Raw genomic sequence first — 57,671 nt, 5'->3', positions numbered from 1 at the left:
TTTTGCCCAGGCAACGCGCATTGGTCGGGCGCTGACCCGCGCCGGGTATGTCCGCGTCGGCTTAGACCACTACGCCTTGCCGAGCGATCCGCTCGCTTCCGGCAGCTTCAACCGAAACTTCCAGGGCTATACGACTGACGCGGCGGATGCCCTGATCGGGCTCGGCGCCTCGGCCATTGGGCGCCTGCCGAAAGGTTACGTCCAGAACCACGCCTCGACCGCGGAGTACGCGCGCCGTGTTGCTGCTGGCGGCTTGGCGACGGCACGCGGCGTCGCCCTGACCGAGTCTGACCGGATGCGTGGCTTCGTCATCGAGCGGTTGATGTGCGATCTCGCCTTCCCGGCGCGCGAGTTGCGGCTGCGCTACGGCAGCGCCTCGGAGGAAATCCTCGACGAAGCGCAGGCACTGCTTGCCGCCGACCAGGATAAGCTGATCGAGAGCGACGGCGAGGCCTTCCGTGTCACCGATCGCGGGCGCCCATTCGTGCGTGCCATCGCCGCCTGCTTCGATGCCTACTTCGACAGCGCCGCGGCGCGGCACGCACCAGGCGTATGATCCCAAGCGGAGACTCAGCATGAACGACCACTTCTGGCCCTCGCTCTATCCGGGCATCATTGTGGGAGCGCTCGTGGGGCTCTCGCGTGGCGGAGTGATCGCAACGGTGGCGGGCGCCGCCGGTGGCACCGCCGGGGCAGCCATCATGTACTTCGTCACGGCGCGGCTGGGCCTCGACGACGGCATTATTTCGCTTGCCGCGCTCATCGTCGGCGCCACAGCCGGCGCTTTTCTATGTGAGTTTTGCTCATCTCGGCTCGCAGCGACCCTGCGACAGCGACCGTAGCGGCTAGCAGCCCCCGCAGACACCCGTTCATGCCTGCGAGCCTAACTGCGCCTTTCGACCTCTGGGTGCAAGCCGCACAGATGTGGCAACGTAATTGGGAGGCGTGACTCCTTCATTACTCGAGCCTTGAGCTTGCAAAGCCCACTTTATTTTCTATTGATCCGTATTCACCCTACGTGATTGCCTCGTCTGGTTCGGAGCAGCAGCGTTGATCGCGAAGTTTTCGCGCTGCACGCCCAGTGTTCGCCGCTATCATTTCGGACGTCAGCTATCGGCCATAAGCGAAAGTTCCCCCATGGCAGTGAATCGTCTGCTCTGCCCACGCGTGCGGTTGATCCACATCAATCTGCGGTCTTTCCGTGCCGAGTAGCATTCGCGAATGTGGACGCTCTGCGCCCCCGCCGGGCAACCGCCCGCCTAGTGGGGCTATCGTGAAGTGATCGCCCGCCAGCGCCCAGAGCAGTTCATTTCTAGCATCGCGACATTCAAGGGCTAGGCAAGCGGGATCATAACAAGGAGACAATGATGCTACGCGACTGCGTCTTGTGTGGGCGGCGGAAGCTGCGTTCCATTCCTTCATCACGGTTGGCAGCGACATTGGCAGCCGCCATCGTCACTGTCGCGATGACGGCATCAGAGGCAGCTGCGCAGGATCCCCAGCTTGGTGTACAGCCTAACCTGCCGGAGTCGACAGTACCCGTGATCGGTGACGGTCGTTCGACGGCGGCGAAGCTCTGCATCGGCTGTCATGTGATCGACAATGCCTCCAACGGTATTCCTGCTGCCGATGTGCCCAGCTTCGCAAGCATCGCCGATCGCCCTGTACAGTCGGTAGATGCTCTTTCCATCTGGCTCACTGCTCCGCACCTGCCAATGCCTGACCCACATCTCACGCGGAAAGAAATTCGCGACCTTGCAGGCTACATTTTCTCGCTCCGACGCGCACCGTGACCCGAACATCCGGGGTGGCATCCGGTCCAACTGCAGGTGCTCCCATGGATTCGATGTCCGCGGGGCGGAAGTCGAATTCAAGATCGCATGGTCAGCAGGCGGGCCAGATTCTTACAGTCGGCCTTCAACCTCTCTCTTGCGTGCTTGCTCCTCGGGAGTGAGAGCCTGTAGTTGCGGTTCCGTCAACGCGCCATGTCCGAGAATGCGCACCGGCGCGTTCGGATTATAGCTCTGCTGCTCGGGCTTCTTACGGTGCTGGTCTTGCTCGGGCGCCGGGTCGCCTCCGCCGTAGCCGATGACCTCGACGATGATGATGGACGGCTGCTCGGTGGCACTCTGGGCAGGGGCGGCGGCCGCCTCGCGCACGGCGGCGCCGGCGGTGTCGGCGGCCTGCGTCAGGCCGCCGGTGTCAGGCGCCTTAACCATGGGGATGCCGGTGGTGGTGCCGCCTACCTGGAGGTTGTCGGCATTGAGGACCTGGAGCGCGGCGATGTTGAGATCGCCCGTTGACCGTACGCCCGCATCGCCGAGGTCGACGGTGCCGTGCGGGGCGATGAGATAGACGGTGTTTTGGCGCTGCCCGACGATGGTCTGCAGGGCGCCGACGCCGGCGCCGGTGACGAGGCCGGCGGGATCGATGCTGGAATAGCCGTCGTTGTTGGTGGTGCGTAGCAGCGGCGGATAGGAGGCCGAGGTCTTGGCGCCCTTGCCGGCGTTGAGGTCGCCGTTCGACGACCACATGAGGACGTCGCCGCCCTGCTCGGTGAAGATGCGGCTCTGGTTCACGAGCACGTGGCTGTCGGCGAAGATGCGGATGTCACCGCCGCGCAGGGTGAGAATGCCGGTCTTTGCGGGATCGTTCGACAGCGCCGTTGCCGACTGGCTGCCGACGATGATGCGGCCGACCGGCGCCACGATCGAGATCTTGCCGCCGAATTGGGTCTGGATCGATGCCGAACGCAGATCGAGCGAGCCGCTGTTCTTCTTCGTCGCTTTGCCGTCGGTGTCGGGGTAGCCGAGCCCGGGCGGGAACAGCGTCTGGATCGCTGCATAGCTGCGGTCGTACTTCTGATAGTTGTCGGGATGGTTGATAGGATCGGCGGCTGCCTGCAGCTCGGCGAACAGCACGTCGTAGAGGAACGCCGTCTGCTCGATCTCGGGCAAAGCGCGGAAGGCGGCGACCGCCTCGGCCGGCGTAAAGTCGATCTCCGCCTCGCCACGGCGCTTGCGCAGCCCGTTGAGGTAGCCGGTGAGCTCTGACGAATAGCTATACGGTACCTCGGCGGCATTGGCGGGATCGAGGTAGGCCGTGATCATGCCGTCCGTGTTCTTGCCATTGGCGACGCCGAAGACGACGTAGACGTTGGCGCCCTCGCGCGGCAGGAAGCGGTTGTTAGCGGGGCCAGTCGCCACGATGCCGCCCGGAAGCTTGCTGTTGGGCGACATCAGGGGGCCGATGTTGCGCCCGGCCTCGACGTAGATCGTGCCCGGTCCCCCGACGTTGACCGACATCGTCCCCGTCGGCACGCTTGTCCCTGCGCTTCTTTCCGCGTTGAACCTGCCGAGGACGGTCGCGTACATGTCGCGCCCGGCGATGACGCTGGTGAGGTCGTCGTCGCGCAGGTTCTGCGCCCAGACCGGCAAGTCGACGAGGTCGCGGCCGGCCCGCACGCGCGCGGACTTGGCAAGGCGCAGCGGCACGCGACCGCCGACATCGTTGATATCCCCCGTGTGGCTGTAGATCAGGACCGGGTCCGGGTCTTCGATATGGGTGAGGTGGAAATCATAATCCGGAACGAATCCCGGATCGAAGCCGACGTTATAATCGATGACGACGGACAGATTGCCGTTCCGCCAGGTCACGACATTGAGCCCGTCTAGCTTTGGTGCGACGGCGGAGGGCACGAGATAGGGGTTCTTGTCGGTTAGCCACAGGCCGGATTCCACCGTCGACGCCAGTTTTACGTCACCCTCCGCGATCAGCTCGAGCTGACCGGTCGGGGACGGATAGAGCTCCATGGGTATGCTCTGCGTGCCGTTCATGACATTGATCGCACCCGAAGCGGCATGAGCGATCAGGCTTGCCGGCCAGACGCTCCCCAGGTCAGAAAAGCCACCCTGATAGAACTGAATGTGCTCTTGGCGTGGGCTTCCCGCCGCCAGCGAGACGAACAACGCGGTGTTCTGATACGACTGGAAGCTCTTGACCGTGACGTCGCCGCCGACGGCCGTCAGGCGCACGCCGCTGTCTCGAGAGTACTGATAGAAGTCGGAGATGAAGCTCTTGCCGTCCGTTGACCAGAACCATGGCACCGGGAGATAGGTCGGGCTGAAGACACCTCCGAGATCGAGCGCGCCACCTGCCGTCAAGGTGAACGTCGAGTCGGCAACGCCGAGCATGGTCGCGACCGGCATCGGGGTCGGCACACCGGGCACGGTGATATTGAAGCCGGCGCGGATCGATCCGCCCGCACTGAGCGTGCCCTCGCCCTTGCCGACGTAGTAAGCACCGCTGACGATATCGCGGCCCGATCGCACGAGAAGATCGCCGCCGCCGGTCACGTGGACGACGGGCGTGGGATCGAGGGCCGAGATGGCGCCGCTCACCCGCACGGTCGTCGGCAACGAGACGCTGAACTGGTTCACGTCGCGGCCGGCTATGATCTCGACATCGCCGCCTACACTCATCACGCCCTGGTTGAAGCTGCCGAAATTGATCCAGCTCGCCGTTTGATGGGGGACGCCAAGATCGCAGCATTCGGCGCCTGCATAGGAGACGTACCCCATCGGATTGAAGACGCCGAACTCCTGCAGCGGCTGGACAAGGCCAGTACGGATCAGCCATGGCGTCCAGATCTGTCCGATGAAGCTCCCGGCCCTGCCGGACTGCGCACCCGTCGTATCGATGACGTTCTGCAGGCCGATCACGTCACGCTGGGCGAGGATCGATATATCGCCCGCCGCTTCCGGCCAGACCGGCGTGGTGACGACATAACTGACGCCGCAGCCTGGCAAAGTGCAGCTCCAATCGCCTCCATTGATGGTGGGCTTGAGCGGCTTGTTGAAGCCTTGCGGATTGCTGGGAACAAGCTGGCCATTGACCGTCGTGAAGTTTGCGGCCGGCAGGTCGGCCGACGGGCGTCCCGCGGTGTAGATGACGCCTGGCGCGACGGTATCGCGCAGCGCCACGTCGCGGCCGGCGGCGATCTCGATCGAGCCCGTGCCGGTGCGGATCATGTTGGGCAGCTCGTAGGTCGTCGAGCCGACGACCAGCGTCCGGTGCCCCGAGATCAGCACATCGCCATGGTTTGCGGTCGGCAGGCTGGAATTGCCGACGAAGGCCGTGAGCGGCCGCAAGGCCTTGGGATTGACGCTGGCCAGGTCGGCACCGCCGACGATGCGGTAGGACCAGCTGTCGCCCCAGGACGCAGGCATCAGGTCCGCAGCGTGCGGGACCGGCGTGGAGGACGTATTGAAGAACCCGTCGGTGAGGTTGGCGCGCACATCGACGTTGCCGCTGGCGCGGAGCGTCAGCACGCCTGGCTCGACGCCGGTGCGCCAAGTGAGGTTCGGCATGCCGGTCGCTGCATTGATAGAGCCGGCGCCCAGATCCCAATCGCTTACAAGGAGGATGTCTCCGTTGTTGCGGTTGGCATCGCTGTTGCTGAGCTCGATGCCGGCGCGGCCGCGGAAATTCGACACGCCTGAGAAGCGACCGAAGTCGACGCCGGTGTTCTGGACGAAGCTCACGAGCTCGCTGGTATAGAAATCGAGATGCGCCTGGTCGACGCCGCTCGCGAGCCGGTTACCGGCGGAGTCGTAGAGTCCGAGCGGATCGATGACGCCGTCGAAATTGCTGCTCGTCGTATCGAACACCTTATAGGCTTCGAGCACAACGCTGCGCGCGCCGCTGATCGACGAGTTGATGGCGACGTTGACGTCGCTGTTGATGATCGGTGCGCGCACGTTGACCGTACCGCCGGACAAGCCGGCGAGCGTGCCGCCCGATACGTCGATCGAGGAGCCGGAGGCCAGAGTGATGAACCCGGTCCCGACCGTGCCGATGAAGATGTCGCCGCCGCGCTTCTCCGGATCGGAGCCGGTCGCCGCGAGATGTCCGCCGGACGCAAGCGTCACGCCGTCACGGCCATAGAGGTCGATGCGGCCACCCTTCTTGCCAGACGCGTCGATCAAGCCGCTGACGGTGACGAGACCGCCATCGGCGGACAGAGCGACGCTCGAAGCTGTAAGGATGGCGGTGAGGCTAAGATCGCCCTGGCCGGTGCGCACGTCGACGCCGCCGTGGAAGCCGCCGCCCATGAGTACGCTGCTCAGCGCATCGAGGTTGACCGAGCCGCCGGTCAACAGCGCGAAACGCCCACCCTCGAAGCCCGCGGAGGCCGTGCCACCCATCGTCCCCGGCAGTCCGACAGAGCCCTTGGCCTGCAAGCTGATGGCGCCCGCATCGCCGCCGAGCGGCGAGGCCGAGACATCGAGCACCGCGCCCGACGCACTGGTGATGTTGCCATTGGCGGCAAGCAGCGAGATCGCTCCGCCGCCGGTGTAGATCACTTTGTCAAAGATCTGCTTGCTGTAGCCGGTGGCGATTAGCCGTGCGTTGGCACCGAGGCTGATGTCGCCGGTCGTCGCGGCGAGCGTCATGCCGCCGCTCCGCATGACGATGGCGGTGTCGATCGTCACGGCGCTGCCCGCGAGCGACAGCCGGCCGCCTAGTCCATCGGAGACCGGCTCTGTGGCGCCGCCGCCGAGGAGGGAGATCGCGCCCGTCGTCCGCAATTCCTGATCGGCCGCAGCGGCGGTGGTGATGAGCGGCGTGGTCATCGTGACCGGCATGGAGCCAAAGTCGATACTGCCCTTGCCTTGGCCAATGACACGCACGCCGGCCGTTGCATCGAGACGCGAGAAGCCCGTGATCTGCTTGGCCCCGGCGCCGAAAGCTAGCTCGTCGGCGGTGATGGTCAGGTCGCCGCCGCCCGTAACGGCTGCGCCAGGCGTCGTGGCGGTGGTGTTGGTGAAGGCGATGCGGGCGGCCTCCAGCGTCAAGTCACCACCGTGGCCGACAATGCCGCTCGCATTGAACGTCAGCGAGGTCGACTGGCCGCTCCCACGTGCAAGCCGGATATCGAGGTTGCCGTAAGAGTCGATGGTGGTCGCGCTGGTCAGCGTGATGTTGCGAACGTTGCCCAGGGTCGCGAGCGCGGCCGCATCGAGTACGAAGCCGCTGGTCGGTACGGTGGCGCCCTCACCGACTAGACTGATGCTGCGAGTCAGCACGTCGATGTTGTCGGTAGTGAGGATCGCACCGGTCTGCAGGTTCACGTTGCCTACGCTCTGCAGAGCGATGGAGCCCTTGCCGACGAGGGTGGCCCCAGAGGCGATGACGACGCGGGCAATGGAGATTGCCGGCGCGCTCGTATTGGTGATCGAGGTCAGTGTGCCACCCGAAACGCGCACCAACGCGCCGTCGCCAACTGTCTTCAACGGCGCATTCTGGACCGGCACACCCTCGCCGATCACGACGCTCCCGCTCTCGAACACGAGGCCGTTCCCCGCATTGGGATCGGCCCCCGACGGATCGGTCTTGATGGCGAACAGGAGCTCGGGCGCTTTGAGCGCACTATCCGTATCGTTGGAGACGAGGATGCTGTTGGCCACGGCGGTGATGGTCTGGCCGGTAGCGTCGGCGATCCGCGTTCCACCGAGGAGCACGCTCTCCGCCCCCAGCTTGGTGAGATCGGATGCGAAAAGCCCAAGATAGCCTGACCGCGCCACATCGCCGTCGCCCAGGACCTGCAGGTCGCGCGCGCCGATATCGACGCGACCGCCACGGCCGCCCTCCACCCTCTTGAACAGCGTCTGCGCCTGCAGGACGAGCTGGTTCGTGGCACTGATCGCCAAGCGGCCGGCATCTTGAGGCCGATAGGGCGCGACGTCGGCGTGCAGCACCTCGAGATTGCCGAAGAACGCGTTGGCACTGGTCAGACGGTATTCCGAGTACTGCCGCCACACGTCGCGCGACTGCACCTCGAACATGGTCACGGCGGAGTCGCGGCGCGCATGGTCGCTCGAGGCGTAGAAGCCGGCGGCGATCGCAGTGCCATCCGGCAGCACGCCACCCGCACGCGGGTCCCCGCCGGGCCGCGCCACGACGCGATAGGCGCCCGGCAACAGCGCATAGCTCGCGGGCAGGAGGGTGTAGTAGCCATCGGGCAGACCCGGCACGCCAGTGAGGTAGACGTCGCCCGCATTCATGGCACCCAGCACCGTCTTGTCGACCGGCGCCTGCGTGCCGCTATAGCCGGGCAGGATCGCGTATATCGTGCGGTTATCCGGGTATAGCGGCGATTTCGGTACGATGGCGCCGTTGGCATCGCGGACTGGAAGCTGCAGCACGTCGCGGCTGCCGCCGGTGCCCGGCACAAATTCTGGGCCGATAAGATCACCGCCGGCGCTCAAATCGAGCACGGCGCCGGGCGCCATGTTCACGGAATTGGAATTTACCGCAATGAGCTTGTCAGGCGGCGCCGCCAGATCGAGGCGAGAGAAAATCCAGTTGAGCTCGTCCTGCGTGGTGCCATAGGGAATGATGGCCCCTTCCAGGGACACGGACGTGAGACTGCCCGGCAGGAACTCGACGGATTGCGTGGTGCCCGCAACGCCGAACGTGATCGAGCCCTGCGGCGCCCGGATGGTGCCGCCCTGGATGATGGTGGGCGCGGTGATCTGCAAGGTGCCGCCCGCCGAAAACGGTACGCCCGGCCGCGCGCCGTTCTGTACGAAACGGATCGTGCTGTTGGCGCCAGATCCTCTGATGATGAAGTTCTGTCCGGTGCCCGGATACACCTGTGCGGCCGTGAGCGTGATGTCGCCCGGCGTCGTCAGCGATCCGTCGTATTTCGTGTACTGGACGTTGGCGTTGGGACCGAGGGTGAAGTTCGCGTTCAACGCGCGGCCGAACAGGCGAATATCGCCGGTGGCATTCAGATTGAGTGTTTGGAGGTTATTGAAGATGAGGCTGCCGTCGATGTCGATCGTGTCGGCCGTGAAGCTCAGGGCGCCGCGCACACTGTTCGTGGTTGGATTGCCGGAGCCGATACCCAGCAGGCTGATATACGGCGCTGACAAGGATGCGACTGGCGCTTGGGTGCTCGGCGTCTGGCCCGGCGCAACCCGCGCCGCAACCACATTGAAGTAGGAGGTCGAGAGCCGGATCGATTCCGGCATCGTCAGGGAAACGCCATCCTCGATATTGAGGGTATTGCCGCTTGCCGTATTGGTCACAGTCAACGAGTCGGCGCCCGACCGCTCGATGATGTCCGTGCGGATAAGCGCGCGGCCGCCATAGGTCGCGAAGGGCAGATCGGCGCCCACACTGACCGAACCTGGCACCGTTGCAAAAGGCGCGGCGGTCAGGGTGGCGGTGATCAGTGCGGTTGCAGCGGAGCTGCGCGGATTGCGAATGAATGTGTAGTTGAGCGTGCCGCCGCGAGCTTCCGGCGCGCCGCCTTCGGCATTCAGCGTACCGTCAAAATAGAAGGCTTCCGATGCGCCGAGATTGATGGTGCCGCCGTCGCTCCAGACGGCTTGCCGGGTATAAGGATTGACCGGCGGCAACGACACACCGGTCGGCGACGTCCATCCGCTCAGGACATCGCTGCTCGAGCGCAGGACGTCGAGCTCGCCCGCAACGCCGGAGACGTCGATCCTCGATCCCTCCATTCCGAGGACATAGCCCCGTGCGTTCGAGACCGTGACCGTTCCGCCATCGAGCACGCGGCCGAGGCGCAAAGGCTCGTCGCTGCCCAAGGCGCGGGGTGCCAGATCGTCGAGCAGGATCGTGCCGCTTGCATCCAGGACACTCCCCGGAAGCAGCCAAACGGAGGCATTCGGCTGATAGAATTGCGTGGAGTTCCGGTATCGGGCCGTTGCCGAGCCCAGAATCTCGATTGTGCCGCCATGAGCGCGGATCTCGCCGCCGAACAGCAGCTTGCCGCCGGTCGATAGGCTCACGGTTGCGCCTGCATCGGCGAGGATTTTGGTGTTTGCGCCGAACCTCAGCTCCTGCACGCCATCAAAAATCGGTACTGATGTCGTGCCGCGCGTCGTGGCAAAGAACGTATTGGCGCTGATCGAGAGATTCGTCGCCTGCCGACGGTAGTCGGAGAGCAGCCCGATGCCGACCGCCCCTTCGGCCAGCGGGTCGGCGCCGGGCGCGAAATTGCGATTGGTCGGAACATAGTTGACTTGACGCGGCGCGATGATGGCCGGCACGTCGGCTGTGCCGTCGGCGATCACCGTCTCATAGACCGATGACAGCGAGTAGCTGCCGAAGCTGTTGTCATGGAAGAAGTCGCGATCGAGGATGACGCGGCCGTAGGCGTCGGGCGTCTCGCCGATCCCGAACGTCTGCGCACGCAGACTGAGCTTGCCGCCGCTCGTAAAACCGAAGGACGACAGAGTGCCATCGATCTGAACGTCCGCCCGCATCGCCGGCGTCGTTGGCACCGACGGCGCCCCACCACTCGGTCCGAACATCACGCCCGCATAAGTCAGGATGGAGATGTCGCCGCCCTTGCCCAGCGGGACGCCGTTCTTCGAAGCCCACGTGCCATTGCGCAGGATATGGCCGCCGCTAGACGCGTCGATGCTGCTGCCTGCCGCGAGGCGGATCGAGCCGGTATTGTCGGATCTAGCAAATTGCGACGCATCGGTGGCGATGGTGATCGACCCGCCGTTGATGAACCTGGCGCCATAAGCGGAAGGCGCTGCGCGATCGTCGACCCACAAGCCGCGCGTATCGATCGAAGCGCCCGCGTTGAGCGCGATATTGCCCGCGATAAGCCCGTGATACGGATCGACCCGAACGTCGAACGGCAGGCTAAGGCCTGGAGCGATGCGCGTGCCTTTGGCCAGCGTGACCGGAACGGGCAATATCGCACCAGCGTTGAACGTCGTGGCCACTGGGCTAAAATTTATCCCGTTGGGAAACGCATCGGCAGGGATTACTTCGCCTGCAAGAAAGTACCCCCCATAAATTGTCGTCCCCCTCGGCACGACCTGACCCGACCTATATTGCAGGCCGGTGTTGACGTCGAAGATCGGGTTGCCGGCTTGGCTGGCCCCGGGGTTGACGACCCAGTCGGCGGCCAGGGTTACGGGAAATTGGAATTCTATCCCGGCGTTGAAGATCGTCGGCACGCCGGCTGGCCAGTTGGTGAGGTTCACGGAGATCGTGTAAGGCGCGGCGGTGCCCGCAGCCAACACGACGTCCTGCGTCACGACGACGTCCATCGGCGCCGGCGTGTTGGCCGTCAGCACGCCGCCCGGCAGTCCCTCCAGCAACGGTGCCACGTCGGAAGGAAGAATGATCTGGGTGTTGACGTGCTGCAGCGTGCGCAATTCGATGGAGCCCGATCGCGCTTCGAGCGTGCCGTCCATGCGGATCACGGTGCCGCTAAGCGTGATGGAACCGCCCGGAACCACCGAGAGCGTCGCATCGTCGGTGACGAGCAGCCCGCCCGGCGTCGTCAGGCTGAGGCTGCCGAGGCCGATGTCGGACAGCTTGTCCGCCGACAGCCAGCTCCAAAGACCGAAGCCCGAGCCTGACAGGCTCAGATCCGCCGTCGGCAGCACGCTGTCGATGCCGATGCCGTCGGGCAGCCGCTGACCGTCGGCCGAGACGAGCAGGCTGCCCTGGCTGGTGATGGCGAGCTTGCCGCGGGCCGCCGGCTGGCTGTCTGCAATCTGTCGCGCGCCGTTGACGGTATCGGCGATCATGTTGCCGTCGAAATAGACGGCCCCGCCCCAAGTGTTGCTCTGTGCTTGGATGATGCTCAGCTTGCCCGCCGCCGCGCCCTCGAAATCAGTCGGCTCGTAGTGCCTGAGGTCGATCAACGGGTTGTTGAATATCTGCGTCACGCCCCAGCGGGAATGCTGGCGGTTCCAGGCGCCGGCGACGCCGACGTAGCGTAGCATCGGGTCGGCGTCGGCGATGTCGTAGACGCGCCCGTCGGCGCCCAGCAGCTGCGAGGTGTAGACCATGCCGCCGGCGTAGGTGACGTAGCCGCCGGAGACGTCGACGGTGGCACCCTGCGGGACGACGATGTCCTTCTGTCCGTTGATGGTGACGCTGCCGCCCCCCACCAGGTACTCGCGCGTCGACTTCTGGATGAGCCCGACATAGCCCGAGGCATCGAGCAGCGGCGAGCCGATCCAGGCGACGCCGTCCTCGCGCACGCCGCTCTTGCGGGTGTCGATGTAGAGGTCGAGGCCGCGCAGGGCCCCGTTGCGCTGCAGCGGCGAGTTGGCGAACTCCTGGCCGCGCGGCTGAATCTTGATGATCGCCCGTCCGACGGGAACGACGACGTCGGTGAGGCCGGAGACGTCGATGATGGAGCCGGGGGCGAGGAAGGCGCGCCCGTTGTCGTCGGGCACATTGGAGTGAGTTGTGTTGATCGCCGCGAGATTGGTCGTCTCGATAGTGACGGAGCCCGACGGCGCGCGAATCAGCGTGTTCGTCTGGATGTCGACCGAGGAGCCGGTGAGGCTCACCGACAAGCCGCCGTTGAAGGCCGGCGCGGTCACGTCGGCGGCGTCGGCGTCCATGAGAATGGCGCTGCCCTCGGCGAGCGTCAGGCGACCATCGGCGACGAGCTTGATGGCGCCTGGCCGGTTGATGCCGGTCGTCGCCGTAAGGACACCGGCTTGCCGGGTCAGGGTACCAGCCATGAGGATGGCGCCGCGCTCGGCGGTGATGAGCCCGGTGTTGAGCGCGTTGTAGGCCGGCTCGCCCACGTAGTTGGGATTGGAGTAATAGAGATCGGCGAATGGAACTGCCGGGCCCGCTGCGAACTGCAGCTGCTTGTCGGTGCCGATGCTCACCGTGACTGTGCGGCCGGCGGCGAGCACGGCCTGTCCGTCGGCAGTGAGGATCGAGCCGGCGTTGTGCACATTGGGGCCGAACAGCATGAGGCGGCCGCCATCATTGAGCCCGCTCGCCGCCGCCGTGCGCAGGATGGCGCCGGCTTCCACGACGACGTCGCCCTCGATGGCATCGGGGATGACGAGGGCGCCCGTCGCATCAGGCAGCTTGCGGCTCTGGAAGATGGCCGTTCCCGAGGCAAACAGGCCGCTGAGGAACGCCTGGTTGCGGTCGGCGATGAGGTTGGTGTTGGGGCCCTTGATGTCGAGGCTGGACGCCAGGAGCGTGCCGACGTTCACCTGGCTGGCGCCCCCGAAGACGATGCCGTTGCGGTTGATGACGTAGACTTGCCCCTCGGCCTTGATGGAGCCGAGGATCTGGCTGGGCGCTGTCCCGGGATCGAGCACCCGGTTGAGGGCGATCCACGAGCCGGCATCGGCGCCGCCGGCGCGCTGGTCGAAGTAGAGCGTCGTCTCGCGCCCGACGTTGAAGCTTTCCCAGGTGAGGATCGCCTTCTGCTGGTTCTGCTTGACGGTGACGTTGGCGCTCTCACCATCCCGCATCTCGGTTGGCAGATCGGCGCCCTGCCACAATCCGGAGGTTGGATCGTCGGCGCCCGGCGCGACGAGGAGGCCGTTCGGCTGACCCGCGGCACCGCGGACCATGCCGTTCGGCACGAGGCTCACGCCCTGCTTGGCCAAGGCGCGTGCCGCGTCCTGGCCGGCGCGCATGTTCTGGATCGCCTGGCTTGCGCGCCCCAGCATATCGATCGAGCGCTTTGCCGCCGCCGCTGCCTGCGCAGCGGCTTCATTGGTCGCCGCATTCGCCGGCGGTCGGGACCCATTCCCGCCGAGCAGGTCGACAGCCGATGCCGACTGGTGCGAGCCGACAATGAGCCCGAATGCAACGATGGCGAGCCAGCTTCGAGTCGACACCCGTAAACTGTCCGAAGTCACTGCAAAGCAAAGAGATGCGTGCGGACGGTCGAGCATAAACACCCTCTCAGGCTCGTGGCCGGAACATGATGGCTTCGAAGGGTCGTTTGCGAGCAACGAACACCCGCGCACCGCTGTCGAAACAGGCCACGTTCGTGGCGCACGTTCCGGTCGGCTCGGCTGAACTTGCCCAGACCATTCTCAGTCCCCCACTGAGTATGACTATCGAGGGTGCGACCAACTGAAAGGGATCTTCAGTTTTTTGTTCTGACGGCGCGGGCTGCCGTTAGCTGAGGAGGACGATTCCTGCCGGCAGGCGCCGCACCTGAGCGCCATAGAGCGTTTCGATCTGCGGTATGACATCGTCAAGCCGGTCGAGATAGAAGCTTGCCAGTGCCACCAGCCTGCTTCCCAGGTCGCGGTCGAGGATGACGATTTTGCCGGGCCGATAGCGGTTCACTTCATCGACAACGTCCTGCAAAGGCTTGTTGCGGAACACAAGAAGCCCGCGCTGCCAAGCCGTAACGTCATTGGGGTCCACGTCTTTCACCTCCCCAAGTCCCTCATCGTCGTAGCGAACTTGCTGATCAGCTCGGAGCCTAAGTGCGCGATCGCGGCAGCGTACTTCGAGCGCGCCGCTGAGGCAGGTCACCGCGACGGTCCCACTATCGTTGCGCACGCTGAAGCGCCCATTGAGCGCACTCGTCTGGCCCGCACCCGCAATTACGGTGAGCAGACGCGCCCCTGCCGCGAAGGCAGCCTCTCCGGCGAGAAGGTCCATGCGCAGGCTATCGAGGTGGCCAGTGTCGAGGGCCAACCGTGAGCGCGTGGTCAGCTCCACCGATGCGTTGCCGCCGATGGCGATGGTCCGCCGTTCGCCGATACCGGTGCGAAAGTCGGCCGCGAAATCAACGATGGGCGACCACATGCCGAAGGGCGGATTGATGAGCGCGACGCCGGTGGCGGCGGCCGATGCTAGCCCCGCGCCCAGAAGCCAACGGCGCGTATGCCCGGATTCGCCTGAGCGACCGGCTCGCGCGTCAGCCGGCAGACGGGCGAGTTCGCCCGTAGCTTCTCCGAGGAGGTCCCAATGCAGTCTCGCCTGCGCGAATGCCTTGGCGTTGTTGGGGTCGCGTGCCTGCCACTCGCGAAAGGCCGCGGCGTCGCCTGCGGTCACCCTCCCCGAGGCCAGGAGGACGACCCAGGATCTCGCATCATGCTCTCGCGGCCCCCGCCGCTGTCGATCATTGCTCATGTCAGCACTTCTCGTCCGTCTGCGCACGGCACAACGGTCCGTTCCCTACGTCCCATCTTCTGACTTTGGTGGTGGGCCGAACCGCCGGACCACCTTCCTCCCGAGCCGCGCAGCGCAATGCTCGAGCGCGCGGCGCAGCTCGAACTGCACCATACGGTTCGATATTCCGAAGCGCTCGGCGATGACGTCGTGCGGGAGTTCTTCCACCCGCGCGGCCAACAAAATGGCCTGGCATCGCGGCGGCAGCTCCTGCAACGCTATTGCGAACTCATCGAGTTCCGAGCGGGCCGCCGTGATGGCTTCGGCGTCGAGAACATCTTCTGAAAGCCGCCAAAGCTCGTCGACCTCTACTGCAGAGAGCAAGCGCTTATCGGCCCGTTGGCGGTCCGCGGCGACGTTGAGCACCATCCGCAACAGATACGCATGCGGGTTGGCGATTGGGATCGCGCCATCGAACCGCTCGAGGCGCAAGTATGTGTCGTGCAGCACCTCGCTCGCGGCATCGACCGAACCCAATCGACGCGCCAGCCTGCGCTTCAAATCGGCATAGCCCGCCTCCAGCAAGGCGCGGAGGGCACCACGTTGCGTTGAATGCGTCATCGACCCGCTGTTTGCCTCAATTTAGTAGGCATGGGCGGCGCCGCTGCACAAACTTCATCCGGCCTTGAAAGATTGGGAGCGATGAGCAGTGTCGTGGGGCGTCGCAGGCCGCGCGGCGGAACGGCAGACGCAAGGCTGCGCAAAACCTTGAGGATGCGGCTGTCAAGATATGGGCTGCCCGTGGACGCAAGGAGCTCCGCCCGCTCCACGCCCCCTGAGCCATGAATCCAGAGGTCGATTGCTGCTCGATAGACCGCGCGTCGCAGGCCGGCGTCGCGGCACAAGGCCCGCAGAACATCGCCCTGCAATGCGGCCTCGAACCTGGATTTCTCATCCGCCGCACTTGTATCGACCGGTCCATCGTATGCGCTGGAGTCGTCCTGCAGCAGGATCGCGGAGCTCGACGCCGTGAAGCGGACCTTCGCGCGCGTCGTTGCGACCATGCGCATCAATGCTTCGCGCGGCGTGAACGACCCCTTGAGCGGCGCCGAACGCTGCAGCGCAAATGCTCGATCGCCCATGAGGATCTGATAGCCGCTGGATGCGCTGAAAGCCTCGAGCGCGCTCATCAAGGGTTGCGAAGGAATATTGAAGTCGACTTGGATTGCTTGTTCCGGTGCACGCGGCTCAGCCGACAAAGCCGCCCCATCCACAGCGATCACGGTGCTGAGGAACATGAAGCGAAAGAAGCATTGCCAGACAGCAGCCGTTGTCGACGATCCCGCTAGTTTGCCGAGACACATCAAGCTACCGGATGGTCCGCCCCAATGCCCATCGCAGCCACGGCGGCTTCCCAGGAGACGCCGGGCCGTGGGCCCCGATCACCTTATCTAAATACGAAGTGTGACAGTCGTGCGTAGTAACGACCGGATCGGAGCGTTCGTCCCGGTTCAGTGACTGACCTGCGGGTCCGCGACATCAAGGTCCGCTGATCACTTTGAAGTCGGCCTGGCTCTGGTTGCCGGCCGCGGCGACGACGACGGCGCCCTCGTTCAAAGTACGACGTAATTGGAAAAATCGGACATTATGATCTTACCCTTTGGCGCATAAAAGCAATGTTGACGGTATCACGATGTTCGCACCTCGCGATCGAGTCTATAATGCAATCGAGACCAACACTTGCTTAGAGACGTAGCGCCGATGGCGTGCTCTCGGCGTAAGCGAACCCTGGGTGCCTTGGCCCGAACAAGCTCTTCGCATACGCACAGCAGTCACGTGTCCGCTGGCCGACAGCCCGAGATTCTTCATGCGCCTTTATCTCGCTTGCCTGTTGCTCCTCACCCAGACCGCAACCGCCTCCGATTGGCAATGCGCCTCGGGCGGCACCGTTGAGCTCGATGCCGGCAAAGACGATGATGACCGCGCCGAAGCCAGCGGCGTGGTGGTCGACCCCGATGAAGAGCGCCTGTACATCGTCTCGAACGAGGCCCTGAAGCACGACGGCCGCTGGTACGCGATTCAGGAATTCCGCCGTGAACGCGAGAACCGCTATCGGATCACCCGGGACTTAGAGCTCTTTGAGGCAGGGAAGGAGAACTGCCCGCAATCGGATTTCGAAGCCCTAACCCGCAATGGTGACGATTTCTTCGCCGTCACCTCCCATTCCGTCGACCGCGCAAAGCAACGCAAGAACGAGTCGCCCAAGGAGAATGAGCACCGTCTTACCCGCGCCAACATCCGCACCTGCGATACCCGCAGTCAGCTCATCAAATTCACCATCGGCAGTGGCGATCGGGTAGAGATCAAGCAGCGCACAAGCTTGCGTGATTTCATCGACGCAAATGCCGTCCTCTCTCCGTTCGTCGGCTTGCCCAACAAGGAGAACGGCGTCGACATCGAAGGCCTTGCCGCCACCGACGACGCCCTTTTTGTAGGCTTCCGGGGCCCCGTCCTGCGTGAAAACTTCGTGCCGGTGCTGCGCCTCTCCAAGGATTTGGACCGCGAGAACGTGATGAATGCCAAAGTTCTCTTCGTCACATTGGATGGCCGAGGCATCCGTGACCTCGCCCCAGCCGATAACGGCCTCTACGTACTCGCCGGTCCCAACGGCGACGAGGAACAGAGCTTTCGTATCTACGCCTGGAACACCCGCACCCAGGTTGCTGGGAACGGCGAAGAGGCTGGTTCGGCCGAACGCCTCTGCGACCTCGGATACCACCCCAAGAACAAACTGCTCTCCAAGCCTGAAGGCCTGACCCTACTATCGCGCAATGGCGATGAGCTGCGCTTCCTTGTCGTGTTTGATGGTAAGAAACGCCCGACTGCGGAAATCTGGGACGTAAGACGCACTGACAAGTGAGACTTGCGCCCTTGCGGCACTACGCGATCAAAAACTCATTCGCCCAGCCTTGCCGGTTCCTCTCCGCCATAACCATGTCTGCAATGCTCACACGTGCGGGCGTACGTCGCGTTAGAGACGCGCGAGCAAGAGTCAGAGCATCTGCCGCCTTATGCAGAAGGGCGGCGATCACGACACAGTCAAGCGCCACGCCTCGCGTGCCCACGGCGGATTCCGCGCCGTGGATTGGACGCGATCGCCACTGGCCTTGGTCGCGCGTCCCGTCCTATTCGTGCTGCGCGGGTAGCTGTAGGGGGGAGTTCTATGACTTTCGAGGGCACGACGACCTTCGCTGAAGGCTCAGAGCAGATTGCCATTCAAGACGCACGAAAGCTCGATGGTGAGAGAGGAACTGCTTCCCGGAAGCACTTTCTCGACGCCTACGCAGAGCACCTAGAAGCACTGCAGCGCGACCGCTCGAAGAAGTGATCTCGGCCACGCTCCGCCTTTTGTGGAGCGGTGCACTTGGAGAATGGGCGAGATCGTGGCGCTCGGAGTGATTTACGCGGCGCCTCCTGAGGCAATAATGTCTCGGCCGCGGTCGAATTCATGTCGTCAACATGTAACTTTCTGGCTCTAGCTCACCACTGAGCGCATGGCGAGGCTGCGGGTGCGTTCACGCGCGGCGGCATTGCTCGAGCTGATATTCAGCATTCGCGCCAGAGTGCCGGGCTGCGCGGCGTGCCTTGTTGCCACTGCGCAACTGCCTTTGCGCATGAGTTGGAATCAGGCCCTCGTTGACAAGGACGCGAGCCCGCGGCGATGAGTGTGAAGGTTGCGGACGCTTGGATCGTAGGCGCGCATGGCAGTCGGACAAGTGGACGATAGTAGCGCGACTACCGTAACGCGCACGCTGCGTGCGCAGCGATCCCGGACGTTGCTTGTCACCCTGCTCGGTCTGTTTGCGGTCCTCAACGCCCACAACGACACAAGTTGGAGCCAAGGGGGGCCGCCCCCTGTCGATACCACCGTCGTTAACTTTCGAATTCCGAGCCAGCCGCTTGCGAGCGCGCTCGAGGGCTACGCGCGCGCATGTGGGATCGAGGTCTTGTATGAGAGCAGCGTCGTAGAGGGGAAACTCTCACTTCCACTTGAAGGTGAATACACGCCTGAAATGGCGCTGCAGATGCTACTGTCTGGCACTGAGCTGAGGGTTCGCTACGCCCGCAAGAACGCGATCACGCTTTCGGCTCATGTTCCAGAGGATGAGGCTAACCTTCCGCCGGCGACAGCCCTCGAGGAAGCCGACCTGTCCCTCGACACTCTGAAGGTGTCGGGGGGGGATACCGCGGATGCCTTCCGGCTGCGCGAGTTCGGCACCGTCATCCAGCTTGAGATCGAGCGCGCACTCCGCCAAAACGAAAAAACGCGATCGGGGAACTACCGGGTGAATGTGAGCCTGTGGGTCGATGCGTCGCGCAAGATTCGCCGGGTGACGCTGGCGCAGTCCACCGGGGACGTCGAGCGCGACGCTTCCATTCCTATCGCCCTGGAGGGGCTCACCCTCACGCGGGCGCCGCCGGCCAACGCGCCGCAGCCGGTTCAACTCGTCATTTCTGTGCGCTCACTGTAGATGGGTGTGCAATAGGTTAGCGCTGGCGCGGCGCCGCAAGCGGCGTGAGGTTTCTCTCCTATGGCATTCGAGCGGTTGCCCAACGACCAGGAGCAAACGAGCGTCGGCGCATCCGGCGAGGTGGTCCGCCTCCTTGTCGCTTCCGCGCTCGCGGTCATCCTGCTGGCCGGCGGCGTTTATTGGCTGCACCAGTTCCCCGCCCAACCCGGCATGCTGCAATCCGGCGCCATGGTCGAGGTCCAACTCGTATCGGTCGCCGAACTCCAGCCGACGGACACTGCCTCGGTCGAGGGCGTGGACGTTGAGGGAATATCCACGAAATCCGGTCCCTCTTCCCAGCAGGACGCATCGATCGCGGAGGAGGCGGAGCAGCCGCTGCAGTCTCCTCACCTCGATCCTATTGCCAAGGCAGATATAGACTACGCACCGGCCCTCGCGCGCAGCCCTCCAACCGAGACCGCCTTGAAGTTCCGCCAAATCCTACTGCGTCATATCGCGCAGTATCAGCGCTATCCGGCAGTCGCGCGTATGCAGCGGCTCGAGGGCACCGTGCAGGTTCTATTCCGCTTGCGCCGCGACGGATCGATCCTCGATGCTTGGGTCAGTTCAAGCTCCGGGACACCTATCCTCGACACCGAAGCAATCTCGACCTTGTACCGGGCCGAGCCGTTGCCAGCCATCCCCGGCGAGATGCCGGGCGAGCTCAAAATCGTGCTGCCGATCGCTTTCTCGCTGCGCTAGCGTCGCGCGTTGTAGGTGCCGAGATGCGTTGATACACGTCCGTCACATTACTGTTGTTCAGCTGCGTTAATTGCCTGTGGGGTTCCGTAAGTCGCGTGTGGGGGCGGCAGGGCGTGTCGGACGCGGATCGTACGGAGCTAAGGCATTTCCTGGTCGTCAACTACGCAGATCTTAGCCAGCGGCTCACTCGCAGGCTCGGGTCGCCTGAGGCTGCCAATGACGCCCTGCAGGAAACGTATCTGAGGCTTGAATCCGCGTCCGTCCTCAGCCCAGTTCGCAATCCCCTCAATTACCTGTTTCGAACAGCCCTCAACATCGCTGCCGATCGGCGGCGTGCGGAGACGCGCTATTTGACGACGACAGAAATCGACACGCTACTCGACTTCGCCGACGATGCGCCGGATCCGGCGCGCATTGTCGAGGGGCGCTCCGAGTTGCGCGCGCTTGAGCGTGCAATCGCGGAGATGCCCGAGCGCCGCCGCGCAATTTTCCAGGCCGTGCTCGTTGAGAAGACGCCGAGGCGCGAGCTGGCAAAGCGTTTTGGCATAAGCATTCGTACTGTCGACATCGAGGTCCAACGTGCCCTGGAATATGGAGCTCGTCGTCTGCAAGAAAATTCAAACGTGCATTGCGAAACTGCCCCCGGCGAATCGTCTATTGACTAGAGCCGCGCTTTTGCACGTAGCGGGGACAACGCCTTCCGGACCTGCGACGTGGGCTATTGGGTAGTGATGGAGCCCTTTGACAAGCCGCCCGATATCGACCCCTTGCTGCGCCAGGCGATTGCCTGGCTGGTGCGGTTGAAGTCGGGCGACGCCACCACCGCCGATGCAGCGGAGTTCACGCGTTGGCGCAGCCAAAGCGCTGAGCATGCGGATGCTGTTCGACGCGCCGCAAAACTTTGGCGCATGTCGGAAAGGGCCGCCGCCAACCTCGCCAGCGAAGGGGCGACGCCGTCCACCTCGACCGTTGTGCCACTGTGGCAGCGCCGCAGCACCCGCCGCGCTTTCCTCGGCGGGGCCATGGCTGCTGCCGCAGCCGGCTACTTCATCGCTCGCCCGCCGCTCAAACTATGGCCGTCGCTCGAAGAGCTTTCCGCCGACTATCGCACCGGCAAAGGCGAGCAATTGAAGGTCGCGCTCGGGTCGGGTGTCTCCCTCGAGCTTGGCACGCTGACCAGTATCGCCGTGGATTCAACCGCGTCCGCGATGAAAGTCGAGCTCATCGACGGCGAGGCCGCGATCAACGCCAGCACCGCGCCTGGGCAGGAGCTGGTCGTTTTCGCCGCTCGCGGTCTGGTCATCGCAACGCAGGCGGATTTCGACGCCCGCTGCATCGACGATGTCGTGTCGGTAACGTGTGCCGCGGGCGCCGTCGAAATCCGCTTTGGCGACAGTAGGGCTCACCTCCACGCCGGCCAGCGGGTCTCGTATTTAGGCGACGGGCTGAACGCGGTGGTCGACGTCGATGCGGCGCAGGCGACCTCCTGGCGCCAGGGTGTGCTGATCTTCAAGGACGAGCCGCTCAGCGACGTCGTCAAGGAGATCAATCGGTACCGCGCCGGGCGCATCATCATCACCAACGGCGATTTGAGCGCGCGCATCGTCAACGGTACATTCCACCGGGCGCAGCTGGACAATTTCCTTACCCAAGTGAAGCAGCTGTTCGGCGCTAAGGTTACCGAGCTGCCCGGCGGAGTGACGCTGCTCAGCTAGGGCGAGCGGTTGGTCGAAGCCTGATCGCGCTTACATCGGCTGCCGCACGATAGAGCATTGCGCCCTTTCCGCCACGGTCCGCGCCGCCAGGCAAAAAACTCCACTTTGCGATTCGCATCCGCTTCTTGGCGAACGTCTTACAGCTAGAGACCCGCTTGCAGCGCAACGCGTGTCGTAGGGGTTCTAGCGTACGAGTTGGCGTTTTATGCGTTCTCGCTCTTCGAAGCCTTGTGCCGAGCGTGCGTTCACGCGCGGCGGCACGCAGTTTGCGCCAGCGGCCGCGCTCTTTCTGGCCCTCGCCGGCAGTGTCTCGGCACCGCCGGCCGCCAGTGCCGATCCTCAGCAGCCGTCCGAAACCAATAAGTCCGAGACCGGCCAGGCCCAGGCCGATCAGTCGGAGAAGGGCGCGCAGGATGCCTCGGCCGCACAGCCCGGCGCGCCTCCGGCACCACAGGTCTTCGATGTCTACGAGTATCGCGTCGAAGGCGCCGACACTCTGGACCAGAGCGAGGTTGAGGAGGCGGTCTACCCGTACCTCGGCGAAGGGCGTACTCCGGCTGATATCGAGAAAGCGCGCGCCGCGGTCGAGAAGAAGTACCACGACAAGGGCCTGCAGACCGTCAGCGTCGCAGTCCGCCATCAGGACATCGACGATAAGTACGTGGCGCTCAGCGTGACGGAAATGCGCGTCGGGCACGTTCGGGTGACCAACTCGAAGTACCACGACCTCGACACCGTCAAGAAGAGAGCCCGCTCGCTGAAGCCGGGCGTCCTTCCCGATTTCGACGATGCCACGAAGGACATCATCGCCCTCAATCAATGGCCGGATCGCCGCGTGACGCCGGCATTGCGGGCTGGCGTGACGCCCGGCACCGTCGATGTCGATCTCAACGTCGAAGATAAGCTTCCGCTGCACGCCAGCGTTGAGCTCAACAATCGTCAGAGTCCGAACACGACGGACCTGAGACTCAACGGCACGATCCACTACGACAACTTGTGGCAGCGCGGCCATTCGCTGAGCTTTACCTATCAAACGGCGCCGCAGCGCCGCGACGACATGGAAGCCTTCTCCGCTTCGTACCTGACGAGAATTCCGGACGTCGAGTGGTTCAGCATCCTGACCTACGGCGTCATCTCACGCAGCGACGTGGCGCTGCTTGGCGACATCAATGTCGTTGGACCGGGCGAGACGTTCGGCATGCGCGGGGTGATCACGCTGCCGTCGAAGGAGAATTTCTATCACACGCTTTCGGTGGGGCTCGACTACAAGCATTTCGGCCAGACGCTCACTCTCGGCGACGACAGCTTCGATTCACCCATCACCTATTTCCCGGTTGTCGCCGCCTACAGCGCCAGCCTGCAGGTCGAGAAATCGCTCACGCAGCTCAGTGCCACGGTGACCCACGGCTTGCGCGGTTTCGGCAGCGACAGCTGGGCCGAATGGGATGCCAAACGCTACATGGCGACGCCCAACTTCTTCACCTTCAACGCCGAGCTGTCGGAGACCTATGACCTGCCCGAGGGGTTCCAGCTCTTCGGCAGGATCGGCGGCCAGCTCGGCGACCAGCCGCTCGTATCGAGCGAGCAGTACAGCATCGGCGGCTTGCAGACGGTGCGCGGCTATCTGGAATCGACGGCGCTCGGCGACAGCGGCGGCTCGGCCAGCATCGAAATCCGCAGCCCCAACATTGGCGCGTTGCTGCAGACCGAACTCGAGAAGTCTGGCGAGGCTCCGAAGGATCGCAAGATCTTCAACGATTGGCGCCTGTTCGCCTTCATCGACGGCGGCTTCACGATGATCCACGAGCCGCTGGTGGAACAGGAATCGCGCTCGAAGCTGTGGAGCTACGGCGCAGGCACGACCTTCAAGGCTTTTGATGTCCTCAACGGAATGGTGGCGGTCGCCGTTCCCGAGGCCACTGAACCGTCCGTCAAAGAGGGGGAGCCACGCGTGCTCTTCCGTATCTGGGGTGAATTGTGATGTCGATCTTCGAAGTCAGTTCGTCGCTTGGAACGCTGGAGAAGCGTCGCAGAAGTCGGCAGGCGACATTCCTGACATGGCTGCTCGCCGTGGCCGCGCTCGTCGCGTGGTCCCAGACCGCGCAGGCGTGGTGGAACGACGAATGGCAGCTGCGCAAGAAGATCACCATCGATACCAGCGCCTCCGGCGCCAATATCACCGATCCAATCGGCAGCGTGCCGGTGCTCGTGCGCCTGCACGTCGGCAACTTCCGTTTTGGGCAAGCCAAGGAAGACGGCGGTGATCTTCGTTTCATAGCGGCGGACGACAAGACGCCGCTGAAGCATCACATCGAAAAGTACGACTCGCTTCTCGGCGAGGCGTTCGTCTGGGTGCAGGCACCGGATCTTCCGTCCGGTGCAAAGACCGACGTCTGGCTCTACTATGGGAACAAGAAGGCCATCCCGTCGAACGATGCGAAGGGCACCTACGACGCCGATACGCTGCTTGTCTATCACTTCGCCGAGCGCGGAACCCCGGCGCAGGATTCCTCGGTTTGGGCCAACGGCGCCCAGAGCGCGGGCCAGCCCGCCGACGGCGCCATCATCGGCAGCGGCCTGCGGCTCGACGGTCAGTCGGCACTCATCGTCCCCGCTTCGCCTTCTCTCTCCTTACCCCAGGACGGTTCGCTGACCTGGTCGGCGTGGGTGAAGCCGGCGGCCGCGCAACCGAACGCCAGCCTGTACAGCCGTCACGATGGTCAGAACGCCATCGTCATTGGGTTCGACAACGGCTCGCCGTTTTTCGAGGTGACGAATGCGGGAACCGTGCAGCGCACGTCAGCCGGTGCTCCGGTCAGCCTGAACACGTGGCATCACTTGGCTGTCACGGCCAGCGCTGGCGTCGCCACGGTGTATGTCGACGGCACTCCCTACGCCACTCTCAACGCGCCCTTACCTGCGCTCAACACGATCAGCGCCATCGGTGGCAGCACGGCTCCTCATGCCTCCGCTGCGCCGACCGTCGCGCCGTCCGCGGAAGCACCGACTTTGCCGGCCCCCACGACCGGCAACGCCTCAACCTCCGCGGACGGTGCGGCTCCATCCGCCACTCCTGACGCAGGCGGCGCGACTCCCCCCACCCCACCTGAGGCGAGCCCAACCAATCCTGACGCGAGCGGCGCGCCGCCAGGCGGAGGTGCAGCTCCCGCGTCTGACGGCCAGTCTGACGGCACGGCAGGGGATGCCGGCGCGGCGCCCACGCCGGCGACCGACGCGACGGCGCCGACGGCCGGTACCGCTGCGCCGACGGCCGGTACCGCCGCACCGAGCGCCGACGCGGCTGCGCCCGCGGCAGTTCCAGAACCCACGCCCAGCCCAACGCCCGCTCCTGTAGTTGCCGCTCCTGTAGTTGCCGCTGCTGTGGGCTTTGTCGGCGATATCGACGAGGTCAACATCGCCAAGACCGCGCGCACGCCCGGCTTCCTGAAGGCGCAGGCCATCGGCAACGGTCCCGAGCAGGCCAAGCTCATTTCGTTCAGCGTCGACGAGGAAACATCGAGCTGGCTGTCCGGCTACTTCGCTGTGATCTTGCGCTCGGTGACGATCGACGGCTGGGTGGTCATCGGCTTCCTCGTCGTGCTCGCCGTCATCAGCTGGTTCGTGATGTTCGACAAGGCTTCGATGCTGAAGAAGCAGACCAGAGCCAACTCGCACTTCACGAAGGCCTTCCGCGCGGCGACCGCGAACCTGGGGGCACACAACGTCCGCTTCGACGAAATCAGCGGCCACATCGTCGCCGGTGACGAGAAGCTGATGCGCCACTCTTCGCTGTTCCAGATCTACCAGGTCGGCGCCGAGGAGATTGCGCAACGCTTCAGCCGCGATCCTGCCAGGGCGCATGTGCTCGGGGCAGCATCGATCGCCGCCATCCGCGCCAGCCTCGATGCCGTGATGATCCGGGAGTCGCAGAAGCTCAATCGCATGATGGTCATGCTCACCATCGCCATCTCAGGAGGCCCGTTCCTCGGCCTCCTGGGAACGGTCGTCGGCGTCATGATCACCTTCGCCGCGATCGCGGCCTCGGGTGACGTGAACGTCAACGCGATCGCACCCGGCATCGCCGCGGCACTCGTCGCTACCGTCGCCGGTCTCGCCGTCGCGATCCCCGCCTTGTTCGGCTACAACTACCTCATCTCGCGCATCAAAGACCTGACCAACGACATGCAGGTCTTCGTCGATGAGTTCATCACGCGGATGGCCGAGACCTATGCGGAGCGGCCCGAGCCGCGTCCCGTCAGCCTTGCGGCGGAGTGACGGCGATGCAGCTCAACACCGAATCCAAGCCGTACGACGACATCAACATCACGCCGATGCTCGACTTGGCGTACGTGCTGCTGGTGATCTTCATCATCATGACCACCGCCACCATCCAGGGCATGAAGGTGAACCTGCCGAAGGCAAGCCCGTCGCCATCGCTGGCCCAGCAGACGACCAAGGCCATCACGATAGGCAACGACGGCAAGGTCTTCCTCGACACTATTCCCGTCACGCTCATCGAGCTCGAGCAGCGGCTGGTGCAGCAGAAAGCGCTGACGCCGGAGTTCCCGGTTGTCGTACGCGGCGATGCGCACACTCAGTTTCAGAACGTGGTGGACGTCCTCGATCTGCTGTCCCGCCTGAGCATCACGCAGGTCGGCGTCGCAACGAAGCCATTGGTTAAGTAACCCGACCATGAGCGCGCCAGACGATCGCAATCCTCGCACGCGGCCACTCTGGCTGTTCGGCGCCGCCTTCACCGCCATGGTGATGCTCGCCGGCGGCGCCGCGTGGCTGATGCTGGGCGATAACACGCCGCCGCCGCGCCGCGTGCCGGAGCCGATCATCGTGCGTCTGGTGCCGCCCCCACCGCCACCGCCGCCGCCGCCGGAGCAGAAAGAGCCCGAGCCGGAGCTGATCGAGCAACCGAAGATGGTCGAGCCGGAAACCAAGGACGAGCCGATCGAAGAGCCCAAAGAGGAGGCGCAAGACGAGGCGAACGACGAGCCGCCTCCGGGTCCTCTGGCGCTCGATGCGGAAGCCGAGGGTCCCGGCGATGCAATGGGTCTTGGCGCCAATCCAGGCGGCCGTGGGTTGCTGGGGGGAGGCGGGCGCAGCCGCTGGGGCTGGTACGCATCGATGGTGCAGGGCGAGATCGAATCGGCGCTGCGTAACAACGCCAAAACTCGCAACTCCCTGATGCAGGTGCAGCTGCGCCTGTGGGCGGACAGCTCCGGGCGCATCCAACGCGTTCAAATCGTTTCATCGACTGGGACCGCGGAACTCAATGCGGTCCTTCAGAACGTCGTCCTTCCCGGACTTCGGCTACGGGAAGGGCCGCCGGGGGACATGCCGATGCCAATGGTCACGCGGATTACGGTGCGACGGCCAAGTTGAAGTGTGTAATGGGGGTGGGTTAGTCTGATGCACGGTAATAGTAAGCGTAGCGTTCGTGTAGGGCTGCTGCTCGGCAGCTCTCCGAGGGTGTCGGCGATCGCGATGGCGGTATGCCTCGCCGGAGCCGCAACTAGCCCGGTCAAGGCGCAAAGCGTCGTCGCCAAGAACAGCGCCGCCGGCATCTCGGCGCAGGCGCCGCGCCAATTCGGCGGCGAGATGTTAGCGCAGGCCGCAACGCAAGCGGCCTCGGGCACCGAGAAGACCGACAATCCAAAGGTCTCCGACAAGAAGCCGACATCGCCCAACGCCACCGCCAGCCTGGTGAACGCGCTCGTCGAGAAAGGAGTCCTCACTGAGGAGCAGGCCACAGCGATCATCCAACAGGCCGACGATGAAACCTACGTTGGCCGCGAGGCCGCCAAGGACGCCACCGTGCAGGCCGCCGAGGCCGCCAAGGCTGCTAAGGAAGCGGCGCTCGCCGCCTCGCCGCCGGGCACCAAGCACGTCTCGTACGTCCCCGAAACTGTAAAGCGCCAGTTGCGCGACGACATCCGCGCGGAGGTTATGGATCAGGCCAAGCGCGAGAACTGGGCGTCTCCCGGCAAGTATCCGGAATGGGCCTCGCACATGAAATTCTACGGCGACATACGCGCCCGCTACGAGGGAATCTTCTTTCCCGACGGCAACGCGCCGGGTGGGTTCTTCCCGAACTTCAACTCCATTAACACCGGCAGCCCCTATGACATTAGGGGAGGGGCAACCAATCCCTATCCCAGATACAATACCGACCAGGACCGCACCCGCTTCCGTACGCGTGTGCGGCTCGGCCTCAACGCCGATCTCGGCGAGGGGTTCACGGCCGGACTGCGCATGGCCAGCGGCAATGACGGATCGCCGGTTTCGCCCAACCAGACGTTCGGCAGCTCGGGCGGCTACTTCAGCAAGTACTCGATCTGGCTCGACCGCGCCTTCATCAAGTATGCGCCCATCGAGGAGGCGAAGCTCAGCATCGGCCGCTTCGACAACCCGTTCTTCGCCCCGGCCGACCTCGTCTGGGATCCGGATCTCGGCTTCGATGGTGTCGCGCTGCAGGCCAAGCACGAGATCATGCAAGACCTCGTTCCTTGGGCCGTGGCCGGCGCGTTTCCGATCTTCAACACGGACTTGAACTTCGCCAGCAACGAGGACAACAAGTACGATAGCGAAGACAAGTATCTCTACGGCGCCCAGGTCGGCGTCGCCTGGAAGCCGCGCGAAAACATTGGGCTCAAGTTCGGCGTCGCGTACTACGACTTCGACAACGTGAAGGGCAAAGTGTCGTCCGAGTGCGAGGTCATAAACTCCTCGAGCGCCTGCGACACCGATGCGTTGCGTCCGTCGTTCGCGCAAAGGGGCAATACGTATACGCCCCTGCGCAACATTCAGGCCAATGCGAGTAACGGCAACGGAACCACAAATCAGTTCCAATACTTCGGGCTTGCGAGCGACTTCAAGGAGCTCGTCGTAACGGCGCAAGCCGACCTTGGGTACTTTAGCCCCTATCACATCATCATCGACGGCGAGTACGTGCAGAACCTTGCCTTCGACCGTTCGGCCATCGTCGGTCAGGGGGCCGTCAACAACATCGGCGCCAGCTTCAATGGCGCCCCCGGCACCTACGACGGTGGCGGCTACGGATGGTTCGTGCGCACCACCGTCGGCCACACGGAGCTCGAAGAGTTCGGCGACTGGAACACGCACCTTGGCTACAAGTGGCTAGAGTCCGACGCCACGCTCGACGCCTTCACCGACTCCGACTTCGGTCTCGGCGGCACCAATCTCAAGGGCTTCATCGTCGGCGGCAATCTCGCGCTCAGCCACAGCGTCACGACGACGGTAAAGGGGTTCAGCGCCAACGCCATCGCCGGCGCACCTTACTCCGTCGACATCCTCCAACTCGACGTCAACGCAAAGTTCTGATCATGCGCAACAAACTCCTTTTCGCCACGTTGCTTGCCGGCGCTCTTGCGTCGGCGGCCATGGGCGCCGACTCGGAGCTGGAGCGGCTGCGTGAGGCGCTGCGCAGCATCACCGGCCAGGTACGCGGTCTTGAGGATCAACGCCTTGCGTTGCAAAACCAGGTCGCCGCCGGCGTGCGCGAGCGCGATAAGCTTAAGGTCGACCTCGTTGCCGCCAAGGCGCGCATCAAGGCGGTGCAGAAGGCGCACCGTGAGGCCGTCGCTGAGTTCAATCAGCGGCTCGAAGAGCGCAACCAGGTACTCGAGAAGTGGAAGGCGGCCTACGAGGAAGCGGCGACTGTCGCGCGCGCGAAGGATGCCGAGCGTGCAAAGTTCCAAGCCGAGGCGGTCGCCTACAAGGCCAGCACCAAGGGTTGTGCTGCGCGCAACGTCAAGCTGGTCGCCATCGGCCGCGAGCTGGTGGACCGGCTAGGTAAGGTGCATTTCACCGACGCCCTCTTAGCGCAAGAGCCACTAACTGGGCTCAAGCGCGTCGAGGTGCAAAACACGCTGCAGGACTATCAGGACAAAATCCTAGAGCAGAAGGCTACACCATGAAACACACCCGGAGAAATACGGCTACCGTCGCTCGCATCGCCACGGCCACAGGTCTCCTGACGCTATTCTGTGCGCCTGCCCTTGCGGCTGATCCCAAGGCCGGCGTTGCGCCGGCTGCCAAACCTGCCCCGCAGGCTCCCGCCGCGCCCGCCGCGGCGGTGAAGGCGGCGCCGGCGCCCGCGCCTTCCGGAAGCGGCGAGACCATCGCCCGCGCCGGCACCACCGAGCTGAAGGACTCGGACATCCGCAACTACATCGCCGCGTTGGGACAGCGCGAGCGCGCTGCCCTGGCGCAGGATCCTGCGGCGCTCGCGCAGTTCGTGCGCGTGTTGCTCGTCAATCAGCTCGTGCTGAAGGAGGCGGTCGCCAAGCAGTGGGAACAGCAGCCCGCCAACGCTGCGATCCTGCAGCGTGCCCGCGAGAGCGCGTTGATCGAAGCCTATCTTCAGGCAGTGTCCGCGCCGGCCGCGGACTTCCCCGCCGAGGCCGATGTGCTCAAGGCCTACGAGGCCAACAAGGCGGCGCTGCAAGTGCCAAAGCAGTACAACCTGGCGCAGATCTACGTCAGCGTCGGCAAGGACGCGGACAAGGCCGCTAAGGATAAGGCCAAGCAAAAGATCGATGAGATTGCCGCCAAGGCGAAGGCACCCGGCGCTGACTTCGCGGCCATCGCACGTACTGGCAGCGATGCCAAAGAGACGGCCGGCAACGGCGGCGAGATCGGTTGGGTGAGCGAGGCGCAGCTTCGTGGCGAGATCAAGCCGCTGGTTCTCGGCCTTACGAAGGGTGGCGTCACCGACCCCGTGCAGGTCGATGACGGCTGGCAAATTATCAAGCTGCTGGATGTCAAGGAACCTCGCACCCTTGAACTCGCGGAAGTGCGCGAGGCTCTTACGCAGCGCATGCGCGAGGAGCAGGCGGTGATCAACCGCCGCGCCTATGTCGCCGGCCTGTTGAAGCAGGACGCTCCTGTCATCAACGAGCTGTCGCTCGGCAAGCTGCTAGGTGGGGCGAACGCACCGTCCGCCTCGCAGTGACGACGGAGCAGCTGCGCGGGCCGAGCACTCTCGCTTGACCCGCGCGGCCGCTCTCTTAGTTTCCACAACAAACACAGGCCGACGACAATGAAACGGCGTGACCGATCGGGTGGCGCGTACGCGCAGTGGGTGACCTACACGTTGGCGTCGGCCATACTGGCCGCCGGGTATGGGCCGGCGATGCCCCAGCAGCCGTCAAAAAGCGCCGCCGAAGCGCCCTTGGCCTGGCGTGAATTTTCCGCGCGCCTCAAGGCCGAGTGCGAGAAGACCTTACAAGCGGACGATGAGACTGCCCGCCGGCTGCAGGCAACGCTCGAAACGCTGCGCGCCAGCTCCCCCGACCAAGCCCCGCTGCGCGTATTGGTGAGCGTCTGGGTTGGCGGCGTGGGAGACGTCGACCGCATTTCCTTCCAGCCGCTGCCGACCGAGCAGGCGAGCGCAGATCTCAAAACGTTGCTGAGCCGCGCGACGCCGGGTGCGCCCCCTGCCGACATGCTACAACCCGTGCGGCTCATGCTGTCGCTGACACCGCGTCAGTAGTCTCTCACTCGCTTGTTCATGCGCCTTCTCCGAAGGAGACCGTCCATGCGACGACTGATGATCACTTTCCTCCTGATTGCGTGCTCGGGTGGCGTTCTCCTCGCGCAGCAGACGCCCTCCGCCAACGTTCCGGCTGGCGATCTGCCGCCCGCGCCCGGCGCGTTGACGGCCGGCACCCCGGACACCGACGACGTCGAGAGCTGCGTCGAGGTCGAGATCGGCGGCGCCAAGGCCCTCGACTGCATCAATCGCAAGCTCAAGCGCGACGCCGAGAAGGTCGCGCCGGTCAAAAACCTGCCGCCCGTCGACGCCACCTCGCAGGATATTCACCTCGGCATCGTCAACGCGCCGGCCGTCAAGCAGCAGTACGGCCCCAACTTCGGAAACTCGGCCGTGCCCTACCGCCCCTCGCGAACGTTCACCCCGCCGCTTAGCCCGCCTTGAAGCGCGGGCACAGTCGGACATTGGCTGATGGCAGTTCTCGATACGCTGCTGTCACGCAACAGCAGCGTCGGGACCAAACACATGTCGTCAATCTGTAATGTGTCGCCGCTAGCGTCCCCAGTGGGGATGCCTGTCATGGTCGATCACGTCGGGCTCACGCAGTGCGTGCGCGCGGCAGGTGGTCGGCGCAAGACACCAAGCCGAACCGGATTGAGAGAGTTGTGCTCAGCTTTCAGCTTGGCTATGTGGCGGCTGCGGTCTTAGCCGCATCAGCGGCCACTGCCGCTTCAAACGCACAATCCTTGGATTCAGCGGCGGCGCCGGCGATCAGTTTTGACATCCCGAGTCAGCCACTCGCCAATGCCCTATACGCTTATAGCACCGCAACCGGCATCGAGATCCTGGTTCCGGGCGACATGCTCGAACATCGGCGCGCAGGCGCAGTGCGCGGCGTCCTCCCCGCCGAAGAAGCGCTGCACGTCTTGCTCTCCGGGACCGGCCTCTCGCCGCGCAATACCGGCGTTCGTGCCTTTACCTTGGTCCCCGTTGTAGCCCCGTCTGCGGCGCCCGCTACGCGCGTCCCCCGATTTCCCAAGTATTCTGCTGCGTTGCAGGCCGCCGTGACGCGAGCGCTCTGCCGGCTGGAGAGAACGCGCCCCGGTCGCTACCGGATCGCCGCGCGCCTCTGGGTTGCCCCAACGGGAAGGGTGACGCAGGTGAGCCTGCTCGGCAGCACAACGGATGGCAAACGCGATGCCGCGCTCGTCAGGTTGCTCAGTACGGTGGTCGTCGGCGAGTCCCCGCCGTCCGATATGCCGCAGCCGACGACGATGATGGTGCTTCCCAATCGTAGTGACGCGGCGGGGTGCGGCGCAGGCGGTCCGCCGCCATGACGGAAGCAACGTGGGCGACGCTGCGCGCCATGCTCGTCGAGCGATACACCGAATTCAAGCTTCGCCTTGCGCGACGGCTGGGCTCGATGGATCTGGCGGCCGAAGCGTTGCAGGAAACGTGGTTGCGCCTCGAGCGGCCGGGTCATCCTGGCGTCCTCGACCGGCCGGATGCCTACCTGTTTCGTGTGGCGCTCAACGTGGCGGCGGATCGCCGCGACGGCGATCGCCGGCGGCTGGCGCTGTCAGAAATCGAGTCTCTGCGCCATCTCGATGACGACCAGATCGACCCCGCACGCATAGCCGAATCCCGCGCCGAGATCGCTGAATTGTCGCGCGCGCTCGATGAGCTGCCCGCGCGCTGCCGCGCCATCTTCATCGCGTCGCGGCTGGATGAGCTGCCCCACAAGCTGATCGCGGCGCGCCACGGCATCTCGACGCGCATGGTGGAACGTGAGCTGAAGAGAGCTCTCGAGCACTGCGCAGAGCGGCTCGGCAGGCATACGCGCGCCGTTCGGCACAACGGCGCGAAGACAGTCGAAGCAATAGAGAGTTCTCAGGCGCCGACTAAGCGGCCGAAGGCAAGCGATGACTGATCCCAATCACTCGAGTGCGGAGATCGAGGCCTTAAAGCACGAGGCGCAACGTTGGGTGTTGCGACTGACGTCAGGCGAGGCGACGGAGGCGGACGCAGTGGCGCTCAATCGCTGGCGGCTTACGAGCGTTGCGCATCGACAAGCATTTGCCGAGGCTAATCTGCTCTGGACCAAGTTGCAGCCTGCGACCGCCATATCAGCGCGGGACGGGCCCGCAGCGACGACATCGTCCTCACAAGACAGCGGGCGACACCCCGCTCACCTGGGCCGGCGCGCGTTCCTTGGTGGCGCGATTGCCGCAGCTGCTGCCTACACGGTCGTGCGCCCTCCGTTTGAGCTATGGCCCTCCCTGGCGGAGTTGAGCGCGGACTATCGAACGGGCATCGGTCAGCAGCGGCAAATCCCTCTGACGGGGGACATTTGGCTGAAATTGAACACGCGGACCAGTGTCTCTGCGCTCTCCTCGCGCGGCGGAACGGTCGACGCTGAACGGATCGAGCTGATCTCGGGCGAGTTGGCAGCCGCCACGAATAACTTGAGCGCTAAGCCACTGGTTGTCGTCGCTGGCGAGGGGCAGACCACGGCAACGCACGCTCGCTTCAATGTTCGACATGACGGGGGCACGGTTTGCGTCACGTGCCTCGACGGCGAACTCGAGATCAAGCACCCACATCGCTCCTCGGCGCTGCGATCGGGCCAACAGGTCGCCTACAACACACAGAGCATGGGTGACGCCGTCAACGTCGACACGGACGCAGTATCCGCCTGGGAACGGGGCCTATTGGTCTTCCGCAACGACCCGCTCGCTCGCGTAATTGAAGAAGTCAACCGCTACCGATCCGGCAAAATCGTCCTGATGAACGAGGCTCTCGGGCGCCGGCCGGTGCTCGCTACGTTTCGGATTGATCGCATGGACGAGGTTGTTCCCAGGTTGCAGGCGGTCTTCGGGGTGAAGATCCAGACGTTCCCCGGCGGCATCGTCGTCGTGATCTGAAAGCCCAGCAACGACGGAAAAATCCAAGTGCCATGTCGGATCGGCTCCTCGGCATCGGTCAACCTTTCGAGTGGTTGCGAGGCGCGACATCGGTCTGCCGGTGCCGGTCGACGCGTCCGTCGATGCCTGAGGGGGATTGATGTCTGCTTTTCCATTGAAGTCCGGCTCGTTCCCTGCCGGCCCGCTGTGCACGAAGATGTTGGCAAGTGTCTTCCTGGCCGGGATTTGTGCCGCAGCAGGCCCATCGGCATGGGCGGTAGATCTGTTGGGAGGAAGCGGAGCGCGGCCACCCGCAAATGCGGCGGCAAGCGAAGCGGCGGCACAGGCGGCGGCCGCTTCGAAGAGCTCGATCGATGCACTGGGCCGTGCCTCGCAGGCCATCCAGAACATGCGCCGAGGTCAAGACGCGGCACGTGCCTTGGCGAAGCAGGGCGCTAGCCCGGTGCCAAACGGGCTCGGCCCAGGCGGATTGCTGCCCCAGGGCGGACTGAGCGGCGCCCAAGTCAAGGAAGGCGACCCGGCGACCATTACCTTCGATACGCCGACGAGCTGGACCGGCATCGAGCTGCGGGGCCCCGAGGGGGAGCATCCTGGACTGTCGCAGACGACACGCCCGGACGGGTCACAGGTCACCATCAAGCAGAACCAGCAGAAGGCCATCCTTACCTGGGAGAAGTTCAACGTCGGGCGCGAGACCGAGCTCTATTTCGACCAGACGGCGGGCGGCGCCAATGCCAGCAGCTGGATAGCCCTCAACCGCGTGCTCGATCCCGGGACGGCCCCCAGCCAGATCCTGGGTTCCATCAAGGCAGAGGGCCAAGTCTACGTCATCAACAAGAACGGCATCCTGTTCGGCGGCGCCAGCCAGATCAACACGCACTCGCTGGTCGCCTCCTCCCTCGCCCTGTCCGATGCCCAGTTCATGGCCGGCATCGGCGTTCAGCGCACGACCCCCGGCTCTGGTTACATCATTCCGCAGTTCGGGGATTTTCCGACCAACGACTCGGAGAGCTCTCCGGCCCCCTACCTACCCGGCGACGTCACCGTCGAGGCCGGTGCGCAGCTGAAGAGCGGAAAGCAGGGTCTCGTCGCGCTCTTCGGATCGAATGTCACCAATCGCGGCTCCATCGAGACACCCAGCGGCCAAGTGCTCCTGGCTGCCGGCGAGAACGTCTATCTGGCCAACAGCCAAACGAGCGGCATCGGCGCGTTGATCGGGCTGGAGGCCTATGTCAGCGCACGGCCAGAAAGCATACAGGGAGTACTCGGCGGTCTTCCCGCGCAATACGCCCGCACCGCTCTGCTGGGGATGAATGCCGTCAATGACGGCCTGATCATCGCCGACGAAGGCAGCATCAGGATGGTCGGGCACAAGGTCGTTCAGAACGGCGCGCTGCAAGCTCTGACGACTTTGAATGCTGCCGGCGGCATTTCGCTGATGGCCCACGATACGTATCGCTTCAGCCCGTTCGGCGGCAATTCTGCGGCTCGCGCCGGCGAGCTTATTCTCGGCGAGAACAGCGTTACGTCGGTGCTGATTGATCGCAATGAGCAGACGGGAACGGGTGGCACGGCGGGTAATGCATCGCTGGTCAGGCTGTGGGGTCAGTCGATCCTCCTCGCGAAGAATGCGCTCGTCAAATCGGAAGGCGGCCAGATCGACATCGGGGCGTTCGACACTCTTGAATCCGGCTCGCCTTTTCTCGAGCTGCCGACGGCGCCCAGTGCCGGCGCACGCTTCATGATGGCGGCCGGCGCGCTGATCGACGTGTCGGGTGTTCTCGACGCTGCCGTTCCTGTGGCGCGAAATTTCGTCGAGGTCGAGGTCCGCGCCAACGAGCTGCGCGATTCCCCATTACAGCGCGACGGAATTCTCAAGGGGAAGAAGATCTGGGTCGACCGGCGCGTCAGCGGGACCCGCGAGGACGGCACCACCTGGTACGGCACGGAGGTGGTGGACGCCAACGCGTACATTGCCAATGTGCCCACCTCGATGGCTGAACGCTCGGTCAAGGGTGGAACGGTGACAATCCACGCCGGCGAGGTGGTCATGATGCCCGATGCGGAAATAAGCATCGCCGGCGGCTCGTTGCGCTATCTCGACGGTGTCGTCCGTACGACCACGCTGCTCGGGGCTGATGGCCGGCTTTACGACATCGGCAGCGCACCCGCCGACATGACTTATGTGGCGCTCGGTGGCGGGTTCACGCGCAATCACGCGCGTTGGGGCGTCACCCAGACCTGGGGCAACCCGCTGTGGTCCGGGACACGCTTCGAAAAGGGCTATGTCGAAGGCGCCGAGGCCGGAACGCTCCAGATTCACGCGCCGGTGCAGGTGCTGGATGGTCGCGTACTCGCGCATGCGATCACGGGCGGGCGCCAGTTTGATGCGCGGCCTAAAGGCGGATCCTTCACCATCGGCTCGGTCTCCCCGCCCGATACGAGTTTCAATGCCAACAACGTCCTGCTCCAGGCAGCCGCAGGCGCATTGGCCAGCAACTTCACGATGAGCAGCGTGCTGCCGACGGATAGGAGCTCGACCGTGACCCTATCAACGGCGATGCTCAGCGACAGTGGGTTGTCGGCGGTCAATCTGATCGTCAACGGCAACGTCACTTTCGCAGCAGACTCCGATATCCGCTTGCTGCCCGGGGCCAGCCTCAGCGTCTCCAACGGAGTTGGCGATTCGATCACCGTTGATGGCTCGATCCAGATCGCCGGCGGCACCGTTAGTCTCGGCTCCCGGGGATCGCTCACGGTCAAGGCAGACGCAAGGATCGACGTGAGCGGCCAATGGACCAACCGGCTCATCGCGTCGCCGACGGCTACGGAAGCGCGCAATGGCGGATCGATTACGCTTGCTGCCGAAGTCGTCAACCAACTGGTCTTCGAGAACGGCGCGGTGCTCGCGGCCGACGCCGGCGCCACGCTGGATGCCAATGGCAAGATCAAGACAGGCACGGCTGGTTCGATTCAGCTCACGGGCACAACGGCCGCCAATCTTTCCGGCGTGACGATGAGTGCCTACGGCATAGCGGTCTCGGACAAGATCAGTGTGGCGAGCATGGGAGGTAAGCTCACGCTCAATCTGCCGGCATTCTCGGTTGTCTCGAACGACGCAACGCCGACCGGCAGTTCACTCCGCGCAGATTTCTTCGATCGCGGCGGGTTCGGCGATTTCACCTTCAATCTCTCGAGCCTGGAAGACGGGATCGTCTTTTCGCCTGAGGTTCAGACCAGGATCCTGACGCGCGACTACGCAACGCAGGCGTCGGCCGGCACCATGGAAGCGGTGGCAGCGGCGACGACGCTTGCGCCAGGCCAGCGTCCTGGCGCCAGGCTGGCTATGACAGTCGCGAACGGCTTTGTGCTGGGAGCCGACACTGTCATCGCTCCCGGCATCGGCGGCAGCGTCAGCATCGCAGGCGCGGCCGGCAACATCACGATTGCCGGCAAGATCGATGCGCCGGCCGGCTCGATCAGCATCAATGCCGGCAACGTCACGCTGGCTTCGACAGCGCAACTTCTCGCACGCGGCGCAACGCGCATCGTTGTTGACCCGAGCGGCCTGCGCAACGGCCAGGTTCTCGACGGCGGCAGCGTTTCCGTCGCTGCCGGCAACTGGGCCGCTGGCGCGCTCATCGACGTATCGGGAACCACTGGCGAGATCGACGTCGTCAACGGCGTGGTCGGGATCGACCAAAGCTATAAGCCGCTTTCGCTCGCGAGCGCAGGCGGATCAATCTCCGTCCAAGGCCGTAGCGGCCTTATTGCCAGCACGCTGGTTGCGAACGCCGGTGGCACTGGTGCCGCGGGCGGTACCCTTCGACTGATCGCTGAGTCTCCCGCAGTATCAGTGAGTGCCATACCAACGACCGTCTACTATCAGGATGCAAATGGGGCCTGGCAGGCACGCACCAATACTCAGGACCTCGATATTCTCAACCAGTTTCCTGGTGCAGCGATCACGTCGAACTCGGTAGTTGCCGCTGAAAGGACCAAGGTCGTCAACGCGACGAGGAACGGCAGCGGCGGCCTCCTGACAATCATCAATGACGACACTTTAGTACCAGGTGGTGCGGGCTGGGAGACCTACGGTGTCACGCTCCAGGAGATCGATCCGACACTCCTCCAAAACACTCTCAATGCGGTCAGTCTTTACAATTCCATCTACTACAGCCGCAGCGGTAGTGGCACAGCCGTTAGCCCCTTCGTCTACACGAAGCTGAACTACTCGCCCGTCATCACGGAACTTGCGGTTCGACAGTCCGCGTTCCAACACGGCGGCTTTGCCGACGTCGCTTTGCAGGCCTCGAAGATCGGTGTCCGCTTTGGCGACGGCGTCGATATCGCCGCTAGCCGGCGGATTTCCGTCACGGCTTCGTTGGTGACCAATTTCAGCGGCGCCAGCGCGCGACTCACCGCGCCGCTTGTGACATTCGATGCAGGTAGGGCGGCGGCCACGGCAACGAACCGCGCCGGCGCGTTCTCGGTTCACGCTCAGCAGATAGACGTGTCGAGGGCGGCGTTCAAAGGCTTCGCCGATATCTCACTCGACAGTGCGGGCGACCTCATCATGTCGGGAAGCGCGGGCGCCCCAGCTAGTCTTTACGCCGACGGCGCCCTCAATCTCAGTGCCGGACAGATCTACCCAACCACTCAGACGCCTGCGACGATAACGGCTACCCACGCGATCACTGTCGATCAAAATGGCACGCATCCCGTTGCGCCGCTTTCGGCTGGCGGCAAGCTCACTCTGGCGGCGCCGACGATCGTCCAGAACGGAACTCTGCTGGCCCCCTTTGGGCAGATCACGCTTGACGCGACATCGAGTTTGACGCTCGGCCCCGGCAGCCTCACGTCCGTGTCAGGTGCTGGCTTGATCGTGCCCTACGGCCGGATCGTCGACGAGGTGTTCTGGTATGCGGACAACCCCAACACGCCAAATCTAACCCCTCCGGAAAAGCGCATCACGCTCAAGGCACCTACCGTCGACACGCAGGCGGGCGCGGTCATCGATCTTTCCGGCGGCGGCGATCTTATGGCGTATGAGTTCATTCCCGGATCGGGAGGCTCGTCCGACTACCTGACCTACGGCGGCGCCACGGCCATCATGCCGGTCAGCATGGTCTCGAACCATGTCGGCAAGCGCATCATCCATCTCGATGGCGGCAACGGCATCCCGGCCGGCGACTACGTCGTGCTGCCGGCCAGCTACGCGCTGCTGCCGGGCGCCTATCGGCTCGTGCCGCAGACCGCGAGCAATGGTCAGCCGCTCTACGAGGTCACCCGATCGACGGCCCTTCCGGATGGCTCGGTCGTGGTTGCGGGCTGGGGCTATACCGGCGGCACCGACATCCGCGATCAGCGCACGCAAGCCTTCAGGATTGCCTCGCTCGACACGATCAAGCGGCACTCGGAATACAAGATTTGGACAGCGAACGACTATTTCAGATCGAATGACTTCGTCGCGGCCGTCCGCCGCCAGTTGAGTGTCGAGGTCACGGCCATTCCGCGCCTGCCGATGGATGCGGGCGCCCTGCAAATTCAGGCGTCTCTTGCGGCCAACTTGGCCGCGACCCTGAATGGATCGGCCGCCTTGGGCGGACGGGGCGCCGCGGTCGACGTCGCCGCGGGCAAGATCGCCGTTACCGGCGGCGTCGATGGCACAAGCTATCGGGCAAACGGATACCTCGTTCTCGATGCCGCGCAATTGTCGGCCTTCGGCGCCGAAAGCCTGCTCCTCGGCGGCACGCGGCAGCAGACCGTGAGCGGCCTTGAAGTCGACGCGACTGCATCGAGCGTCGTCGTCGCAACCGATGGCACCGCCGCGAACGCGCTTGTCGCGCCCGAAATCCTCCTCGCCTCCGAGGACGCCATCCAGATTGCCGACGGCAGCCTGATTGAGGCCCGTGGCACTGCCGGAACCGGATCGGGCAATATCCTGATCAGACCGGTAATTGCGGCTGGGACCGACACCAGTGGAAACGTGACTTCACCCGCACGTGACTACGGGGCCTTTGTGCGCGTTTCGAACGGGGCGGCTGTACGCGTCATCCGTGACGGCGCGGAGGCGACGCAGGGGACGCTCACGCTGGGAGCTGCCACGCTGAGCGGAAACGCGATCATCCTCGATGCCACGAAGTCGACGACCGTCTCGGGGGGCGCCTCTCTCCTGGGCCGGGTGCTCGATGTAACGAGCTCACGCGTCAGCATCGGCACCCCGACCGGCACGCCCCAGGGCCTCGTTCTCGCCGGCGGCAGCCTCGATGCGCTCTTAGGCGCGGCAGATCTGCGCCTGCGCAGCTATAGCTCGATCGATTTCTATGGCGATGCCAGGCTCGGCGCCCTCAACGCCGACGGCAGCTTCAAGCTCGGCTCCTTGCTGCTCGATGCCGCCGGCCTCAATGGCAGTGGCGCCGCCACCGTTTCTCTGACGGCGGGGGAGGTAACTCTTTCCAACACTCGCGGAGGTATCAATATTGGCCTCGGCGGGGCCGGCGGAAACCTCACGATCGAAGCGAACAATATCTCGCTTGGAGGCGGGTCGAAGGAGATCAATGGGTTTGCCAGCGTTCAGCTTTCGGCAAGAGCGGCCGTGGTGGGACGCGGCGCCGGCACGACAGATTTTCGAGGCGCAAATGTCAGCGTTAGCGCTCCTCTGCTGACCGCTGAGAGCGGGGCGTCCCAGAACTGGACGACGACAGGGGTTTTCAGCGTGAACGCTGCGAGCGGCTCGGCAAGCCACGAGACGCTCGGCGCACAGCTTGCAATTACGGCTGCCGCGATTACTCAGGCGGGACTGATCGATCTCACCGCGGGCGTGTTGACCCTGCGGGCAACGAGCGGCGATGTAACGCTCGCAGCGGGCTCGACGACACGCGCACGCGGCTTCTCGCGGACGTTCTACGACCAGGAAGCTCACATCGCCGGCGGCACCGTTGCTCTTCTCGCCGACCAGGGCGCGGTGCGGGCCCAGGCAGGCTCGCTCATCGACGTGTCCGCAACCGGCAGTGGGGAGGGCGGCACGATTTCGATCTCGACGCCAATGCACGCTGCGCTGCTCGACGGCGACTTACGGGCCGGCCGCCTTGGAAGCTTCAGTCTCGACGCCGCCACCGTCAGCGCGTTTGGAACGCTGAGCGCGAAGCTTGCTCAGAGCGGGTTTGATGACGCCCTGCACTTCCGCCTGCGTTCGGGTGACGTCATCCTCGATGGGGTCACCAAGGCCAGAGAATTCAAGCTCGTGGCGGATCAGGGCGCCGTGACGATTGCGGGCATGATCGATGCGCGAACTACTGACGGCGGGTCGATCGAGATCTACGGCAGCACCGGGCTGACCCTTGGCGGCACTGCCCGGCTGCTTGCCGGCGCGACCCACGCCACAAAAGGTTCCGGACGAGTGACACTTGGGATCTCGGGCGGCCGGATCGACGTGCAAAGCGGCGCACGGATCGATGTCGCGGGAGGCGAGGGCGGTAAGGTGAGGCTGCGCGCACCGGTCATCGAGCAGGCCGGTGCCGACACGGTGAACGTTACCTTCGCCGGCACGATAGCCGACGGTGCCAGCGAAATCGTGCTGGAGGCCTACAAGCGCTACAATCTCGCCGATCTTGCTGCCAATCCGAACTTCGTCGGCGTGACGATCAACGGCGGCGGCCAGGCGGAACTCGATCTGACGGCGACCGCGGCCGGCAAGACGAACGTGCTCGCCGACTACGGCGCCGGCACGCTAGTCGAGTACGTGCAGGACTTCGACGTCTCCGCTGCCTACGGCAACTTAGGTGGTCTTGCCGGCCAGGCGAACTTCCACGCCCGTCCTGGCATGCAGCTCGATCACACCGGCGACATCGTGTTGAAGTCCAACTGGAACCTGGGCGCCGGCATTGTCGACCAGACTGCCGCCCTCAACGCCGGCGTGATGGGTATCGAGCCGTTCCTCAACAAGGCCTACGTGGTCGCTGGCAAAGAGGGCGAGTTGCTCGCCAACCACACAAAGATGATCTACCGCACGGGCGGCAGCATCTTCGGTGAGGCCGGTGTGCTGACCCTGCGTGCCCAAGGCGACCTCGTGCTCAAGGGCAGCATCACTGACGGCTTCTTCCAGTTTGGAGACTCGTTCGACCCCGACTATCTCGCGAAGCTCGGGTCATCGACCGTCAACTACGCACTGCTGCTCAACGGCGGCTTCAACAACGGCGGTGGCGCCACCTTCCTGACCTCGTGGGCGAGCTACACGAGCACGACCCAGCTTCCCTCCGTTTACATGGGACTGTCTCTGGCAGGCACCGGCGCCGCCTTTATTCCCACCTCGACTCCGATGAACAGGCCCTACAGCGCGGCCGCCAACTCGCCCGCGGCACTGGGGTCGCTGCCGAACAATACGGGTGATGCGCTCAAATATGCCGATGTCTTCCCGAGGGTGACGAAAGCGGATGGCGGGACGCTGGCGCCGCCGTCCTGGGATCTGGCGCTCGTGGCGGGAGCCGCGCCCGCAGGCCAGAGCCCCGATCCGTTGCAGCTCGGAGCCGCTGGCTCAGGCAGCGTCATTCTCGAGGCACGTCCAAGCTTCAGCTATACGGACCGAACGAACGTCTCGTTCGTTGTCAACCGCGTCGGTGCCCTCTCTGTCGACACCAATTCCAACTTCGGTGTGACTTCCCCTCCGACGTCCGGATCGACGATCAGCGCGGCGGATTGGATCAGCTACATTCAAGAATTCAGCGGCGTGAGCGACGACTCAACGGCCGTCCTCGCTTTGGGTCCCGGCGGCGGCAATCCGGCCCAGAGCTATGTCCAGGGCCTGTGGAACGCGTTCGCCGCAGAAAATGGCTTGGTGCAGAACAGCTCCGACCCTGCGGTCGGCTATCGCATCATCAACAGCAGCGGCACCAATATCGTCATGGCGGCGGCGACGTTCGCCTCATTCTACAACGCGAAGCTCCTGCCCAATCTGCGGACTATCGAAGGTCTCTTTTCGCCTCCGGCTCCGCCGATCCCCGCGCCGACCATCAAGACGGTGACACCGTCCACCATCGTCCGCACCGGCACCGGCTCGATCACGGTCGCGGCGGCCCACGACGTCGTGCTCGCCGACCAGAAGGCGGTCATCTACACCGCCGGCGCGCGCGTTGCCGATCCGACGCTCGGTGGCACCTACACGGGCAGCTTGGACTACAGTGCTACGAATCCAACACCCAACATCTCCAACACTGTTCCCCCCGTCACCATGCCGGTGTTCACCGAAGGGGGCGGTGACGTCACCGTCACCGCGCAGAACGACGTCAAGTCGCTGGTCGCGAGCGATCAGATGATCGTCGACTGGCTGTGGCGCGACGGTGCAACCAACTCGGACGGGTCGTTCCCGGCCAACCGGCAGACGGCCTGGTGGATAAACTTCTCACGTTTCGAGCAGGGCGTCGCCGCTCTGGGCGGCGGCAGCGTCTCCGTCGCAGCGGGGCGCGACATCGTCAATGTCTCGGCATTCACGCCGACGCAAGGGCGCGTAGGAGGCGGCCGGACCTTCACCGAGGCCAAAACGCTTGCCATCACCGGCGGAGGCGATCTCTCGGTCGGAGCCGCTCGCGACATCGTCGGTGGCGTCTACTACGTCGACAAGGGCACGGGTAGCATCTCGGCAGGCGGCGCCATCACCTCGAACCGCATTGTCAGCTTCGATCCGGACGGTTCCGGTACGCAAGTGGCTCGCAACGTCCCTATTCGCACCATGCTCGGTCTTGGCGACGCGGCGCTCAAGGTCACGGCCGGCGGCACGATCGATCTTGGATCCGCCAGCAATCCCACAATGTGGGACCAGGCGGACTATCAATTCGCCTGGAATCCCAACAATCCCCAGAAGAGCACCTTCTCTACCTACGGAGAGAGAACCGACCTCGAGCTGCTATCGGTGGGCGGCGACGTCTCTCTATGGAACCAGGCGGGCTACCTCTCCTCCGGCGCGCCGGCGTGGGCCAGCTACAAGGAAAGACTGCAGAACGGCTTGTCGGGCGACGCCACGGTTTTCTATCCAGGTAGCATCAAGCTGATCGCAGCCGCAGGCGACGTGACGATCCGCGGCGGCATGGCGATCTGGCCATCCGCCATCGGCAACGTCGATTTGTGGGCGCAGGAGAATGTCACTCTCCTCGCGCAATCGAGACCCGGCATACCTCTGGAAGGCATCCTGTACAGAACCCTTGTGATGTCGCCGGCAAATCCCGAGCGCCTTGGGACGCCGCTGAAACCGCTCGCCTCTCTGTTCTCGGGAGGTACATCCCTGGATGTCGTGGGCTTAGACGGCTCATTTGCTGCGAGCAACTTCCGGGACGGCGGTCTACTGCATGCCAACGACTATGAGCCGAGCCGCATCTATGCCAACGGCGATATCAATGCCGGGACCGGGGGGTCATTTTACCAGTATTTTGCCGAGCAGACTTGGTTCCGCGCCGGCCGCGACATTAACAACATCAGGTTGGCCGTCCAGAACAACCATGCTTCCGACCTGACGCTGTTCCAGGCGGGCCGCGACATCAACCTGGCGCTCGGCAGCATCTCGATCGATGGGCCTGGTTTTGCGCTGGTCGAGGCCGGCCGCGATATCTATCTGGGCAAGGGCCTCGGTATCCAGACGAGGGGCAATGGTGAGTCGCCGCAGCTTTCTGGAGGTGCGCCGACATACCGCAACCCCTACTTGCCCAGGAAAGGCGCCGATCTCGTCGTTATGAGCGGCACTGCCGACGGGCCGCGTTACAATGACTTCATCGCCGCCTATCTGGACCCCGCCAACATCGCCGCCATGCCGGGCCACCTTGTTGCAAGCGACGCGCCGATCTACGGCGACGAGCTCACCGCATTCATGCGACAGGTCACCGGGGACGCCACCCTGTCCGCGACCGCAGCCTTCGCGGCATTCCGGGATCCGAGATACAGCGACTACCGCAAGATACTGATCGACCGCATCTTGTCACGCGAGCTGCGCGCCGCGGGCCGCGGCCAGCTGGAGGGCTTGGGTGAGAAAGGGCTCGGCTATGAGCGCGGCTACGCCGCACTAGCAAAGCTGTTCCCGGGTGCCGACCAGCAGGGCAATACCGGCTGGCAAGGCGACATCATCATGGACGTGTCGATGATCCGCAGCTACCTCGGTGGCGACCTCGACATCGTCGTGCCGGGCGGCAAGCTACAGGTCAGCGCGCTTTCCTCGCGGGCGACCGGCGACAAGAATGGCGTGCTCACCATCAACGGCGGCGAGATCCGCATCACCACCGGTTTGGGCACCATCATCAATACATCGCGGGTGCTGACCGCGCGGGGTGGCGACATCACCATCTGGGCGACTTTCGGCGATATCGACGCCGGCAAGGGCCGCAAATCGTCCCTGACGAACCCGCCGCGCACCTACAAGCTCTCCGCCGACGGCGACATCGTCTACGAAATTAATCCGAGCTTCACGGGCAGCGGCATCTCGACTCAGAAGGGCGCTGTCGACGCCGCGGAGTCGGATGTGGATCTCTATGCGCCGAGCGGCACCATCAACGCCGGCGACGCGGGCATCAGGGTGAGCGGCAACGTTTATCTAGGGGCGCTTCAGATTCTCGGGACTGAGAACATCTCGGCCGGCGGCGAGATCAAGGGCCTACCGGAGCCCACGCAGTCTGCAGCCACGCTGACGGTCGAGGCGAAGAATGAGGGCGCCGCCGCTGCTGCGGAAGAGGCGACGCATGTCGCTCCAAACGAGCAGCCGTCGATCATCATCGTCGAGGTCATCGGCTACGGGGGCGGGGATGGGGATGTGAGGACACCGGAACATAAGGAGGAGGAGCGGCGCAAGAGCAAAGACCAGCGCAGCTACAATCCGGACGGAGCGGTTCAAATACTAGGGCACGGCGACTTGAGCGACGAGGAAAAACAGCCCCTCAACGAGGAGGAAAGAGGCAGGCTTTGACGGGCCATGCGACGCGCCATTGTTTGTTGGTGGATGTGCAGCCGATGGTGAGATGCCGCTGCGGCGCAATGAGCCGGACCGCTCGTCGCCCGACACCGACCTAAACAACATCGCCGACGCTGGGCACGGCTGGGTTCGACGGATAACCGCTTTTGTATACGAACGCCGATTTCGCCGACCGGGTACGTGCTGTCCTCAGACTTCCGCGTCGCCAGCGTCCGGCCCAATGCTGTCCTGAATGAAACTTGGTCAGAGCGTCCGGCCAAGGATCAAAAGCGGACGCCCCGCGCTTGCTCAGGTTTTGGAAAGTCCGAACGAGACTTTGAGAAGCTTTGTGGCAGTAGCTGTGCCGGCATGAATGCCAGGGACGATCGGTTCAGTCAGTTGAACCCTGAGAACGTCATTCGTTTCCAGTGATCTCATTGCCTGACGCACCGGTGACCGCAAGATCGATCAATCATCGTCTTGACTACTTGCCGTCCAGGGCCCGTTGCTCGGTCTCAGTCAGTTGTTGCCTCTGCTCGTCGGAGAGAGAGCCAGCACCGACGATCTGGAAGGCGCTATTGGAATTATAGCTGCGCTGATCCTTCTTTTCGCGCGGCTGTTGTTTATGCGTCGGCACAGGGCTCCCATCTCCCCCACCATATCCGATCACCTCGACGATGATGATCGAGGGCTGCTCGGTTGGCTGGCCGGCCTGAGGCGCGGCCGCTTCCTGGGCGGCGGCGCCAGCTGCGCTCGTCGCTTCCGTGAGGCCGCCGATGTCGGGAGCCTTGATCTGCGGGACGCCCTTGGACTTGCCGCCGACCTCGATGTTCGATGCGTTGACGACGTGCAGTGCCGCGAGGTTCAAGTTACCCGACACCCGGATGCCGGCATCGCCGGCATTGACCGTGCCGACCGGCGCGATCAAATGCACATCGCCCTCCTCGACGCCCGAAAAGCCGATGATGGTGCCGATGCCGCTGCCCGCGATGTCCGCCTTCTCCAGCACGCGCGTCACGGTGTCGAAGTCGGTAACGATCTCCGGCGCCGAGGGCACGCGTGCCGTCTTGGCGCCGCGCCCCGCATCGATGTCGCCGAGCGTCGACCAGATGATCTCATCGCCGCCACCAAAGGTGAGGACGCGCGAGCGGTTCACCGTCACGCTGTCGTGGGCGAAGATGTTGATGTTTCCGAAGCCCAGGGTGACGAGGCCGTACCCCGGAGGCACAGCGGTGCCAAGCGCCGCGATCTGCAGGCCGCCACCTGGAGTAATGACTTCGATATCGCCGCCAGCCATGGTGCGGAAGAAGGCGTTGCCGATCGTCACGTCGCCCTTCCAGGTTTTGCCGGGGAAGAGCGTCGCGATCGCCGCATAGCCGCGATTGTAGCCGCCGTTACGCGGCAGACCACCGACGCCGGGCTCGTTCTGGTCGATGCCTGCCTCGCGCAGCTCCTGCATGTAGACCTGGCGCAGGAAGCGCTCCTGCGTGAACTGTGGCAGAGTCTGGAACCGCGCCCAGGCATCCAGCGGCGCTAGCGTCTCGCCGGTCATGTCCTTGACGAAAGAGACAAGACCATTGCGAGTCAGATGCTGACCGCCTTTCTCGCGCGGCTCGAAGGCATCGATGAGATAGAGCGGAACGATGGTGCCGTCGGGCAGCGTCGTTTTGAGGTAGTCCGGCATGGCTGAGACTTTCGCCGGATCGAGATAGGCCGCCACGAAAGCGTCGTAGGACGGCTGTTTGCCGTTCAAGCCCGCCATGACGGTGATGGTGGCGCCCTGCTCGGGCAGACCAATAATCTCCGATCCCGGGATCGGGCGGTTGCTGGCGTTGTAGCTGCGATTGCCGCGGCTGAAGAGGGTCATCTCCGTTCCATAGACATCGCGGCCGGCAGAGAGCACAAGCGCGCCCGGTCCTTGAATCTCGATTTGACCGCCGGGACGCGAATTGCCCCCGGTAATGGGCGTCACATCGCCCGTTCCTCCGATAATGTCATTCCCGGCCTCGAGCAGGGAGACATCGGTCGGACGGACGTTGCGCAAGTTATAGTAGATATTGCGGATATCCGTACCGGCCCGGAACCAGGTTTGCTCATTGGTGGTGATGAAAGCCCCGGCATTCATGAACCGCGGATACTGCGAGCCGATGATCGAGCCGGACAACGCATAAATGCGGCTGGGCTCATCGTCGTTCGCATTCGGCAACCAGTCGCGGCTCATCACGATCGTGCCTGGCGAAACGTCCTTCGCGGCGAGAATGCGAAGCTCCGGATCGCTGCTCGGTAGCGTAAGCAAGGTGTTGTTGAACACCGAGCCGTTGAGCGCGGCGATGCGGGTCTTCGAGGGATAAAGATTGCCGGCAGCGTTGTTTACGTTCTCGTAGGAGAATGCAATGCCTGCACAGCAGTTGTCCGGATAGCTCAGGTCCTTCGATAGAAATTTCGCCTGGCCGACGAGAACCACGTCGCCACCGGTCGAAGTCAAGCTCAGCTGGCTCCGTTCGGTATGTCCACTCATGACTGATAGGCCGACCCGCAGCGGATCGAGCATTGTCTGCAAAACGAGGTCGCCAGCGGTGGTTACGTCCAACGTCGCGTCGCCGAGCGACAGGATCGGGGCGATCGGGTAGGAGGTTGTCCGGCCAAACCGGGTGGTTTTCACCTCGCGGCCGACCGCAAACTCGCCGGCTTCGATGGAGCCCGCACCACGCCCGACATAATAGTAACCGGCGAGCACGGCGCCGCCCGCCTCGACGGTCATAGCGCCGCCATTGCGCAGCTCGAGGAGCTTGCGTTCCTGAGGCGTGCGACCGCCGCGCACGCGGCCGTTGGTAGGCAGCGCGACGGTGAGGTTCACAAGGTCGCCGCCGGCGCCCACCTCCACATTGCCACCGCCGAGTGCACCGACCCCACGCTGGAAATTGGCATAGTCGATCCACCAGCTGCTTTGTGCGGTCTGGCGGTTCAGCCATTCGGTGTAGTGCTGCATCGTAGAGCGATCCGTCGGCAGGGCGACATCGATGTCGCCGCCGACCGCAATCTGGACATGACCGCCGCCCACACCGTAGGTTGCGCCCGCGGGCGCAGTCGTAAAGTCGTCGAAGACCGTGAGATCGCGCCGTCCAGCGGTATAGATCGAGGCGCCACCGTTCAATTGCAGATCGCCGGACGCGACGATGTTGATGTCGCCGGTGCCGGTGCGCACCATCGTCGACGGATAGACCGTGCCGCCGCTCGAACCGGGCGGGACCGACGAATAGAGCAGAGCAATGGCGTTCAGGTTGGGCTTGATCTTGGTGTCGTAGAATTCCGCGAAGTTCCCGAATCTCGTCACCACACTGAGGCGGGGACCAAAGCCGCTGATCGCGGTGGTGTGCCACCTAAAGCCGACCCCCTCAGTCAGACTCTTGGCCGCTGCATACTCGTTCCACAAGTTGAGCACATAGGCGTAGGCCTTATCCTCTGGTACGCCGAATGTGACGAGAGCGCTGGACTCGTCGTTCAGCCTCGCGCCGGCCGCTGTCCTTAGAGCGGCGATCCATTGATCCGGGTTTCCGGTCGCACCCGAGGGTGCGCCGGACACGCTGAACGTACCGTCGTCAACGAACCCAGTTGCGACGACGGTGCCCAAGCTGTCGATGTAGCTATAGCCTGGCTGTTCGCTCAGAATGATCCTGCCCGCCGAACCGGCGGCAAGGCGCGCCGGGTCAGCGCTTTCGCCCCGCGGCGCGGCACCGGCCACGAGGGTCTGGCTCCATGATGAAACCGCTGCGGTAGAGCCGTCGGCCTTCGTGATCGACGGAAATTGCACGGAATAGGTAAGCGCATTGCCCGTATTCGCGGCCGGCGAATTGGACGCGGCGCTGTAGGGGGCCTGAGCGATCTGCGGTGGCGTCGATTTGTTCTCTGTTACCCTCACGGTCCCCGATGACGAGTTTCCCTTGTAGAAGGCGATCCCGGCATAGGCCGTCGGCAAGCCTGTGGCGGTGCCGTTGAATGCCGTGAGCGTCGCGGTCGTGCTGCTGCGGCCGCCGTTGATCAACGCTGTCAGGTTGTTCGAGATGGTACCTTTGACCGCCAGATAGGTCGGATCGAGCGGATCGGCGTATTGGAAGAAGCCGTCGGTGATGCTGCCCTTGAGGATGAGATCGCCTTCGGCGCGCAGCGTCAGCACGCCCGGCTCGCCGAGGATGCTGCCACCGGTGCGGTAGACCATCGTGGTGTGGTCGCGCAGCAGCTGGCCTTCCTTGCCAGCGACCACATAGGCCGCGCCGCTCAGCGCCGGAAGGGGAGTCATCACCCCGGCCGCAACCGCCGAGGCCTGATCGACGATGCCGGCGCCCAGATTCCAGTGGGACTTCAGCACGATGTCGCCGGCGTAATCGAGCTCCATGCCCGGACGGGCGTGGAAGTTGTCCTGCGCAGTCAATCCGCCGAGCGCGCCATAGGAACCGGAGATGTCGAAGTCGCGCACGAACTCGACCAGCGTTCCGGCGCCGTAGTCCGCCAGCACGTTGAGCTTGCCCGCCGCCTTGGCAGCCAGATCGAGCTCAACCTGGCCGCTGCCGTTGATGGTGACGCCGACATAGTCGGGATTGCTGGCGAGATTGGCGAGATCGAAGCGCTTATAGCCTTCGAGCACGATCTCGCGCGCGCCGGCGATCGTGCCGGCGAAGGCGACGTTCACCGTGTCGGCGCCAGACTGCTCGACCAGGGGCGCACGCAAGGTGACCTTGCCCCCCTCGCCGCCCGCTACGTCGATCAGACCCCCCTGAATATTGAGCGTGCCGCCGCTGATGCCCAGCGTGACGCGGCCGGAGCCCAGATGGTCAACTGTATCGGTGGCGCCGGCGCGCAGCACGGCCGTGCTGGTCATCGTCAATCCATTGCCGGCGTAGATGGCAATCGCGCCGCCATAGGTCGCACGCGCATCAATCGTTCCGGCGATCGTCACGCTGCCATGGTCGGCGACCAGCCGGAACTCGCGCACGGTCGTCACCCCGTCCACTGTCACCGACCCCGAGCGGATGCGGAAGTCCCGCGACTGCGAGAACCCTGCCGCATTGAGGCGCTGGTTGAACGCCGCGAAGTCCGGCAAGGAGGCGATGTCGAGCGCGAAGGAGGCACCACGATGGCCTGCGGCCGCCTGCGCCTTGATCGTGCCGTCGAGCGCCACGCTGCCGCCGTCGGAGGTGACGGCGAGCGTACCCGCGCCGCCACCGGAGGGATGGGCGGAAAGGTCGAGCACCGCGCCGGCGCCGAGGCGCACCGAACCGCCGCCCAGCGCCGTCAATGCAATGCGTCCGGCATTGGTGTATTCGGCGACGTCGAAGAATTGCTTGGCGAAGCCACCGACGTCGATGCGCGCACCATCCGCGAGGATCACGTCGCCGTTCGTTGCTGTCAGCTCCACAGCGCCGCCGAGGGCATCGATGCGCCCACCGAAGGCGATCGCGCTCCCGCTCAGCGACCAGCGCGTGCCGAGGCTGCTCAAATCGCGGGCCGGCGCTTCACCAACCGCCGCCACTACAAGCGCGCCTTGCGTCGTCACCGACTGCGTGGCACCGCCGCGGCCGGTCAGGAGCGGTGCCGTTAACGTCAGCGCCGCAGATCCGGCATCGAGCGTGCCGTTGCCCTCGCCGACGATACGCGTCGTACCGGTGAAGGCGACGGTGTCGAAGCCGCGCAGCGCCTTGGCACCCTGGCCGAAAACGAGCTCGCCGGCGCTGAGATTGAGGCTGCCGTGCCCAGCGCCGACCGGCTCTGCAAAAGTGCTTGCCGTATTCTCCAGGACCAACCTATTGCCGACGACCGTGATGTCGGCGGTGCCGTAACCGACGAGCGCCGCCGCATCGAAGGTCACCGCGGTGAGCCCGGAGAGGTCGACCGCATCGTGAAAGTCGATGCTCGTATAGCTGCGTAGAGTGAGGTGCTGGGTATTGCCGAGCGCGGCCAACGCGGCGGCGTCGATCACCAGACCGCTGCCGCCGCCAAAGCCGATGCGCCCCGAAGCTAGCGACAAGGCTGCGCCCGAAAGATGCGCCTCACCAACAACGGCGTCCCGCGTGGCGTCGATGAGCAGCGCTTTGCCGCCGGCCAGCACGGCGCCAGCGCCGATGGTCACGCGGCCGCCGACGGTCGTATCGACGTTCTCGCGCCGCACCCGGACGGCGTCCCCGTTGGAGACGCGGACGAGGGCGCCCCAATCACGCGAAGGCGTCTGCACAAAATCGTCGTCGGGATTGGTGGGGGTGCCGTTCTTGTTGATCACCTCCGCCACCTGGGGCGCCATAACGAGGTCGCCGGCGCCCGTCGGCGCCTCCCCCTCGGCGAGGATGACACTGCCGGCGGCGATGTCGATCGTCTCGCTCGCGGCAAGGATGATTTCCGATCCCCTTAGCGCGGAACCTGGGCCGTTGCGCACAACGATATCGTTGGCCGTCACATCCACCTTGAGCCCGCGAATATCGCCGGCGCGCGTGCCGCCGAGGAGGAGGCTGCCGGCGCCAAAGGCGGACAAGTTGCCCGCGTCGACCACGAGATAGCCGTCGGCGCGTAGGGTGCCTGCATCCTCGCCGGCTCCCAGGATGGCGATCTTCTCTGCAGCGATGTCAACGAGGCCGCCGCGTCCGCCGGCCGCCGCCTGCGAGCGCAACTGGCCATTCAGGATCAGATCCTGCGTCGCCTTGAACACCACCGAGCCGCCGTCGATCGGCAGGCGGGGCGTGACGACCTGCTGCCCGGTCAGGCGATACTGCGTCTGCCTAAAGGCTTCAGACGCGAAGAAGGTGTTGGCGAAGGCCTCATTGTACTCACTGTACTTGCGGATGACCGCGCCCGACATGATGCGCCACGACGAAGGCAGTTGGTCACGGCTGCCGTCATACGCGTTGGCCCGATAGCCCGCCATGACCACGGAGCCATCGGTCAGCGTACTGGGCTTCACTGCCGCGGCGCCTTGGGAACCGCTCACCATCTGGACTGCGTAGGCACCCGGCAGCAGCGCATAGTGCGCCGGCAACAGCGTATACCATCCCGCGGCGAGCCCGTTGCCACCGTCGAGCCAGACGCGATCGGCACCGGCAACACCGCTCAATGCCGGCATGATCGCAAACATGCCGGGGCGTGCCAGCACATCATGTGAGCCGCCGGGGCCGGGCACATGCTCCCAGGCATAGAGATCGCCGCCTCCGCTGATGTCGACGACCGACCCGGTCGCAAGATCTACGCGCGGCGCCTCCAGCGTGATGCGTCTTTCCGGCGGGCTGGCGATGACCGTCGGCACCGCGGTGCTGTTAGTGGGGATGGTCCAGTTCTCATTGTTGGCGAGATTGCCATAGGGCAGAACAAGCCCGTCGCCCGATACGGAGGTGACGCTGCCTGCGCCGAGGGTCACCTTGTCCGTCGCCTTGAGCACGATCTGGCCGAAGGGCGCCTTGAGCGTCCCGCCTTGTTCGATCACCGGCGCATCAAGCGTCAGCACACCGCCGACCGACAGCGCCGGACCGGCGACGCCCTTCTGCTCGACGATGATCTTTTCGCCGGCTTTGATGGTCGCGCTCACCTGCGAGGCCGGGTAGACCTGCGCGGCTCGCAGGATCAATGTCCCGTCGACATCGATGCGGGCTGATTGCGTGCCGCTATTGTAGGGCACGAACCGGATATCGCCTGCGTCCAGCACGGTCTGCGCGAATCCTCTGATCCCCGACTGCTTGACGTCGATGAGGGAGGCGGCGAGCGTCAGCGTCCCGGCGCGCGCGATGCTGCCTGCTGCTGCCGCCCCATGCAGCGAGATGTAAGCTGCCGACAAGCGCGAATCGGTACCATCGGCATTGATCAGACCGCCGGCGATCGAGATCGAGCCGCCAAGCGTGAGATCGACGCCGTCGAGCCGAATGGAGCTGCCCGAGGTAAGAGCAAGATCCGCGAAGCCTGCGGAGTGGAGCAGAGATGGCCGGAAGATCAGTCCAGGCTGCGCCGTCGCCGTCTCAGACAGGATCAAGAGTCGGTCGGTGCCGGACTCCAACGATACGCTGCCGCCACGCGCGCCGTCTCCGCCGGCGTAACCGAGCCATGTCCCCTCGATGAGCCCCTGGCTCACGCCGACCAAGTCGCCCACGGCAATGGTGCCACCGTCGCTGGCCAGCGTGATTGGCGTGTACGGGCTCCCCAGCGCCAGCCCCTCCCGCGGGACATCGATCTCCGCACTGGCGCCCGAGACATCGATGAGAGAGCCGGACATCATCGTGAGCGTCGGCGCATCGATGGTCACGGTGCCTCCGCGGAGCACCGTACCGGAACGCAGTCCGCCGTACGCTTGGATGAGTGGCACTCCGCGTGCCACCAGCGCGGCCGTGTCGGCGACAACGATCGTACCGCCGGACGAGTGAAGCCTGATCGTCCCGCCGGGCGCCTCCAGCCGGCCGGCGATGTGCAGCCCGCTGGCAGCACCAGATCCTGTCTCGAGGGCGATCCGACCGCCAACGTCAGTTTCGATCGCGGCGCCTTCGCCGACGGTCACCGCGTTGGCAATGAGCTTCAGCGACGTGGGATCAAGTTCGGCGCGCTGCGCCAAGTCGATGACCGTCAGTGCCCCCATGTCCCTCACTGCCGTGCCCGAGGCAAAGCGGGAGACGTCGACGCCACGCAAGTCAACAGTTGGCGAGAGCTGCAGGACCTTCACCCCGCCAGGGACCGTGATGCTGCTGGCCGCGATCTCCACCGAGCGGAAGCCGCGATCGGTGAACAGCGTCTCCGGCAGACGCACCGTGTCCGCATCAACTGGGTCGGCGCCGCCGATTTGCAAGGCACCCTGCGTGTTCACAATCAAGCTGCCGCCGGAGCCAGCTGAATAGGCGCGCAGATCCACTTCCAGCAATTCTCGCGCATCGATGCTACGCAGGGTGATCGTGCCCGCATCACCAACCTGCAGCGTCGGTTTGCCGAGCTGTTGATACCAACCACCACCCGAGACATCGATGATGGCCCCTAACGCAAACTCGGCGTTATCCACATCCACGCTGCCGCCATTGACAACCGGAGGCGACACCCGCGTCGGATCCAGAACGCTGTTGACCCACTCACCGCGCACATCGATGGCCCCGCCGCTTCCGAACGAGACTTTCTCCGCTTGGAGTAACTTAACGCTGCCGCCGGGAGCACGGATCACGCCGTCGATCTTGAACTCCTGGCTATCATTGTCACCGGCGTTGGCCGCGACCAAAAGCGAGCTGCCAGGCGTCAACTCGAGCGTTGTGCCATTCTCGACCGCGAAGCTCGTCGACAGATAGAGGTTGATATTCCCTAGGCCGGACGACCCCAGCGCGCTGGCGTCGAGATAGGTTGTGCGCTCCGCAATCCCGTTCGGCCTTATCGTGCCGGAATACCAGAAGGGATCGAGCGGAGTGCGCGCCGTGAACTCCGGTGCCAGCTGAACGGGATTGTCGGAGACGATCAGCTGGTCGAGCTGCCATGACCGGTCGCTGTTGTCGGGCCCGCCGAAGGTCAGAGTGCCGGCCTTGGCAAGCTTGCCGGAGGCGGCTTGGCGCTCCCCGGTAATCACGCCGCCCCAGTAGCTGCCCTCGAGGACCACGCCCTCGGCGGCATAGAATTGGATCGAGCCCGCGTTGCGGCCTTCCGCGTAGCCCTTTTCGAAGCGACCCCGGGTGCCATTCGACTGGAGCGGATTTGTCCAGGTCTTCGTGACGCCCCAGCGTTCATGCACACGGGCGAACTGGCCGGCGACGCCAACATATATTCTGTCCGGCGTCGCCTGGCTGATGTCATAGACGCGCCCATCGGCGCCCAGCAGCTTGGTCGTGTTCACCCAGCCGTCCTGGTAGCGGACCGAGCCGCCCGAGACGTCGAGCAGCGAGCCCGCCCGGGTGATGACCGAGCCGGCCGACTTGATGATGATCGAGCCGCCCAACTGCTGCTTCTCGCCGTTGGGCATCTTAACCTCGATGCCGGCCATCGTGGACAGCTCGGCAAGAGTGATCTTGCCGACACCAACCCACGCTGCTACGTCCGCGAGTGGCGTTCCGATCCAGGCCCCGGGGATGTAGTTGCCGTCCTTGTCCGTCACCCAATTTACGCCGGACATGGTGCCGTCGCTGAATACGCCGCTTTCCCGTCGGTCGACATAGACTTTCAGTCCGCGCAGCCAGGACTCGCGCAAGAGTGGCGAGTCGCGAAGCTCGTTGATGCGCAGCTCGGCCTCGATGACGTTGCGTTCCATTGCCACCAGCACGTCCTGCAGACCGCCGACGCTGAGATAGGCATCCTCACCGATATAGATCCGGCTGCCGTCGCGTAGCTGCTCGGCGACCAATCCCGGCTCCTCACCGGCCCAGGGGTTCTTGCTCGCCACGACGCTGATGGTGCCCGCGGGAACGATGACGCTTGCCTGAGCTTCGATGTTGATCAGGTCACCGCGCAGCTCCACCCGGCCCGGCCTGTAGCGCAGCGCCAGCGACGTCAGCTCGATCTCGCTCGTATCGGAGAGGTCCGGCATGACGGCCGTCACGCTACCGGGTGCCAAGGTCAGTGTGCCGGTGGACCAGGGCCGCATGGTGTGCAGCTCGCAGCCGTTCCCGTAGCACGGGATGCCCTGACCCCACGCCTGCAGCCGGATCGAGCCTTCACGGTTGTTGAGCGCGGTACTGGCCAACAGGGCACCGTTCTGCACGATCTCGCGGCCGGCTATGGTGATATCGCCGCGCTCCGCCTCCGCGAAGCCGTTGTTCACTACGCGATAGCCGACGGATGCGGCACGCGCCTCCATCTCGTTCCTGATGATGGTTTGAAAGCCAATGCCCTGAGGCGTGCTATCCGTGAGATGATTTCTCGTGTACGCCCAAGGCATCGGCGCCGACACCACGACGTCGAGACCGCGCACGGTGAAGATCGGGTTGTCGGGGTCAGGCTGCTCAATGGCGCTCGGCTTGAGATAGACCTGCTCGCCCGCGGCCATGATGATCTGGCCATCGGGGGCAGAAATCGCTCCGGAATTTATGACATGCGGGGCGAACAGCATCACCTTGCCACCGCTCGCCGTGGTGATCTGCGCGCCGGCCTGCACGGTCACGTCGCCCGGGGGTGCGCCGATCTGCGTCCGCGGCACTTGGCCGGGATCGTTGAGCCCTAGGCTGTCTACGGGCCGCGGTTGCCCGAGATAGCCGAACTGCGGCAGGGAATAGCTGCCGCTATCGCCACCACCCGGCTCGCCATACCCGATATCCCGCGGATTGCTGATGCCGAGCATGAACTGCGGGTTGGACAGGCTGAGCGATGACGCAACGATCGTCCCAACGTTCACCTGGCTGGCGCCGCCGAAGATCACGCCGTTGCGGTTGATGACGTAGACCTGACCCTCGGCCTTGATGGAGCCGAGGATCTGGCTCG

The 57,671-nt window shown here is 64.4% G+C and carries 27 protein-coding genes (1 of these 27 running past the window's edge); 22 read left to right on the top strand and 5 right to left on the bottom strand.

Features of this window, described 5'->3' with window-relative positions; all coding sequences use genetic code 11:
* The 3 genes from hemN to GIW81_RS00125 form a co-directional block, all read left to right on the top strand.
* Window positions 1-556 carry the 3' portion of an oxygen-independent coproporphyrinogen III oxidase gene (gene hemN / locus GIW81_RS00135; protein WP_154737335.1) on the top strand. 782 nt of this gene lie to the left of the window's left edge, so only the last 556 of its 1,338 coding nucleotides appear in the window; the start codon falls outside the window, past its left edge; it ends in the stop codon at window positions 554-556.
* Window positions 557-575: 19 nt separating this feature from the next.
* Entirely contained in the window at window positions 576-842 is a 267-nt protein-coding gene (locus GIW81_RS00130) for a hypothetical protein (protein WP_154737334.1), read from the top strand.
* 525 nt (window positions 843-1,367) lie between these two features.
* Complete coding sequence (locus tag GIW81_RS00125; protein ID WP_210251890.1) at window positions 1,368-1,793, top strand: c-type cytochrome; 426 nt, start codon at window positions 1,368-1,370, stop codon at window positions 1,791-1,793.
* A 111-nt stretch (window positions 1,794-1,904) separates the two neighbouring features.
* On the opposite strand, the gene GIW81_RS00120 is transcribed toward GIW81_RS00125, so the two are convergent.
* The 4 genes from GIW81_RS00120 to GIW81_RS00105 form a co-directional block, all read right to left on the bottom strand.
* Window positions 1,905-13,670: a filamentous haemagglutinin family protein gene (locus tag GIW81_RS00120; protein WP_195930271.1), complete on the bottom strand. Its 11,766-nt coding sequence runs from the start codon at window positions 13,668-13,670 to the stop codon at window positions 1,905-1,907.
* Window positions 13,671-13,956: 286 nt separating this feature from the next.
* Window positions 13,957-14,925, bottom strand: coding sequence for a FecR family protein (locus GIW81_RS00115; protein ID WP_154737331.1), 969 nt, complete (start codon window positions 14,923-14,925; stop codon window positions 13,957-13,959).
* Window positions 14,926-14,970: 45 nt separating this feature from the next.
* Window positions 14,971-15,525: an RNA polymerase sigma factor gene (locus GIW81_RS00110; protein WP_154737330.1), complete on the bottom strand. Its 555-nt coding sequence runs from the start codon at window positions 15,523-15,525 to the stop codon at window positions 14,971-14,973.
* Window positions 15,522-16,202: an energy transducer TonB gene (locus GIW81_RS00105; RefSeq protein ID WP_154737329.1), complete on the bottom strand. Its 681-nt coding sequence runs from the start codon at window positions 16,200-16,202 to the stop codon at window positions 15,522-15,524. The genes GIW81_RS00110 and GIW81_RS00105 overlap by 4 nt, the downstream gene beginning before the upstream one ends.
* A gap of 569 nt (window positions 16,203-16,771) precedes the next feature.
* On the opposite strand from GIW81_RS00105, the gene GIW81_RS00100 reads away from it, so the two are divergent.
* The 19 genes from GIW81_RS00100 to GIW81_RS00010 all read left to right on the top strand — a co-directional run bounded on the left by GIW81_RS00100 (window position 16,772) and on the right by GIW81_RS00010 (window position 46,283).
* Window positions 16,772-17,824 (top strand): DUF3616 domain-containing protein, encoded by a 1,053-nt coding sequence (locus tag GIW81_RS00100; protein WP_154737328.1) that lies wholly within the window; start codon window positions 16,772-16,774, stop codon window positions 17,822-17,824.
* Between the two features lie 303 nt (window positions 17,825-18,127).
* Window positions 18,128-18,292 carry a hypothetical protein gene (locus tag GIW81_RS00095; RefSeq protein ID WP_154737327.1) on the top strand — a complete coding sequence of 55 codons (165 nt, stop codon included), beginning with the start codon at window positions 18,128-18,130 and terminating at the stop codon, window positions 18,290-18,292.
* 448 nt (window positions 18,293-18,740) lie between these two features.
* Window positions 18,741-19,436, top strand: coding sequence for an energy transducer TonB (locus GIW81_RS00090; protein WP_154737326.1), 696 nt, complete (start codon window positions 18,741-18,743; stop codon window positions 19,434-19,436).
* Window positions 19,437-19,496: 60 nt separating this feature from the next.
* Window positions 19,497-20,177, top strand: a complete 681-nt coding sequence (locus GIW81_RS00085) for an energy transducer TonB (protein WP_154737325.1) — start codon at window positions 19,497-19,499, stop codon at window positions 20,175-20,177.
* A gap of 113 nt (window positions 20,178-20,290) precedes the next feature.
* Complete coding sequence (locus GIW81_RS00080) at window positions 20,291-20,842, top strand: RNA polymerase sigma factor (protein WP_210251889.1); 552 nt, start codon at window positions 20,291-20,293, stop codon at window positions 20,840-20,842.
* A gap of 66 nt (window positions 20,843-20,908) precedes the next feature.
* The gene (locus GIW81_RS00075) at window positions 20,909-21,892 is read left to right on the top strand and encodes a FecR family protein (protein WP_154737324.1); all 984 of its coding nucleotides are present in this window, start codon (window positions 20,909-20,911) and stop codon (window positions 21,890-21,892) included.
* 205 nt (window positions 21,893-22,097) lie between these two features.
* Window positions 22,098-23,873 carry a ShlB/FhaC/HecB family hemolysin secretion/activation protein gene (locus tag GIW81_RS00070; protein ID WP_154737323.1) on the top strand — a complete coding sequence of 592 codons (1,776 nt, stop codon included), beginning with the start codon at window positions 22,098-22,100 and terminating at the stop codon, window positions 23,871-23,873.
* On the top strand, window positions 23,873-26,167 hold the full coding sequence (locus tag GIW81_RS00065) for a MotA/TolQ/ExbB proton channel family protein (protein ID WP_154737322.1): 2,295 nt from the start codon (window positions 23,873-23,875) through the stop codon (window positions 26,165-26,167). The genes GIW81_RS00070 and GIW81_RS00065 overlap by 1 nt, the downstream gene beginning before the upstream one ends.
* Before the next feature lie 5 nt (window positions 26,168-26,172).
* Window positions 26,173-26,577 (top strand): ExbD/TolR family protein, encoded by a 405-nt coding sequence (locus GIW81_RS00060; RefSeq protein WP_154737321.1) that lies wholly within the window; start codon window positions 26,173-26,175, stop codon window positions 26,575-26,577.
* Window positions 26,578-26,584: 7 nt separating this feature from the next.
* Window positions 26,585-27,286, top strand: coding sequence for an energy transducer TonB (locus tag GIW81_RS00055; protein WP_154737320.1), 702 nt, complete (start codon window positions 26,585-26,587; stop codon window positions 27,284-27,286).
* A gap of 102 nt (window positions 27,287-27,388) precedes the next feature.
* Complete coding sequence (locus GIW81_RS00050; RefSeq protein ID WP_195930268.1) at window positions 27,389-29,245, top strand: putative porin; 1,857 nt, start codon at window positions 27,389-27,391, stop codon at window positions 29,243-29,245.
* 2 nt (window positions 29,246-29,247) lie between these two features.
* The gene (locus GIW81_RS00045; protein ID WP_154737319.1) at window positions 29,248-29,841 is read left to right on the top strand and encodes a hypothetical protein; all 594 of its coding nucleotides are present in this window, start codon (window positions 29,248-29,250) and stop codon (window positions 29,839-29,841) included.
* A complete protein-coding gene (locus tag GIW81_RS00040; protein ID WP_154737318.1) occupies window positions 29,838-30,878 on the top strand; it encodes a peptidylprolyl isomerase in 1,041 nt (346 codons plus the stop codon). Before GIW81_RS00045 ends, GIW81_RS00040 begins: the two co-directional genes overlap by 4 nt.
* An 87-nt stretch (window positions 30,879-30,965) precedes the next feature.
* A complete protein-coding gene (locus GIW81_RS00035; RefSeq protein ID WP_154737317.1) occupies window positions 30,966-31,418 on the top strand; it encodes a hypothetical protein in 453 nt (150 codons plus the stop codon).
* A 45-nt stretch (window positions 31,419-31,463) separates the two neighbouring features.
* Window positions 31,464-31,862 (top strand): hypothetical protein, encoded by a 399-nt coding sequence (locus tag GIW81_RS00030; RefSeq protein ID WP_229309046.1) that lies wholly within the window; start codon window positions 31,464-31,466, stop codon window positions 31,860-31,862.
* 221 nt (window positions 31,863-32,083) lie between these two features.
* Window positions 32,084-32,755, top strand: coding sequence for an STN domain-containing protein (locus tag GIW81_RS00025; RefSeq protein WP_154737316.1), 672 nt, complete (start codon window positions 32,084-32,086; stop codon window positions 32,753-32,755).
* Complete coding sequence (locus tag GIW81_RS00020) at window positions 32,752-33,348, top strand: RNA polymerase sigma factor (RefSeq protein ID WP_154737315.1); 597 nt, start codon at window positions 32,752-32,754, stop codon at window positions 33,346-33,348. The genes GIW81_RS00025 and GIW81_RS00020 overlap by 4 nt, the downstream gene beginning before the upstream one ends.
* The gene (locus tag GIW81_RS00015) at window positions 33,341-34,342 is read left to right on the top strand and encodes a FecR family protein (protein ID WP_154737314.1); all 1,002 of its coding nucleotides are present in this window, start codon (window positions 33,341-33,343) and stop codon (window positions 34,340-34,342) included. Before GIW81_RS00020 ends, GIW81_RS00015 begins: the two co-directional genes overlap by 8 nt.
* Window positions 34,343-34,481: 139 nt before the next feature.
* Window positions 34,482-46,283, top strand: coding sequence for a filamentous haemagglutinin family protein (locus GIW81_RS00010; RefSeq protein WP_154737313.1), 11,802 nt, complete (start codon window positions 34,482-34,484; stop codon window positions 46,281-46,283).
* A 469-nt stretch (window positions 46,284-46,752) separates the two neighbouring features.
* Here GIW81_RS00010 and GIW81_RS00005 read toward each other — a convergent pair whose 3' ends face one another.
* Entirely contained in the window at window positions 46,753-57,663 is a 10,911-nt protein-coding gene (locus GIW81_RS00005; protein ID WP_324614995.1) for a filamentous haemagglutinin family protein, read from the bottom strand.
* Window positions 57,664-57,671 lie beyond the last annotated feature (8 nt).

The sequence above is a fragment of the Hyphomicrobium album genome (genome assembly GCF_009708035.1).
Classification (GTDB): domain Bacteria; phylum Pseudomonadota; class Alphaproteobacteria; order Rhizobiales; family Hyphomicrobiaceae; genus Hyphomicrobium_A; species Hyphomicrobium_A album.
The sequence above is the reverse complement of the archived record's forward strand: the minus strand, read 5'-3'. Positions and strand labels throughout refer to the sequence as shown.

What these genes read in the sequence shown, in the direction of transcription:
- GIW81_RS00130 (WP_154737334.1), top strand. Translation starts at nt 576, where the DNA reads ATGAACGACCACTTCTGGCCCTCGCTCTATCCGGGCATCATTGTGGGA.
- GIW81_RS00125 (WP_210251890.1), top strand. Translation starts at nt 1,368, where the DNA reads ATGCTACGCGACTGCGTCTTGTGTGGGCGGCGGAAGCTGCGTTCCATT.
- GIW81_RS00115 (WP_154737331.1), bottom strand. Translation starts at nt 14,925, where the DNA reads ATGAGCAATGATCGACAGCGGCGGGGGCCGCGAGAGCATGATGCGAGA.
- GIW81_RS00110 (WP_154737330.1), bottom strand. Translation starts at nt 15,525, where the DNA reads ATGACGCATTCAACGCAACGTGGTGCCCTCCGCGCCTTGCTGGAGGCG.
- GIW81_RS00105 (WP_154737329.1), bottom strand. Translation starts at nt 16,202, where the DNA reads ATGTTCCTCAGCACCGTGATCGCTGTGGATGGGGCGGCTTTGTCGGCT.
- GIW81_RS00100 (WP_154737328.1), top strand. Translation starts at nt 16,772, where the DNA reads ATGCGCCTTTATCTCGCTTGCCTGTTGCTCCTCACCCAGACCGCAACC.
- GIW81_RS00095 (WP_154737327.1), top strand. Translation starts at nt 18,128, where the DNA reads ATGACTTTCGAGGGCACGACGACCTTCGCTGAAGGCTCAGAGCAGATT.
- GIW81_RS00085 (WP_154737325.1), top strand. Translation starts at nt 19,497, where the DNA reads ATGGCATTCGAGCGGTTGCCCAACGACCAGGAGCAAACGAGCGTCGGC.
- GIW81_RS00075 (WP_154737324.1), top strand. Translation starts at nt 20,909, where the DNA reads ATGGAGCCCTTTGACAAGCCGCCCGATATCGACCCCTTGCTGCGCCAG.
- GIW81_RS00070 (WP_154737323.1), top strand. Translation starts at nt 22,098, where the DNA reads ATGCGTTCTCGCTCTTCGAAGCCTTGTGCCGAGCGTGCGTTCACGCGC.
- GIW81_RS00065 (WP_154737322.1), top strand. Translation starts at nt 23,873, where the DNA reads ATGTCGATCTTCGAAGTCAGTTCGTCGCTTGGAACGCTGGAGAAGCGT.
- GIW81_RS00060 (WP_154737321.1), top strand. Translation starts at nt 26,173, where the DNA reads ATGCAGCTCAACACCGAATCCAAGCCGTACGACGACATCAACATCACG.
- GIW81_RS00055 (WP_154737320.1), top strand. Translation starts at nt 26,585, where the DNA reads ATGAGCGCGCCAGACGATCGCAATCCTCGCACGCGGCCACTCTGGCTG.
- GIW81_RS00050 (WP_195930268.1), top strand. Translation starts at nt 27,389, where the DNA reads ATGGCGGTATGCCTCGCCGGAGCCGCAACTAGCCCGGTCAAGGCGCAA.
- GIW81_RS00045 (WP_154737319.1), top strand. Translation starts at nt 29,248, where the DNA reads ATGCGCAACAAACTCCTTTTCGCCACGTTGCTTGCCGGCGCTCTTGCG.
- GIW81_RS00040 (WP_154737318.1), top strand. Translation starts at nt 29,838, where the DNA reads ATGAAACACACCCGGAGAAATACGGCTACCGTCGCTCGCATCGCCACG.
- GIW81_RS00035 (WP_154737317.1), top strand. Translation starts at nt 30,966, where the DNA reads ATGAAACGGCGTGACCGATCGGGTGGCGCGTACGCGCAGTGGGTGACC.
- GIW81_RS00030 (WP_229309046.1), top strand. Translation starts at nt 31,464, where the DNA reads ATGCGACGACTGATGATCACTTTCCTCCTGATTGCGTGCTCGGGTGGC.
- GIW81_RS00020 (WP_154737315.1), top strand. Translation starts at nt 32,752, where the DNA reads ATGACGGAAGCAACGTGGGCGACGCTGCGCGCCATGCTCGTCGAGCGA.
- GIW81_RS00015 (WP_154737314.1), top strand. Translation starts at nt 33,341, where the DNA reads ATGACTGATCCCAATCACTCGAGTGCGGAGATCGAGGCCTTAAAGCAC.
- GIW81_RS00010 (WP_154737313.1), top strand. Translation starts at nt 34,482, where the DNA reads ATGTCTGCTTTTCCATTGAAGTCCGGCTCGTTCCCTGCCGGCCCGCTG.